The sequence below is a fragment of the Gillisella vitis genome (assembly GCF_021559775.1).
Classification (GTDB): domain Bacteria; phylum Pseudomonadota; class Alphaproteobacteria; order Rhizobiales; family Rhizobiaceae; genus Allorhizobium; species Allorhizobium ampelinum.
This window is the reverse complement of record NZ_CP056047.1, coordinates 2997501-3054739: the sequence shown is the minus strand read 5'-3', so window position 1 is coordinate 3054739 and position 57239 is coordinate 2997501. Positions and strand designations below refer to the sequence as shown.

50 protein-coding genes and 1 tRNA gene (2 of these 51 cut by a window edge) are annotated in these 57239 nt (G+C 57.7%); 28 read left to right on the top strand and 23 right to left on the bottom strand.

What is annotated here, in order from left to right; translation table 11 throughout:
- The 4 genes from AVCG78_RS14155 to AVCG78_RS14140 form a co-directional block, all read right to left on the bottom strand.
- On the bottom strand, positions 1 to 708 hold the 5' portion of the coding sequence (locus tag AVCG78_RS14155; protein ID WP_071202881.1) for an electron transfer flavoprotein subunit beta/FixA family protein. It extends 42 nt beyond the left edge of the window; only the first 708 of its 750 coding nucleotides appear in the window; its start codon is at positions 706 to 708; the stop codon falls past the left edge of the window.
- Positions 709 to 1108: 400 nt separating this feature from the next.
- Positions 1109 to 1687, bottom strand: a complete 579-nt coding sequence (locus AVCG78_RS14150) for a cob(I)yrinic acid a,c-diamide adenosyltransferase (RefSeq protein ID WP_071202879.1) — start codon at positions 1685 to 1687, stop codon at positions 1109 to 1111.
- Between the two features lie 130 nt (positions 1688 to 1817).
- On the bottom strand, positions 1818 to 2015 hold the full coding sequence (locus tag AVCG78_RS14145) for a twin transmembrane helix small protein (protein WP_015917305.1): 198 nt from the start codon (positions 2013 to 2015) through the stop codon (positions 1818 to 1820).
- A 36-nt stretch (positions 2016 to 2051) separates the two neighbouring features.
- Positions 2052 to 2885: an SDR family oxidoreductase gene (locus AVCG78_RS14140; protein ID WP_071202877.1), complete on the bottom strand. Its 834-nt coding sequence runs from the start codon at positions 2883 to 2885 to the stop codon at positions 2052 to 2054.
- A gap of 110 nt (positions 2886 to 2995) precedes the next feature.
- On the opposite strand from AVCG78_RS14140, the gene AVCG78_RS14135 reads away from it, so the two are divergent.
- A complete protein-coding gene (locus tag AVCG78_RS14135; RefSeq protein ID WP_015917303.1) occupies positions 2996 to 3892 on the top strand; it encodes a YihY/virulence factor BrkB family protein in 897 nt (298 codons plus the stop codon).
- Here the strand turns inward: AVCG78_RS14135 and gluQRS are convergent.
- Positions 3851 to 4753, bottom strand: a complete 903-nt coding sequence (gene gluQRS / locus AVCG78_RS14130; RefSeq protein WP_071202875.1) for a tRNA glutamyl-Q(34) synthetase GluQRS — start codon at positions 4751 to 4753, stop codon at positions 3851 to 3853. The genes AVCG78_RS14135 and gluQRS overlap by 42 nt on opposite strands.
- Positions 4754 to 4800: 47 nt before the next feature.
- Between gluQRS and AVCG78_RS14125 the strand changes: the two genes are divergently transcribed.
- Both AVCG78_RS14125 and AVCG78_RS14120 read left to right on the top strand, forming a co-directional pair.
- Positions 4801 to 5445 (top strand): DNA-3-methyladenine glycosylase family protein, encoded by a 645-nt coding sequence (locus AVCG78_RS14125; protein ID WP_071203270.1) that lies wholly within the window; start codon positions 4801 to 4803, stop codon positions 5443 to 5445.
- Between the two features lie 98 nt (positions 5446 to 5543).
- A complete protein-coding gene (locus AVCG78_RS14120; protein WP_015917300.1) occupies positions 5544 to 6101 on the top strand; it encodes an HNH endonuclease in 558 nt (185 codons plus the stop codon).
- Here AVCG78_RS14120 and AVCG78_RS14115 read toward each other — a convergent pair.
- Together AVCG78_RS14115 and AVCG78_RS14110 are read right to left on the bottom strand one after the other, a co-directional pair.
- Positions 6098 to 6610, bottom strand: a complete 513-nt coding sequence (locus AVCG78_RS14115; RefSeq protein ID WP_071202873.1) for a disulfide bond formation protein B — start codon at positions 6608 to 6610, stop codon at positions 6098 to 6100. The two genes, AVCG78_RS14120 and AVCG78_RS14115, sit on opposite strands and share 4 nt — an antisense overlap.
- Before the next feature lie 23 nt (positions 6611 to 6633).
- Positions 6634 to 7224, bottom strand: a complete 591-nt coding sequence (locus AVCG78_RS14110; protein ID WP_015917298.1) for a YqaA family protein — start codon at positions 7222 to 7224, stop codon at positions 6634 to 6636.
- 240 nt (positions 7225 to 7464) lie between these two features.
- Between AVCG78_RS14110 and AVCG78_RS14105 the strand changes: the two genes are divergently transcribed.
- Positions 7465 to 7549, top strand: a tRNA-Leu gene (locus AVCG78_RS14105).
- 279 nt (positions 7550 to 7828) lie between these two features.
- Here the strand turns inward: AVCG78_RS14105 and AVCG78_RS14100 are convergent.
- Complete coding sequence (locus AVCG78_RS14100; RefSeq protein WP_071202871.1) at positions 7829 to 8308, bottom strand: MarR family winged helix-turn-helix transcriptional regulator; 480 nt, start codon at positions 8306 to 8308, stop codon at positions 7829 to 7831.
- A 65-nt stretch (positions 8309 to 8373) separates the two neighbouring features.
- Here AVCG78_RS14100 and AVCG78_RS14095 point away from each other — a divergent pair, with 65 nt between their 5' ends.
- A complete protein-coding gene (locus tag AVCG78_RS14095; protein WP_041697131.1) occupies positions 8374 to 8664 on the top strand; it encodes a DUF1330 domain-containing protein in 291 nt (96 codons plus the stop codon).
- A gap of 375 nt (positions 8665 to 9039) precedes the next feature.
- Here AVCG78_RS14095 and AVCG78_RS14090 read toward each other — a convergent pair whose 3' ends face one another.
- Positions 9040 to 9933 carry a LysR family transcriptional regulator gene (locus AVCG78_RS14090; protein WP_071202869.1) on the bottom strand — a complete coding sequence of 298 codons (894 nt, stop codon included), beginning with the start codon at positions 9931 to 9933 and terminating at the stop codon, positions 9040 to 9042.
- Positions 9934 to 10042: 109 nt separating this feature from the next.
- Between AVCG78_RS14090 and AVCG78_RS14085 the strand changes: the two genes are divergently transcribed.
- The 3 genes from AVCG78_RS14085 (at position 10043) to AVCG78_RS14075 (ending at position 14767) form a co-directional block, all read left to right on the top strand.
- On the top strand, positions 10043 to 11140 hold the full coding sequence (locus AVCG78_RS14085) for an aldo/keto reductase (RefSeq protein ID WP_071202866.1): 1098 nt from the start codon (positions 10043 to 10045) through the stop codon (positions 11138 to 11140).
- Positions 11141 to 11654: 514 nt separating this feature from the next.
- Positions 11655 to 13022 (top strand): enoyl ACP reductase FabMG family protein, encoded by a 1368-nt coding sequence (locus AVCG78_RS14080; RefSeq protein WP_071202864.1) that lies wholly within the window; start codon positions 11655 to 11657, stop codon positions 13020 to 13022.
- An 845-nt stretch (positions 13023 to 13867) separates the two neighbouring features.
- Positions 13868 to 14767 carry an aminoglycoside phosphotransferase family protein gene (locus AVCG78_RS14075; RefSeq protein ID WP_071203258.1) on the top strand — a complete coding sequence of 300 codons (900 nt, stop codon included), beginning with the start codon at positions 13868 to 13870 and terminating at the stop codon, positions 14765 to 14767.
- Positions 14768 to 14908: 141 nt separating this feature from the next.
- On the opposite strand, the gene AVCG78_RS14070 is transcribed toward AVCG78_RS14075, so the two are convergent.
- From AVCG78_RS14070 to AVCG78_RS14045, 6 genes are all read right to left on the bottom strand, one after another.
- The gene (locus tag AVCG78_RS14070) at positions 14909 to 15133 is read right to left on the bottom strand and encodes a hypothetical protein (protein ID WP_071202862.1); all 225 of its coding nucleotides are present in this window, start codon (positions 15131 to 15133) and stop codon (positions 14909 to 14911) included.
- A 282-nt stretch (positions 15134 to 15415) separates the two neighbouring features.
- Positions 15416 to 16153 (bottom strand): GAD-like domain-containing protein, encoded by a 738-nt coding sequence (locus AVCG78_RS14065; RefSeq protein ID WP_071202860.1) that lies wholly within the window; start codon positions 16151 to 16153, stop codon positions 15416 to 15418.
- An 11-nt stretch (positions 16154 to 16164) separates the two neighbouring features.
- Entirely contained in the window at positions 16165 to 17619 is a 1455-nt protein-coding gene (locus AVCG78_RS14060; protein WP_071202858.1) for a PAAR-like domain-containing protein, read from the bottom strand.
- The gene (locus AVCG78_RS14055; RefSeq protein WP_071202856.1) at positions 17616 to 18743 is read right to left on the bottom strand and encodes a DUF2169 family type VI secretion system accessory protein; all 1128 of its coding nucleotides are present in this window, start codon (positions 18741 to 18743) and stop codon (positions 17616 to 17618) included. Before AVCG78_RS14055 ends, AVCG78_RS14060 begins: the two co-directional genes overlap by 4 nt.
- A gap of 11 nt (positions 18744 to 18754) precedes the next feature.
- Positions 18755 to 21019 carry a type VI secretion system tip protein TssI/VgrG gene (gene tssI, locus AVCG78_RS14050; protein WP_071203213.1) on the bottom strand — a complete coding sequence of 755 codons (2265 nt, stop codon included), beginning with the start codon at positions 21017 to 21019 and terminating at the stop codon, positions 18755 to 18757.
- Positions 21020 to 21320: 301 nt separating this feature from the next.
- Positions 21321 to 22361 carry a sensor domain-containing diguanylate cyclase gene (locus tag AVCG78_RS14045; protein WP_139191322.1) on the bottom strand — a complete coding sequence of 347 codons (1041 nt, stop codon included), beginning with the start codon at positions 22359 to 22361 and terminating at the stop codon, positions 21321 to 21323.
- A 132-nt stretch (positions 22362 to 22493) separates the two neighbouring features.
- Here AVCG78_RS14045 and AVCG78_RS14040 point away from each other — a divergent pair, with 132 nt between their 5' ends.
- Positions 22494 to 22892, top strand: coding sequence for a hypothetical protein (locus AVCG78_RS14040; protein WP_139191320.1), 399 nt, complete (start codon positions 22494 to 22496; stop codon positions 22890 to 22892).
- 387 nt (positions 22893 to 23279) lie between these two features.
- Positions 23280 to 24935, top strand: a complete 1656-nt coding sequence (locus tag AVCG78_RS14035) for an AMP-binding protein (protein ID WP_071203211.1) — start codon at positions 23280 to 23282, stop codon at positions 24933 to 24935.
- A gap of 13 nt (positions 24936 to 24948) precedes the next feature.
- Here the strand turns inward: AVCG78_RS14035 and AVCG78_RS14030 are convergent, their stop codons facing one another.
- The 3 genes from AVCG78_RS14030 to secA form a co-directional block, all read right to left on the bottom strand.
- The gene (locus AVCG78_RS14030) at positions 24949 to 26232 is read right to left on the bottom strand and encodes a GNAT family N-acetyltransferase (protein ID WP_071203209.1); all 1284 of its coding nucleotides are present in this window, start codon (positions 26230 to 26232) and stop codon (positions 24949 to 24951) included.
- A gap of 20 nt (positions 26233 to 26252) precedes the next feature.
- Positions 26253 to 27656 carry a lipopolysaccharide biosynthesis protein gene (locus tag AVCG78_RS14025; protein WP_139191318.1) on the bottom strand — a complete coding sequence of 468 codons (1404 nt, stop codon included), beginning with the start codon at positions 27654 to 27656 and terminating at the stop codon, positions 26253 to 26255.
- A gap of 164 nt (positions 27657 to 27820) precedes the next feature.
- Positions 27821 to 30520 (bottom strand): preprotein translocase subunit SecA, encoded by a 2700-nt coding sequence (gene secA / locus AVCG78_RS14020; protein WP_071203256.1) that lies wholly within the window; start codon positions 30518 to 30520, stop codon positions 27821 to 27823.
- A gap of 262 nt (positions 30521 to 30782) precedes the next feature.
- Between secA and AVCG78_RS14015 the strand changes: the two genes are divergently transcribed.
- From AVCG78_RS14015 to AVCG78_RS13990, 6 genes are all read left to right on the top strand, one after another.
- Complete coding sequence (locus AVCG78_RS14015) at positions 30783 to 31658, top strand: peptidylprolyl isomerase (protein ID WP_071203205.1); 876 nt, start codon at positions 30783 to 30785, stop codon at positions 31656 to 31658.
- Positions 31659 to 31746: 88 nt separating this feature from the next.
- A complete protein-coding gene (gene argJ, locus AVCG78_RS14010) occupies positions 31747 to 32988 on the top strand; it encodes a bifunctional glutamate N-acetyltransferase/amino-acid acetyltransferase ArgJ (RefSeq protein ID WP_071203254.1) in 1242 nt (413 codons plus the stop codon).
- Positions 32988 to 33791 (top strand): GNAT family N-acetyltransferase, encoded by an 804-nt coding sequence (locus AVCG78_RS14005; RefSeq protein ID WP_015917284.1) that lies wholly within the window; start codon positions 32988 to 32990, stop codon positions 33789 to 33791. Before argJ ends, AVCG78_RS14005 begins: the two co-directional genes overlap by 1 nt.
- Entirely contained in the window at positions 33788 to 34195 is a 408-nt protein-coding gene (mutT, locus tag AVCG78_RS14000) for an 8-oxo-dGTP diphosphatase MutT (protein ID WP_071203203.1), read from the top strand. Before AVCG78_RS14005 ends, mutT begins: the two co-directional genes overlap by 4 nt.
- A gap of 508 nt (positions 34196 to 34703) precedes the next feature.
- On the top strand, positions 34704 to 35024 hold the full coding sequence (locus AVCG78_RS13995; RefSeq protein WP_071203201.1) for a hypothetical protein: 321 nt from the start codon (positions 34704 to 34706) through the stop codon (positions 35022 to 35024).
- A gap of 128 nt (positions 35025 to 35152) precedes the next feature.
- The gene (locus AVCG78_RS13990) at positions 35153 to 35341 is read left to right on the top strand and encodes a Flp family type IVb pilin (RefSeq protein WP_071203199.1); all 189 of its coding nucleotides are present in this window, start codon (positions 35153 to 35155) and stop codon (positions 35339 to 35341) included.
- Between the two features lie 43 nt (positions 35342 to 35384).
- Here AVCG78_RS13990 and AVCG78_RS13985 read toward each other — a convergent pair whose 3' ends face one another.
- Positions 35385 to 36254, bottom strand: coding sequence for a methyltransferase domain-containing protein (locus AVCG78_RS13985; protein WP_071203198.1), 870 nt, complete (start codon positions 36252 to 36254; stop codon positions 35385 to 35387).
- A 311-nt stretch (positions 36255 to 36565) separates the two neighbouring features.
- Between AVCG78_RS13985 and AVCG78_RS13980 the strand changes: the two genes are divergently transcribed.
- Genes AVCG78_RS13980 through AVCG78_RS13960 form a run of 5 tightly spaced genes read left to right on the top strand, consistent with a single transcriptional unit; the run spans position 36566 to position 39505 of the window.
- Positions 36566 to 37327, top strand: a complete 762-nt coding sequence (locus tag AVCG78_RS13980; protein ID WP_071203251.1) for a ComF family protein — start codon at positions 36566 to 36568, stop codon at positions 37325 to 37327.
- A gap of 47 nt (positions 37328 to 37374) precedes the next feature.
- Positions 37375 to 37629, top strand: a complete 255-nt coding sequence (grxC, locus tag AVCG78_RS13975; protein ID WP_071203196.1) for a glutaredoxin 3 — start codon at positions 37375 to 37377, stop codon at positions 37627 to 37629.
- 9 nt (positions 37630 to 37638) lie between these two features.
- Entirely contained in the window at positions 37639 to 38496 is an 858-nt protein-coding gene (locus tag AVCG78_RS13970; RefSeq protein ID WP_071203194.1) for a carbon-nitrogen hydrolase family protein, read from the top strand.
- Positions 38493 to 38921, top strand: coding sequence for a DUF1178 family protein (locus tag AVCG78_RS13965; protein WP_015917276.1), 429 nt, complete (start codon positions 38493 to 38495; stop codon positions 38919 to 38921). Before AVCG78_RS13970 ends, AVCG78_RS13965 begins: the two co-directional genes overlap by 4 nt.
- 2 nt (positions 38922 to 38923) lie before the next feature.
- Positions 38924 to 39505 (top strand): DUF3291 domain-containing protein, encoded by a 582-nt coding sequence (locus tag AVCG78_RS13960; RefSeq protein ID WP_071203192.1) that lies wholly within the window; start codon positions 38924 to 38926, stop codon positions 39503 to 39505.
- A 6-nt stretch (positions 39506 to 39511) separates the two neighbouring features.
- On the opposite strand, the gene ubiG is transcribed toward AVCG78_RS13960, so the two are convergent.
- Complete coding sequence (ubiG, locus tag AVCG78_RS13955; protein ID WP_041697121.1) at positions 39512 to 40270, bottom strand: bifunctional 2-polyprenyl-6-hydroxyphenol methylase/3-demethylubiquinol 3-O-methyltransferase UbiG; 759 nt, start codon at positions 40268 to 40270, stop codon at positions 39512 to 39514.
- 347 nt (positions 40271 to 40617) lie between these two features.
- On the opposite strand from ubiG, the gene AVCG78_RS13950 reads away from it, so the two are divergent.
- Entirely contained in the window at positions 40618 to 41466 is an 849-nt protein-coding gene (locus AVCG78_RS13950; protein WP_081355468.1) for an SH3 domain-containing protein, read from the top strand.
- Between the two features lie 139 nt (positions 41467 to 41605).
- Here the strand turns inward: AVCG78_RS13950 and AVCG78_RS13945 are convergent, their stop codons facing one another.
- A complete protein-coding gene (locus AVCG78_RS13945; protein ID WP_071203188.1) occupies positions 41606 to 43033 on the bottom strand; it encodes a virulence factor family protein in 1428 nt (475 codons plus the stop codon).
- Entirely contained in the window at positions 43030 to 45642 is a 2613-nt protein-coding gene (gene mprF / locus AVCG78_RS13940) for a bifunctional lysylphosphatidylglycerol flippase/synthetase MprF (protein ID WP_071585083.1), read from the bottom strand. The genes AVCG78_RS13945 and mprF overlap by 4 nt, the downstream gene beginning before the upstream one ends.
- A 506-nt stretch (positions 45643 to 46148) precedes the next feature.
- Between mprF and AVCG78_RS13935 the strand changes: the two genes are divergently transcribed.
- The 6 genes from AVCG78_RS13935 to clpB all read left to right on the top strand — a co-directional run bounded on the left by AVCG78_RS13935 (position 46149) and on the right by clpB (position 56005).
- Positions 46149 to 47423, top strand: a complete 1275-nt coding sequence (locus tag AVCG78_RS13935) for an aspartate kinase (protein ID WP_071203184.1) — start codon at positions 46149 to 46151, stop codon at positions 47421 to 47423.
- Between the two features lie 85 nt (positions 47424 to 47508).
- Positions 47509 to 49773 carry a phosphoenolpyruvate--protein phosphotransferase gene (gene ptsP, locus AVCG78_RS13930; protein ID WP_015917269.1) on the top strand — a complete coding sequence of 755 codons (2265 nt, stop codon included), beginning with the start codon at positions 47509 to 47511 and terminating at the stop codon, positions 49771 to 49773.
- 27 nt (positions 49774 to 49800) lie between these two features.
- Complete coding sequence (gene prfA, locus AVCG78_RS13925) at positions 49801 to 50880, top strand: peptide chain release factor 1 (RefSeq protein WP_071585084.1); 1080 nt, start codon at positions 49801 to 49803, stop codon at positions 50878 to 50880.
- Positions 50877 to 51758, top strand: coding sequence for a peptide chain release factor N(5)-glutamine methyltransferase (gene prmC / locus AVCG78_RS13920; protein ID WP_071203180.1), 882 nt, complete (start codon positions 50877 to 50879; stop codon positions 51756 to 51758). The genes prfA and prmC overlap by 4 nt, the downstream gene beginning before the upstream one ends.
- Positions 51759 to 52184: 426 nt before the next feature.
- Positions 52185 to 53069 carry a DUF4167 domain-containing protein gene (locus AVCG78_RS13915; protein WP_071203179.1) on the top strand — a complete coding sequence of 295 codons (885 nt, stop codon included), beginning with the start codon at positions 52185 to 52187 and terminating at the stop codon, positions 53067 to 53069.
- A gap of 329 nt (positions 53070 to 53398) precedes the next feature.
- Positions 53399 to 56005: an ATP-dependent chaperone ClpB gene (clpB, locus tag AVCG78_RS13910; RefSeq protein WP_071203176.1), complete on the top strand. Its 2607-nt coding sequence runs from the start codon at positions 53399 to 53401 to the stop codon at positions 56003 to 56005.
- An 82-nt stretch (positions 56006 to 56087) separates the two neighbouring features.
- On the opposite strand, the gene AVCG78_RS13905 is transcribed toward clpB, so the two are convergent.
- Positions 56088 to 57239 carry the 3' portion of a M23 family metallopeptidase gene (locus tag AVCG78_RS13905; protein ID WP_071203174.1) on the bottom strand. Its footprint extends 795 nt past the window's final position, so only the last 1152 of its 1947 coding nucleotides appear in the window; the start codon falls outside the window, past its right edge — the gene reads right to left on this strand; it ends in the stop codon at positions 56088 to 56090.

Sequence of the window (57239 nt, the reverse complement as noted above, 5' to 3'; positions counted from 1 at the left end):
GGCCACCGACTTGACCTTGATGCCCGCCTTGCGGCCACCCGGCTCCTCGGTTTTCAGCACCTTGAGACGCGGTGTGGTATCGACACCGAAATCAGCAGGCGTCTTCTTGTCGAGCGGCTTCTTCTTGGCCTTCATGATATTCGGCAGCGAGGCATAGCGCGGCTCGTTCAGGCGCAGGTCGGTGGTAACCACGGCTGGCAATTTGACGGCAATGGTCTGCAAGCCGCCATCGACTTCGCGGGTGACATTGGCCGACCCTTCGCCGATCTCCAGCTTGGAAGCAAAGGTGGCCTGCGCCCAGCCCAAGAGGGCCGCGAGCATCTGGCCCGTCTGGTTGCTGTCATCATCAATTGCCTGCTTGCCGACGATGACCAGGCCCGGGGCCTCGGCCTCGACGATGCCCTTGAGGATCTTGGCGACGGCCAGCGGCTCGACGGCATCCTCGGTTTCCACCAGAATGGCGCGATCCGCTCCCATGGCCAGCGCCGTGCGCAGGGTTTCTTCCGCCTTGGCTGGGCCGATAGAGACCACGACCACTTCCTCTGCCTTGCCCGCTTCTTTCAGGCGCAGCGCTTCCTCAACGGAAATTTCGTCGAACGGGTTCATCGACATCTTCACATTGGCAAGCTCGACGCCGGAGCCATCCGGCTTGACGCGGATCTTGACGTTATAATCGACGACGCGCTTGACGGGCACGAGAATCTTCATGGGGTCCTTCCTTGCTTCACGTTCTTGTGGGCCTTGCGCATGATGACATGCGGTGCCGCAATTGCTTTATTCCTGCATCATTCCGTAGATCAGCGATGATTTAGGGAATGATGCAGCCGCGTTTCCACTCTCTTTTAGATGCGACAGCCCAGTTTATCTGCCAGTCGAAACATCAATGTTCCGTTTTCAGGCAAACGCCAGACTGCGGCATTTTGCACGTCGGAGATTGTCAATTGGCGACATGGATACGCATTTTTTCCTCCATGACAACGGTGCCATTCATTCTTGCGATGCTCCTCCCGCAGACTGATGCTCCGAGGCCAGAATTACCTAACTTTTACGTTCACGTCAAATATTGCCTTTCATCCAACCAAAATCGGTTTGCTGCGCGATGCTGTCGCTACCGGTTTTTCCCCGGCACCCACAAAACATCGGCCTTGCCGATCTCATTGGCATAGCGGGCGGCGACGAACAGGAAATCCGACAGCCGATTGACATATTTCAGCGCCGGTGCAGAAACGGCCTCGCCGGGGATTTGCATCAGGTCGACCATGATACGCTCGGCGCGTCTTGCGATGGTGCGGGCCAGATGCAGATTGGCGGAGGCTGGTGAGCCTGCGGGCAAGACAAAGGATTTCAGCGGTTCGAGATGGGCGTTCAGCGCATCGATTTCCTGTTCGATCCTGTCCACCTGGCTCTGGACGACGCGCAGGGGCTCCCATTCCAGTTTTTCGCCGGTATCGGGCGTGGCCAGATCAGCACCAAGATCGAAAAGGTCGTTCTGGATGCGAAACAGCATGGCGTCCAGCACCTCATCGCCTGCCGTGTACAGTCGGGCAACACCGATGGCGCTGTTGGCCTCATCGATCGTGCCATAGGCATCGACACGCAGATCGTGCTTGAAGCGGCGCGGGCCGCAGACCAGCGCCGTGGTGCCGTCATCGCCGGTGCGGGTATAGATTTTATTGAGTTTTACCATGGAACCATTCGTCTTGAGAAAGCGGGTGGTACCCGCATTATGAAAGTTTGCCTGACAGCCTGCTCAAGAATTGCTGCTGGCCAGCGGCGATTTTTGGATAGACGGCTAGGAACAGTGGAGCCTGACAGACCTAACGGCCGCCGCCGGTGATCCACAATGTCAACATGATCAACACCACGGCAATGGCCTGAAGCAGCACACGCATCTGCATCAGCTTGTTGGAACGGTTGGCATCACCGCCCTTCATCATGTTGAACAGCCCGCGCACCAGGACCAGCGCGACAAGCCCCATGACGATAATGGCCAGAATGGTGGTGAATGAGGACATGATGCGCCGCTGACCTTATTATGAATACCTATCCGATCAATCCAGCGCCCGCATCAGCCGATAGAAGAGATCGGACGGCATCAGCCGTTTGAGTGCGACGCCCTGTTTTGCCGGCTTCGTGACCAGATAATGTGGCCGTGGACGCTTCGCGGTCAAGGCGTGTTGCAGCACTTTATACACGGCATCCGGTCCAAGCTTGTGGCGGTTTTTCGGTCCGGTGCCGTCAAGGCGGGCCAATTGACGCCGGTAATCTGCGGCATGGACCGAATTTTCCACGTCGATATTGCGTTTGATGGCCTCAAGGCAATTGGCGGTAAAACGGCTTTCTATCGGACCCGGCTCGATTAGGCTGACCATGACGCCGCTGCCGTCCAGCTCCATGCGCAGGGTGAGCGACAGGCCCTCCAGCGCAAATTTGGACGCCGTATAGGCGCCGCGCCAGCGATAGGGAATGAGGCCGAGAATAGACGAGCATTGCACGATACGGCCCGACCCTTGCGCGCGCATCACCGGCACGATCCGCCGTGTCAGGTCGTGCCAGCCGAAGACATTGGTCTCGAACTGTTCACGAAGCGCCTCCGTTGGCAGATCTTCGACCGCACCTGCCTGTCCATAGGCGCCATTGTTGAACAGGGCGTCCAACCGCCCGCCGGTGCGCGATAACACGGTCTCCGTGAGGACCGCGATGCTTGCCGTGTCGCGGTAATCCATCAGCAGCGCTTCAAGACCGTCATCCTCAAGGGCTTTTAAGTCTTCGGCCTTGCGCACGGTGGCAAACACCCGCCAGCCATCCTGCTTCAGGGCGCGGGCGCAGTAGGCTCCAATGCCGGAGGAGCAGCCGGTGACGATAATGCTTTTCTGTGCGGCCATATGAGATTTTCCTCTTACAAATACGATAGGGTCTCCCATATTCGAACCATATAGGCAATTGTGGCAGGCCGCTTGGCACGCAGTCATGAAATAAATGAACGGGAGACGGAATGCGGTCCTATCTGGGCAGGCTTTACAAGGTGGCCTTTGATGCGGTCTGGCATTTCACCGAGGATGATGGTTGGGCGATGGCGAGCCATGTGGCGCTGTCGATCTTGCTGGCGGTGTTTCCGTTCCTGATCTTCGGCACGGCGCTTGCCGGTCTTCTCGGTGCCAATACCTTTGCACCAACAGCCATCCATTTTATTTTCGATACGTGGCCAGAGGAAATTGCCAAGCCGATTTCCGAGCAGGTGGTGCAGGTGCTGACCATTCCGCGCGGCGGGCTACTGACCATTTCGGTGCTGGCAGCGGCCTATTTTGCCTCAAACGGAGTGGAGGCGCTGCGCACGGCGCTGAACCGTGCCTATCGGGTCACGGAAACCCGGCCCTGGTATATTACCCGGCTTATCAGTCTCGGTTTCGTCATCATGGGGGTTGCCGCCTTCGCTGTCATTAGCGTGCTGCTGATCGCTGTGCCAATTGCGCTGCGCTTTGCCGAGCGGCAATTTCCGCTTTTGAAGGATTTCCTGGCGCTGGTATCGAATTGGAGCGTGCTTGGCACTCTAATCCTGCTGGCAGTCGGCCTGACGATTTCACATCTGTGGCTCCCGGCGGACCGGCGGCGTCTGATTGATGTTCTGCCCGGCATCTGCCTGACATTGCTGCTCTGGCTGCTGGGTGCGCTGGCCTTTGCCGCCTATCTCGCCACCTTTGCCAATTATGCCGCCACCTATGCCGGTCTGGCCTCGGTTATGGTGGTGATCATATTTCTCTACATGCTGGGCGTGCTGTTCCTGATCGGCGCGGAATTCAACGCGGCATTGATGAAGTTTTCCAGGCCGCGTACGCGATCACGGCGAATGTCAGATCGCAATCCCCACCAGCCTACGGATGTCGAGGGGTGATAGGCCCTCTGCGCGCAAATGCCGGAGCCCTGCCGATTGCAGGCTTTTCGATAGTTTGCGCCCGTCCTCGCCCATCATCAGCCGATGGTGCGTATAGGCCGGTGCGGGCAGGCCAAGCAGGCTTTGCAACAGGCGGTGGACGGCGGTGGCGTGATAGAGATCCTCGCCGCGTACCACATGGGTCACGCCCTGGATGGCATCATCGACCACCACCGACAGGTGGTAGCTGGACGGCGCATCCCATCGCCAGAGAATGACATCGCCCCAGGTGGCCAGATCGGCGGTGATCTGCTGCACCGTGTCGCCGGTTCTTTCCTCCCAATGCAGGTCGGCGCCAATCATGGACAGTGCTTTGCCGGTATCCAGGCGCAGGCTGTGGCGCTCACCCCGGTCGATCCGTTGCTGCGCCAAATGCCGGTCCATCTGCCGTTCGCCTGCCGGATAATGCCAGGCACCATCCGGGTCGCGGGGCCAGACCTTGCCTTGCGCCTCTGCGGCCTGCGCCTGCTGCTTGATCTCGGCGCGGCTGAGAAAGGCCGGATAGACCAGATCCATGGCCTGAAGCTTTGCCAAGGCAGAACGATAGGCGTTGATATGTTCTGACTGGCGGCGCACCTGATGTTCCCATGTCACGCCAAGCCAGGCGAGATCCTCATAGATCGCCGCCTCGAATTCGGGCGTGCAGCGGTCGACATCGATATCCTCGATCCGCAACAGCAGCCGGCCACCGGTCGCCTCAGCCATATCGGCATTGATCAGTGCCGAAAGGGCATGGCCGAGATGAAGATAGCCATTTGGACTGGGCGCAAAACGCAAGACTGGTTTTTGCGAAGCGGGTAAAGGATGGTGGTGATCGGACATGGTTTGTTTTGGCATGATTTATAGCGGGAGGAAAAGACATGGCCGAGATGATGCGAATTCGCAACCAAGCGGATCTTGCCACCGGCCTTGAGGCCTTGCTGGATATCGATCCCCGGCTGCATGCCATTGCCCGCGAGGCCGGACCCTTGCCGCTTCGGTTGACGGAACCGGGTTTCGAAGGGCTGGCCTTCATCATTGTCTCGCAAATGGTGTCACGCGCCAGTGCTGATGCGATTTGGCGGCGGCTGTGTGAGGCGATGGGAACAGCCGAACCCGCCGCCTATCTGGCGCTGGGTGACGCAGCGCTTTCGCTCGGTCTTTCGCGCGCCAAGCATGCCTGCCTGAGCGGTTTGGCCTCTGCCACTCAGGCCGGAGACATCGATCTGCACGCCATCCTTGATCAGCCGGTGGAGACAGGCATCGCCGAGTTGACCCGGCTGCGTGGCATTGGGCTGTGGACATCGGAAGTTTATCTGATGTTTTGTGGCGGTCACGCAGATGTGTTTCCGGCAGGTGACGTGGCGCTGCGGGCGGCTGTGGGGGACGGCCTTTGCCTTGCCGCGCGCCCGGACATCCGCGAAACCACCCGAATTGCACTGACCTGGCGGCCATACCGCGCCATTGCGGCACGGTTGTTCTGGGCCTTTTATGCGGCGCGTTTACGACGCGAAGCAGCGCCGGTGCCGGTCTGATGGAGAATCAGTTCACTGCTTATTTATTGGGCTTCACAATCCTGTAACAGCAAGCCTAATATAGAGGGAGCAGATGCCGAATCGATCAGGAGAACGCCTTGACGATTGCAGTTTCGCCCCAGTCCTTACCAGCGCTTGTGCTCAACGCTGATTATAGGCCACTGAGTTATTACCCCTTGTCGTTGTGGTCCTGGCAGGACGCGATCAAGGCGGTTTTCCTTGACCGTGTGAATATCATCGCCGAATACGATCATTCGGTCTGTTCACCCAGCTTTTCCATGCGCTTGCCCAGCGTTGTCAGCCTGAAAACCTATGTGCAGCCGACCCGCAATCCTGCCTTCACACGCTTTAACGTGTTTCTGCGCGACAAGTTTCAGTGCCAGTATTGCGGCTCGCCTGACGACCTGACCTTCGATCACGTCATTCCCCGCGCCCATGGTGGGGAAACCACCTGGCAGAATGTCGTGGCGGCGTGTTCGCCCTGCAATCTGCGCAAGGGGTCTAAACTGCCGAAACAGGCTAATATGTTCCCGGCCCAGAAGCCCTATCAGCCAAGCGTGCAGGACCTGCATAATAATGGCCGGTCGTTTCCACCCAACTATCTGCATGAAAGCTGGGTGGATTATCTCTATTGGGATTCCGAATTGCAGCCTTAAGCCGTCATGCGCCGAGCGCCCCAGAAAGCGATGGCGGCGAGAACGAGGCTGGTCAGGACATTCCAGCCGGCCAGCGACAGGCCGAAAATCCGCAAGGCCGCTTCTGTGCAGGACGGTCCTTTGAAGCTGTTGAGCTGCGAGAGGATGTCGCCGCTGCCGTTGAAGCCTGCGCCGCTGGTGGCGGAGCAGGCGCTCGGCCCTTCCCAGAAATGCCATTCGACGCCTGCGTGGTAAACGCCGAGGCCAGCGCTGACGATCATGATCAGGCCGAGAAGCAGGATCAGGCTTTTCGTGACTTTGGCGGGTAGGTTGATGGTGGCGGCGATGACCGTCACAACTCCGATTGCAGCGCCGATATAATAGGGCTTGCGCTGCAACAGGCAAAGCTCGCAGGGAATATAGCCGCCGAGATATTCAAAGGCCAAAGCCGAGCCGACGACACCGGCCATGCCAAGGGTGAGGATAAGGGCAGGGGCAAGACCGGGCCGGTTGGAAGAAAGCGTGGTCATGATGGTTCTCCAATCCTCATCTTTCAATGGACAAGGAGGCGATAGGCGACGAACAGGGCGATCAGCACGATAGCGCCGATAGCAGCGATCAGGCCGAGGCGTTTTTCAATGAAATGGCGGATCGGCTCACCGTAGCGACGCAGCAGCCAGGCCAGCAAGAAAAAGCGGCCTCCACGCGCGACGATGGCGGTCATGATAAACAACCAGATATTCACATGGGCGACGCCCGACAGGATGGTCACGACCTTGATGGGGGGCAGATGGGCCAGGCCGGAGGTGATCAACAGCAGCACCACCGTTTCATAGTCCACCGACAGGCGCAGCTGGTCGAAGGCATCGGCCTTGCCGTAAAACTCAAGGATTGGCCGGGCAATGCTTTCATAGGCGTAATAACCGAGAAACCAACCAGCTATGCCGCCCAAAACCGAGGTGATGGTGGCAATGGTCGCATAGCGCCAGACCTTTTCCGGCTTGGCCAGCGCCATGGGCAGGAACAGCACATCGGCAGGGACAAGAAAGATCGAGCTTTCCACAAAGGAGATTGCCCCAAGCCAGGCTTCCGCAGATTTGCGGGCGGCAAGCGACATGGTCCAGTCGTAAAGGCGTCGCAGCATGATCGCTCCTTGGCTCGATGCAGAGGGTCTTTGCCATTGCGGCGCAGCATTCAAGATGACGAAAGACTGAATATCTGCCGTTCCGTCAAGTCTTTATGCGCAAAGCCCATGGGCTGTAAATGCGGCGAAAACAGTGATATTGCCCGGATGCCTAACTTTTGCGTGAAACCGGAAATTTGTAAAAAACCCGGTTGACCGACCCCCCTTCCTCCGTGTAGTTCGTCCTTCTACTCTCTAAGTGCCCCTTTGGCGGAATTGGTAGACGCGCCTGACTCAAAATCAGGTTCCGAGAGGAGTGCTGGTTCGATTCCGGCAAGGGGCACCATCAATATCTTTGATGTATTGAAATCATCGAGAGTTTAAGGTGTTTTTGTCACATCTTTTGTCGGCCCCGGAATGCCTGGGACAATCTCGGTGTTTTTTTGTTCTGGGATGAGCTTGTCAACGGCGTTCTCGGCAGTCCTCTTCCGGTTGGCATTTTTAGTGTCGGTGACCGTTTGGGTCTTTGTCACCTAAGCATAGATCGCCATTCACCTGATCGAGCGGCAGCTTTCAAGGGCCACGAGTGCGGGCCAGACGACAGAATTGAGGGCGCCTAACCATGTTATTCCGCCACTCCGAAACCGGCCGCAGAGGTCGCGGTCTGCGCGGCGACAGCAAGCTGAGACATCACGCTTCCCGCAACATGTGATGTTTCCTCACCGAGAGCCTCAGCCAGACGGACGCGGGCATCCTCCCAGGTGGCCATAGATTGAGCCATCAACTGGAGGCCTTTGTCGGTAAGCGCCAGGCGTTTGCCGGCCCGGCCCCGTCCTCCTTGACTATGCACGAGATTGTTCCGTTCCAGGCTCTTTACGCTCCGGCTGAGAGTGGTGGCGTCGACCCCGGCGCGTGCCGCCAGTTCAGCGAGCGTTGGCTCGTGGCTACCGCCAATCCCCACCAGAAGACTGAACTGCTCTGCGGTGATCCCTAAGGGTCGAAAGCAGGCATTGTAATAGCGTGTCAAGGCCCTCGCGGCGACCCTGGCCTGGAAGGCCGGGCACTCGGTTTCGACGCGGCGATAGAAATCTGAAGTGTCTGTCATTTGCAGGTCTCGACAATCTCCGACTCACTGAATACTGTATATACAGTATTTTCGGGAGCTGCACTATGACTGCCTATGTTCACGTCAATCTACGTATCAAAGATCCAGCCAAGCAAGCCGCATTAGCGCCGCGCTTTCAAGCCGCGTTAAAGGCAGCCGGGGGCCGTATCCTGCACTTTGGGCCGGTAGCCGAGATTCTGGAAGGGGACGTGACCCCATTGCCTATGGCTGGCATCTTCGAATTCGCCACCCTTGCCGATGCGCAGGCGTTTTATAAGTCGTCAGAATATGTGCCAATCAAGGTCGAGCGTGATGAGGCCCAGGAAGCACGTATGTTTATTGTCGACGCGAATTAGCGAGATTCGCACCTATGATCGTCCGGCCACTTGTCTGTGAATTAAGCAACGGCCCTTTTCCGTCGCAATTTTTGGAGAACGCCGGACAGGTCAAAAGCAGATTTTGCAGGGCAGCCCCTAGAAGCGGGCTTTCTAGGTTCGGCCCCGTCTCAAACATTTAAGATAGCCTAAGCAGGGTGGCGGATATCGGGAGCCGCCAACGCTGATGGAACGACTGAACTGGAAACTTTTAAACGCTGATTGACAACATATTGTCGAGAAAATCCCACGCACGCCACTTACTCGCGTTTTGATCGGCCACGGAGCATCTTTGAAAATCATTGGTGCGCGGCTGTGATCAATGTGCTGGTGGGCGATGTTCGGCGCCGAGAACTATCAGCTCTCCGTTTTCAGCGCACTGATGAGGGCGCGCAGTGCCGGTGGCGTCTGACGGCGGCTCGGGTGATAGAGGTAGCAGCCCTGAAATTGCGGACACCACTCGTCGAGAACCTGGATCAATCGGCCGGAGGCAATGTCCTCGGCAACATCATGCTCCAACAGGTAGCCGAGACCAGCCCCGGCTCTTACGGCGGCGGCGGCGAGATCGCCGTCATTGCCGACAAAGGAACCGGAGGTTCTGATCTTCATCTCACGTCCATCGCGTTCAAACTCCCAGGGAAGAAGTCCGCCAGCGCTTGCGAGCCGATATCCAATGCAGTTGTGTACTTCAAGATCACCAGGCGTTTGCGGCTTCGGATGGTGCTCGAAATAACAGGGTGTCGCGACCACGATGGTTCGAAGGTCTGGACCGACCCGCACGGCGATCATATCCTTCGCGACGTTCTCGCCGAACCTTATTCCGGCGTCGTAGCCTTCGGCGACGATATCTGTCAGCCGGTCATCGATATTCACTTCGACCTGGATTTCGGGATGTGACAGGAGGAACGCTGGAAGCTTCGCCATGAGAACGGTTTTTGCAGGGTAAGAGAAGGTCGTGATCCGCACTGAGCCTGAAGGACTGTCCCGCCATTCCGCCAGCGCCGAAAGCCCATCCTCGATCGATGCGAATGCTGGTCGGATGGATTGCAGCAGCCTGTCGCCGGCTTCCGTCGGAGCGACGCTGCGTGTCGTCCTTGCCAGCAGCCTGACACCAAGTCTTTCCTCCAACCCGCGCATGGCATGGCTCAGCGCCGAGGGCGATATTCCCAGGGATGCTGCGGCCCTTGTGAAGCTCCGCTCGCGTGCGACGGCGGCAAAAGCCAAGAGATCGTTCAGTTCGCCTCGTTCCATTGCTGCAACGTGCTCACAAGTTCATGCCGCGCGCAACGGCTAATCGAGAGGCATGCGACCGGCTAGGGTGTCAGCAGAAACTTTTCGAAACACACTCAAGGAATTCAACATGGACCTGTCAAGCTACCGCACACTGGGCCGATCCGGCCTCATCGTCAGCCCGTTGGCGCTTGGAACAATGACGTTTGGTGCCGAGCGCTGGGGCGCAGGGATGAAAGGATCGCGCCAACTCTTCGACACCTATGTCGCGGCGGGTGGCAATTTCTTTGATACTGCTGACGTCTATTCAGGCGGGCGCAGCGAGGAGATGCTGGGATCTTTTGTTGCGGACACCGGTCTTCGCGACAGACTCGTTATCGCCACCAAGTCAGGCTTTGCGCGCAGCCAGGGAACACCTCTGCATGGTGGCAACGGAGCCAAGAACATCCGGCTCGGGATCGAAGGCTCGCTGAAGCGGATGAAGACGGACTACATCGACATGTACTGGATGCACGTCTGGGATCGGACCACGCCTGCCGAAGAGGTGCTCCAGACCCTGACCGATGCAGTCCGTAGTGGGAAAATCCTCCACTATGGATTCTCCAATACGCCATCATGGTATGTTGCAAAGATCGCGACGCTGGCGGCGGTCCACGGACTTCCAATGCCAATCGGGCTGCAATATGCCTATTCCCTCGTAGATCGGGGCGTCGAACTCGACATCCTTCCGGCAGCCGCAGAGTTTGGAATGGGGCTTGTTCCATGGAGCCCTTTGGCAGCTGGATTGCTCACGGGCAAATACGGTCGCGACATGCTCGCACAAGCCGGAGTAAGGGGTGGCCTTCCGGACAAGGCCTCAGTTGATGACGAAAGCGATAGCAACGGCCGACTGAACGGCGACAACCCTTTCGGAGGCATGTTGTTCACCGAGCATAATTTTGACGTCGTCGATGTGGTGCGGCAGGTTGCCACGGAACTTGAACAGCCAATGGCGGCAGTGGCGCTGGCATGGACGATACAGCGTCCCGGCGTCGATACCATTCTCGTCGGTGCCAGCCGAGCCGAGCAGCTCGCGCAGAATGTGGCATCGCTGCAGGTGGCGCTGACAGCCGATCAACTCAATCGACTGGATCAAATCAGCGCACCGCCATCGTTCAACCCCTACTTTATCTTCACATTGCCAACGCAGGTGATGTTTGGAGGGCAGACGGTCCAGCCTTGGGGGTAAATCAGATTGATCCGCTTTCCCCTGTTTGATCGCAAACAAGGGTAACGGGATCAACGACGGCAAGAGACGTAAACCCTGTAGATAATCATGATGGCCAGTGTTGTCGCAACGCGACCATGATTGCGACCGAACTCTAGCAGAAATCACTTCTGCTTTGCGCCCCCATGCCGGTCGTTCACACCACCCGCATTGGATCCTGAAAGCTGTCGGTCTGCTGTTCAGCAGTCACGTCCGGAACGCGGCCGAAAGGTGACTTCGACAATGATAGAGCGCGCCAATAGCCTCGCAAGCATTCGCGGGACGAGCGTTTCCAGCGAACTCGTTTCGGTATCGCCGCGCCGATCTCCAAGAGCCTCGGCATTTCGCCGCATTGCAGGACCAACAGAGACCGACTTCACGTTTTGAAATGAACGGTCACCGAAAATGAGTTCCCATTCGGCGCCAGTGCGGGCATGTGTTTGTGAAAGCCCGTATGAGCCACTGCTCGACGACACACGAATCAAAGAGCTGACAGATGGAAAATCCGGTTGCACTGAATCGTCTTTCCGAAAACACGGTCTTCCGTAAAGGCGATGTTTTCGTCCTTTTCGGCGAATTGTTCGGCCGTGGATACGCCACCGGATTACTCGATGAAGCCAGGCGGGCAGGAATGGAGATTGTCGGGATCACCGTCGGGCGGCGCGACGAGAACAACGCGCTGCGGCCGCTTGACGCCGAGGAGCTGTCTTCGGCGGAGGCCCAGCTGGGCGGCAGGATCATCAACATACCTCTTATGGCGGGTTTCGATCTCGATGCGCCTGAAGACGGGCCAACTCCCACCGATCTCCTGGCAAAAATGACGCTTGAGAGCTGGGAACACGACACGCTCGACTGGGACTATATCGGGCAATGCCGCGACATCGCCACTGCGCGTTTTACGGAGTCGCTTTCGAAAGTCATGACCGTTCTCGACGGGATGATCGCCGCTGGCCGCAATGTCTTCTTTACCCACACAATGGCCGGGGGCATCCCGAAGGCGAAGGTATTGTTGGTCGTCGCCAATCGAATCTACAAAGGGACCGGAAGTCGCCACATGTCGTCGCAGACCTTGCTCGACAGTGACATGGGAAAACTCATCCTGCAGAATTTTGACGACGTCTCCGCAAACACCTTTCGCCACCTCATTGATTTCAGCGCGGCGATCCGCGAGCGCGTGGAAGCTTCGGGTGGTCAAGTACGATATACGGCCTATGGTTACCACGGATCGTCGGTCCTCATTGACGGAAGCTATCGTTGGCAGACCTACACCAACTACACCCAGGGTTATGCGAAGATGCGGCTTGAAGGCATTGCAGAGCAAGCCTGGGCGGCAGGGATAAAGGCAACTGTCTATAACTGCCCCGAAATCCGGACCAATTCCTCCGATGTGTTCACGGGTATCGAACTGCCCCTGATACCGCTGCTGCTTGCCTTGAAGAAAGAAAACGGCGGCAAATGGGCAGACGAACAGTGGCAAGCCTGCCAGCAACTTCTGGCAGACGGCATAACCATGAAGGATGTCTTCCAAAAGATCACCGATATGCAGGCCAGCGAGGTCATGCGCCCGTTCTATGACTTTTCGGCGTGGCCCATGGCAAACAGCCAGGCACAGGCCGATTTGACTATCAGCACGTCCAACGGGATCACCCAGATGCATCGCAATAACAAGGTGATGATTAGCGACCTCCTGAGCGGTCTCGTTGTGAAGGCAACCGGGCAGCTCATTTTTGGCGAATCGTCAGACCCCTCCGGTCCTGTCCTGTGGCTCAACCACGATATCGTGGCTCGGCGACTGAACGCTTCCCACCCGCATTCGAAGTCTCCAGCGCCGGGAATGGAATCTTCGTCCCTTGAGATGGCGTGACGGCTTTCCAGCTTAGCTTGGAAGCTGAGTGTTTGGCCATGAAGCGACGAATCTTGCGACAGGAATGCCCCCATTCTGGTCATTCACTATGCGGTAAGCGGATTCTGAAATCCGACGTTCGCAAACACCCGACGTTATGGGCCCGGTCATATGACACGGTAAAGATGGCTATGATCTACGCATAGGTGACAAAACACGCCATCGTCGACGCGCTGAAGTACCACATGTCGAGCGCATCGCATGTTAACCTGCGAATTCAAGTTTGACGCCATTGGCATGTCGTACACGTTGTAGAAGATTGAGACGCCCGCTCCACTGCGATCGGGTAGCGCGTGGACCACTCCAGGGCGGCGCTCATGTAAAGGATCCGCTCGCCAAGACGATGATAGCGCCCTGCACTGTTCGGTTTCGGCGGGTGCAACACTTGGTGAACTCTATCCGTCAGACCAGAGCGGTGGAATATACAGGAAATATTCTTGAATACGTTACGGGCTTCAGCCCGCGTAGCAGGTCTTTCTCGCGGGATCATTTCCACGTTTGTGAAAGCCGCGTGACGTCTGCTTCAGGCCAATGACGGAAGTCGGCGAACCGAGATGCTCTGGCCGCTTTCGTCTTTTACGCTCGAAAAACAGTCAGAGTGGAGACGATCTCATTTCGGTCATTACAGGGCCGTGCGCCATATATGGCGCACAAAGGTTCGCTGTAGCTCCTTATATTTGTTGCATAATTTTCTCTTTAAACCGATTCCGGTTTAAAGAATTATGCAATAGCGTCACAAGTCGTCGATTCAAAAAGTCGTCATATATAAAGGTTATGGCAGCGTAGATGTTTGAGGAATGGCGGCGATGCATAGCGATCAAATAAACATCAACGCGGCGCACGTGAGAGATTTGATCGCTGACCAGTTTCCGCAGTTTCGAGGCGAAGAAATCATTGAACTGGAAACAGCAGGCACAGCCAATGCGATCTTTCGAATTGGTGCCAAGCACACTGCTCGCTTTCCTCTGCGGATGATGGACCCCGCCGAATGCACCCGTTTACTGGAAGCGGAAGCCAGAGCCAGCGCGGAATTCAACGAATGTTGCCTTTTTCCCAGTCCTAAGCCAGTCGGAATCGGGCGGCAAAGTTCTGACTATCCGCTGCCGTGGTATGTACAAACTTGGATCGAGGGACAAATTGCTACGCCGACTGGACTATGCAACTCGCCTGTTTTTGCGCTCGATCTTGTAAGACTGATCATTACACTTCGCACAGCGAATTTGAACGGACGGACATTTGAGGGGCGGGGTAGAGGCGGAAATTTGACCGATCATGATGGGTGGATGGAGGTGTGCTTCTCTAAGAGTGAACACCTTCTTGATGTTGATCCCCTACGCAGCATGTGGAGAAGCCTTCGCGAATTGCCATCTCCAAATCGCGAAGTGATGAGCCACAAGGACATCATTCCTACAAATCTTTTAGTCAATGGCGAACACTTGGTTGGAGTGCTTGACACTGGCGGTTTTGCTCCTGCGGATCCATCGCTTGATCTCGTCGCCGGTTGGCATCTGCTAGATCGGGATACTCGAGCGGTCTTCCGCGAAGGTCTGCAAGTTGATGACCTTGAATGGCACCGAGGCGCGGCATGGGCATTCCAGCAAGCGATGGGCTTAGTTTGGTATTATAAAGACACGAACCCTATCATGGCCGACTTGGGCCGAAGCACAATTTCTCGGCTCATTGAGGATTATCCATTGCAAGTCTAGTGCATCGTTTTCAGCGACTGCTCATGATCATTCAATCTTCAAACACACCGGTTCGCTTGTTCCTTTCATTCCATTTAAATTCGACACCTCGTGCACTAAACACGCAAGTGCGAAAAGGCGACGGGGAATTAGCGGTTACTATTATTCAGTGGTGGTGCGCCGCCAGAGCAGGTAGATGCCGCCGGCTACGAATGCATAAGCAATACTCAGCAGTGGCCCGGTCACAAAGGTCACAACAAACGGGCAAGCAACATCATTGCATTCGTAGATCCCACTTATCCCGGACCATACAGCCGTCTGATAGCCCAGGAAAACGCACAGTACCTCCATTACGACGAATATAGTCGCAATCTTGAAAATCTTCATGATTGGTCTTTCATGCGTATTATCTCGACAACCCCGATCAAGGGGGTAGTATGCTCGCTTAGGCCGCGATCTTAGAGACGGCGCCTTCATTGTTGGAGGTGAAATAGATGTCCCATATCATAGCTGCGATAACCGCCTGCTGCTGCGGAACTTTCAGCCCTGGGCGGTAGGAAAGACGGACTTCTCCGGATTCTCCGATACGTCGCCATAACAGATGTTGCCTGCGCCATGAGCGTCAGGGGACCTACGCATTGATAATCGTGTCCAACCCAATTTTTCAGCTTATGGATAGTTCTCCTCACGGATTTCCTGTTTGCCATCGACTTCAACTGCATACGAATACATCAACGGTTTAGGTATACGAGCTGCGGCCTCTACGATTGATACCTTTGAGTAGTTTTCAGCTAAGTTCGGTATCGCTCTACTGTTCCGAAAATATATCTCATTATCAGATGGTTCCCCGTGCAATCCACGAAGTTGAGATAATAGCGGTTGCCCTGAATCGTCTTCTAGGATGCTGTAGTCATCTTGAGAGGTCGTGCTGAGTAATATTGAGCCAATGTCCTCAGGGTCGTCTCGACCAGCAAGGAATATTTCACGAGCATTTTCTGGCATTTGCATACCTGCGACTCGATATAAATCTTCAAGATCATAGGGTGGCGGATCTGTTCTCTTCCGGCTTGTGAGATCCATCACCAAACCTACATCGAGCGACAATGTGAAGTGCCGTCCCTCCCTGTGCCAGAGATCGATTGTTCCGAGGCTTGAATAGCCAAAGGCCGAAAAATCTTCAGCAAAGTGCGCTGAAAAATCCTTCAAAACGTCCTTAAGAAGGCTGTCAAAAAAGATCGGCGTGCATATCCAATAATTTTTATTGGCATAGTATCCAACTCCGTTCTTTTTCCAAAAATCAATAAGCGGTTCTGGCACCCGCCCTTCACATGCCTGCCATTCATCTTGGGGAACCAGTCGTGCCTGCCTAGGTACGCCACGAACCGCCACAAAATCTTCAATAGACATTTTGCATCCCCTTAAATTGCCTGCAGAATCGTTTGCATCTTAGGGCATCCTTTTTGGCACTGGTCTATTGCGTATCTGCTCAATGCAGAGGCTTTTCCGCCGTGTCTCCATTGAGATCCAATGGATCGGTTTTCACTCCTCCCACCTAAACCAGAAAACACGGTAGGTTTTCCACCCGCTATCATATCCAAGGTGTGTATTGCATCCTTATTAGATGCTTGTTTTTCGGCCAAAGCCATTGCCTGAGGAAGGCCAATATTTGGGTTAATTCTATTAATGAATTCGGCATTTTTTTTTATGAGGCGTTTACGTTCGATAGTTCTCGCCGCTTCACCTATTGATTTTACATTCGGATAATTGGCAATGTCATTTGCTGCAACGCACGGGTTCTTGCTGTTCAGGGTAGATTGTTGAAGATCTAGCTGCCGTTGCATCTCAGCCCGAGTTCCATTTAGCGGAGTTGAGAAATTTAGGGGTAGTACATAGCATTTCGGAGTATCCACGCGCACAGTCTCGGACTGGGGGAGTGGGACAGCCTGAGGTTGAGGTACTGTCTGCCTTCTGCGACGCAATTCGGCTATAGTGTCTTCGCGAACCGAAGAGCCAGTATCCCAGAATGGCAAGTCGTTAATGCGCTTTTGAGCGTCAGAAATTTTCTGACGTTCAAATTCATCCTGAGGAACGAAGTCCGAAAAATTAGATTTATTCGTGGGAAGTAGTACTCCGACAGCAAAGATGCCTATCCCGGCAAGAACGGTCCCTATGCTGGCACCCGCAGCAGTTTCGGCGGCAGTCGCGGCCGTTGCTGCTGCCGCAGTGCTGCTGGTTGCGGTAGCCGCTCCGCTTCCGCCGACCGCAGTAATAGCACGCGCCGCTGCTGGCGACAAAAGGCCAAGTGTTGTCCCCCCCGATCCATCAGCATCCGTGGCTTTCTTCTTTGCATCAGAGGCATCGGCCACTTCTACAGCACGCAACGACCCTGGTACCGGATCATCATCCTTCGGCGGATCATAGGTGGAGGTGTCCCGCACAAAGATCGCTTCGCCCTCTGTGTTCCCGTTGTTCATCTTGAACCGGTCGAGATGGCGAATGACGTAAGACCCTTCAGCTCGAACCTGATCAGCATGACCAACGGGTTCGCAGATGCTTTCGACCGTGCCGGAATTGACGCCTTTTTTGACACCCGGCTTATCGCCATGCACATGGGTCGTGCATGACCGCATGACCATGGCCTTCTTGCCCGTGAAGCGAACAGAGGGCGTGTAGTTCTGGTCGTGGCCGCAGAAATCTACGATAGGGTATGGAATAGCGACAACGGATGAGCCGATGGGTGTCCAGCAGACATCTGGAGAAAGCGAGACGATCCGCGCTTCGTCGAGATCGCGCAGGCCCTCACGCGGCTGTTTCGTCGTCCAGGGGCCGGGATAGCCCGGTTCGCCAAGATAGGGGTCGTGGGGAATGCTCATGCGTTCTCTCTCGCTTGACCTGCCGATACCTCGGTCGATGGGTCGGGTGAGGGCTTCACCCGAACACGAGTCAAGGTCAGCGTCGTTTCACCTGCTTCGGGCAATGGGAAACGTACACGCCAGGTCAGCATCACGATATTCTCCGACCGCCAGTCGAAATGGACGCCATCCAGCTTGAGAACATGCCATTCATCCCGGTCTTCGCGCTGGCAGTGAACACCGCATGTCAGGCCTGGCAGGCGGCCTCTTGCCTGGCCAAAGCGCGGGTGAAGATGATCGAGCTGGTAACCTTCGTCTCCTCCCAGATGTGGTGTGGCAATCAGATCTGGATGAGCACACTGCCAGAAGCGGGGATCGAAATCTCGCGGGAGGAGGGGATGGCGTTTGCTCAGCCAGGCTTCGTCATAGGTTCCAGCATATTGCTGCCGTGATCTCCACCAGGGGGATACAAGGCCGAAACCCTGCGGTTCGTACTGCTCTCGCCAGTCCAGGCTTTGATCCGCACTGGTGATCTGTGGCGCTGGAACCGGTTCCGTATCGTGGGGCATATCAAAGTTGACGATTCCGCAGCCGAGTGGATTGCGTCGCTCGACGTCAACAGGACTCTCTCTGGTGGGATCGCCAGTTCCTGGAATGATGCCACCGAAGGCTTTCGACCAACATAATGGCACTATGTTTGCTGGCTGCGCTTGCGTCAGCGCCCAGCCCTTGATGACTCGTTTGGGTTCCTTGGCCGAAAATCCCGCCCATTTTTCCTGAATTTTGGGCTTCCAATGCCGCTCGCCATGTACCTTGACGGCCTTGGAAACGGGACCGACACGAAGGATCGATTGCCATGACGTAGCGGGTTTGCCATCAGGCGCATAGGCGTTTCCAAGGAAGGTTACGTCCGTACCCGACTTGTCCGGCGTCAAGTCCGATTGCCGTAACAAGACGCTTGCATGTGGATCGCCTTCATAGGCATCCTCCCACTGAAAGCTCTCCTGCTGCGGGGCGATATCAAGGCTTCCGTCCTGGACATGCATAAACGTTCCCCGCATGGAAACGATGCAATCCAGATTGCCTTCGGGATCGAATTGCCTGAAGGCCATCGCAGGAAAGGGGAGGCGGTTAATCAGTTCCACCTGCCCACTCCTCAGTTCATGTCAATCGGCTTGCCGCGCAGCTGAAAGTGATCCGTGGCCACGAAATTAAACGTCTTGCCCAGAATGATCACTTCGCCGTTCGACTTCATGATGAACTTGGAGTCCCCGCATTCGATGACGAACTCTTCACCCACCGCAATTTTTTTGAACTTTCCGACGCTTTCCAATGAGGTCTGCCCAACATTGGTGACCTTACTGACACCGATCTGCTCGGCCCGCGCCACACCGATGGTGTCGGATTTGAATGCACCGACGATGGTATTCATGATGCCGGGCATTGGAAAAAGGCTAGAAGCATCATCACCAACGCCTGTGCCGGAACCGGCAAGAGCCGTACCCGCATCTGCCCGTGGACTGGAGCCAGCCACAACACCTTCGCGAGCCATCAGACCACCCGCCCCTAAGAATCCCAGGGCCGAGGAGGCAAGCGTTGTGGCAAAGCTCGCAAGGCCTGGTCCACTACTGCCAGCGATCTGGCCCGCCTGAGCGAGCAGACCTGCCGTCTGGCCTGAAATACCTTGCACGGCTCCCATCAGAGCCATGGCCATCGGCCCGGTACCGCCGACCACTGTGTTTACCGATCCACCGATCTCATGCTTCTGGTTGCCGCTAACCTCCACAGCACGGTTGCCGCCGATGGATGCCACCTCATGGCGGTCAATACGCTTGGTGCGGTCGTTCAGCACGCGTGTCGTCTGATCCTTTTGGGCATGGAAGAACATGTTCTCCTGGCCCTTCTCATCCTCAAAGGTCATCTCGTTGAAACCGCTGCCCTTGTGGGTGTTGGAGCGCAGCACCATCCGGGTCTTGTTGGCGGGAAGGTCGTAGGGCACGGGATTGGCCGGATTGGGAACCACGCCGATCACCAGTGGCCGATCCGGATCGCCATCCACGAACGACACCATCACTTCCATGCCGATGCGTGGGATGACCTGCGCACCCCAACTGCCACCGCCCCAGGCCTGATTAACCCGCACCCAGCAAGTGTCACTGCCGTCCTTCTTTGCCTTGCGATCCCAGGGATACCAGAGCTTGATGCGCCCATATTTGTCGGTGTGGATTTCCTCGCCCGATGGCCCTGCAACAATCGCCACCTGCGCACCTTCAATACGCGGGCGCTTGGTCTCCCGGTGCGGCGTCAGTGGAACACGCGACGGAATGGCCTCGAACGCGTTGGCATATTCCATCTCATTGCTGGCCGTCTCATAGGAGCGGTCCACCACCCGATGCATGATGCGGGTAATCACATGCTCTTCGTATTTATGTTCGGGATGCGGCTCCTCGTAAGGCGTGAACCGGCGTCCTGCTTCCAGAAAGCGCACATTGGACTGGCCCGTCACGCGCTCATGATCGGCTTCCGTCGCCTGCGTTCGAAACGTCTCGGCCACTTCGGCTTCTTTGATATCGGAGATGCGGGCCGGATATTCGTAAAGCTCGCGCTGCTTGGCGCCCGGCATCTGGATCAGTGACGGCGTGACATTCAGTGGCACAGTGCTCGGCGTCTCGAAATTCCAGTCCGCACCGGCGCGCTGGCCGGGAACATAGGAGAATTGCCGCATCCATTCGTTGATATGGTTGCGGTCCGACGAGCCTTGGGCTAATCTGACTTTGTCGACACCTTCTGCCGCAGCCGATGGCTTGCTCCAGGCAACCTTGCTGTCGCTGACCTTCAGGCGATGAACGCCGGTCTCATGTTCAAACCAGTAGAACAACCCGTCCTGCTCGAAGCGGCGCAGCAGGTAATCGAGATCCGTTTCATTCCATTGGACAGAAAACTCGCGCGACGGCGGCGTCTTGTGCAGAGGGGCGGATGCGGCGGCTGGAATGCCATGCTCGGAAAACAGCGTTTCCATCACCTGGATCGCCGTCATATTCTGCCAGATCCGGCAATCGGACCGGCGCGACAGCAGCCACAGTTGCGGACGGATTGTCAGGGTGTAGGACCGCAATCCGCGCGTCACCGGCGGTCCCTCTGACAGATTGGTCACCAGTCCATTGAACGGTCGGCGCACGCCATCCCCGTCCAGTTCACCCTGCCGGATTTCCAGGGAGACATCGACCAGTTTGCCGATCAGCTCTTCCGGCTTCACAGCCTCACGCTTGGCACGCACTGACACAGTGATCTCGAACAGACGATTGACGCCCTCATCCACCGTCATCCGCTCCGGCAGAAGCTGGTCTTCGCCCAAGGGCGATGACAGTTTAAGCACACGGCTTGCCTGAATGAAATCGGTGGATGACAGAACGTCGTCCATGGAAAGCCCCTCCACTTATCGCGTCATCAAATTTCAACAACTGTCGCGTTGAACGCCCACTCGGTCAACGCGTGAAAATATCTTGTTTACGTCATTAACGTGTCGACAATAGACTTCCCTCCTAAAAGGTCAAGGTGCTGGTTGCCTTAGCGGAGGCCTGATTGCCAGGCGAACTTATGGCCTTTCGATGTTCGGATTATATCCAGTCGTTCACGACGGAGCTCAACATGGCAGTCATGGACTCCCTAAGCCAATGCTGGCCCGGTGACAAAAATGCTGCGGTCTGGTGGCTGCCTTTTTGTCACAAATAGCTGAGGGCGTTTTGAGGTTCGCAGTGGATGCGGTTGCGGCCATGTTGTTTGGCGCGGTAGAGCGCCATATCGGTGGCGGCCATGAATTTCTGGAAAGTTGAAAAATGATCGGCGGATTGGGCAAGGCCAAAGCTGGCGGTGATCCTGCCAGGTGCCAGTGGTTCAAGACAAATATTTTCCAGGCAAGTGCGTAGACGTTCGGCAATCGCTTGGGCCTGGACCAGATTTGTGCCTGGCAGAAGAACGCAGAACTCTTCGCCGCCGATCCGGCCTGCCAAATCGTTTGGTCGCAAATTACTGCGGATTGTCTGTGCTGCTGCGATCAATGCTTTATCGCCGGTTTCATGACCGAATGCATCATTGATGCCTTTAAAATGGTCCAGATCGAAGAGAAGAAGGCACATCGGATCGCCGCTGCGGCGGGTCTCGTCAAGAGCCTCCGTGCCTCTTGCCAGAATGAACCGGCGGTTTGCCAATCCGGTCAGGGGATCAGTATTGGCTTGAAGCGTCAGGGTTTTGAGAGAACAGTCCAATTCTGTTACCAGGGCTGAAACCGCCTGGGCGACAGTGCCGATTTCATCTTTCGTCTTGACTGCGATGGTAACAGGTGCCCCTTCCTGCCGGTATCGGGCTATGGAGTGGTTGAGTTGGCGTAGCGGTTGAATGATCCGCCAGAGCGACAGCAGGCAGCCAGCCGTTCCAGCCAAGGTCGATATCAGCAGGACAAGCAAAATGCTTGCTTCGCTCAGTGCGCCGCCACCAAGGACATGTGCAACCACCGCCAGAAGTGGCACGTGAATGGAGATAAAGCAGATTACAAAAATCTTTGTTATCAGCGACGAACGTATTGCCCGGGCCGTCATATGCGGCCATTCAGCCATCCAATTTCTCTTAAGCATCCCTAAAGCTTCAATCCCGTGTGCAACCGGCAGGATAGATAGGGATGATCGTGGCTTAAAAAAGCAGAATCTAGATATTTTTAGGGTTTTTTGGAATTTCGGCCATGCAAGTCGCGAGTGAATGACAGTCAAATTTGTTTGTTTTTAAAACTATTTTACAGTTCAACAAGATGGCCATTCACCAACACAGGGATATTGCCCGCTCATTGAACGGGCAATATCTACCTTGTATCAAGAGAAAATCGGTAGGCTTATGGGGTACCCGTGCTGGTGCCTGTCCCTGAACTGTTGCCTGTGGTGCTTCCAGGCGTAGCAGGTGCCGTTGTCGTGCTGCCGGTGCCGCCTGTCGAGGAACTGGTGCCGGGAGTTGATGTCGAACTGCCACTCTTGGAGCTGCTGTCATCTCCGCAGGAAGCTAGAAGCCCGAGAAGAGCAACGACCGGTACGATTTTCTTCAGCATGTGTATCCTCCTTTTATGCTCCGCACGTTTTGAAGTGCGTGAGCTTTTAAACCAGGAAAATGCCGCAGATCTTGGTCGCAAAGACGGCATGTCCGCGACGTTTTCGTGGTCTGGCATGGCGCTTTCACGCGCGCGTTACCGCCTTTCAACCCTTTTGGCTCAGGATTGTTCCAGCAAAAGGGAACCGGTTTTGCGACCTTGAAAATCGAAGGTTGAACGATACTGGATGTCGTCCACCCGGCAATTTTCAAGACATCAAGCCCTGACGCCCTCTCTCCACTGCGCATGGGGCCACAGTATTTCCCCCGGGCTACTGCATAATTTTAGCGTTATACCGGTTGGAGTTTAAGAGGAAAATTATGCAGCATATATAAAGCGCTACAGCAAACCTGAAGGCGCTATAGTCGGTGCATAGCGCTGTCGTGTGCGCTTGCGAGATGGATTGTGCGACTGCGAAAGGAATGATAGGTTTGCCAAGTGACGTTTTTCTCTATTTGACAAAAACGCTGATCCTGGATCTGCGGCAAACTCTCTGAATGTTTGGCCAGTGCAGGGGAATGCGACAGGGAACTCATTCAGGACAAGATCGATGTTTCTACCTGCCGGCGCTTCCTATGAGGCTCTCTGTCATGCGTTTTCCTGGTCCATACCAGCTCAGTTCAACATGGGACGGGCCGTTTGCGATGAATGGGCCGCCCGCGAGCCGGACCGGATCTGCCTTGAGCATTTTTCCCCTGACGGCGCGCATCGAACCTTAACCTATGGGGCGCTTGCTGCGCGATCCAACGCCTTCGCGGATGCTCTAAGCCAGCTCGGCATTGGCCCTGGGGAGCGGGTTGCTCTGCTGCTACCGCAGGGGTTTGAGACTGTCATCGCCCATGTGGCGATTTACAAGCTTGGCGCGATCGCTCTGCCGCTGGCCTTGCTATTTGGCGCCGATGCATTGGAATATCGGCTGAAGACGGCGAGTGCCTGCGCGGTCATCACCAATGATTTCGGTCTGTCGCGGCTGGAGCCTATTCGGGCCAGCCTGCCGGACCTTCGGGAGGCTATTTCCATTGGCACGCCTTCTCCCAGCGTCCTTTCCTTTGAAACTCTATGGCAGAGCGGTTCCGCGTCTTTTGAGGGGCCACAGACCGGGCCAGACGATCCGGCACTGATGATCTTCACCTCTGGCACGACCGGTGCGCCGAAGGGCGCTCTGCATGGGCATCGGGTGCTTGCCGGTCACATTCCAGGCTTCCAGCTTGCCCATGACGGTCTACCGCAACCGGGCGACAGAATCTGGACGCCTTCGGACTGGGCTTGGGCTGGCGGGCTTTTGAATGTGCTGATGCCAGCCCTGATGCTGGGGGTTCCGGTCGTGTCGTCGCCTGCCCAGAAATTTGATCCGGCCATGGCCTTTCGCATCATGGCGGAGATGAAGGTGCGCAATGCCTTCATTCCGCCCACCGCCTTGCGGCTGCTCAAAACGGTGAACAATCCGCGCCAGCATTATGATCTTGTGCTGCGTTCCATCGGTTCGGCAGGGGAATCGCTGGGGCGGGAAACCTATCAATGGGTCAAGACGGCGCTTGGTATCACGCCCAATGAGTTCTATGGGCAGACCGAATGCAATTTCGTGCTGTCATCGGCAGCCCGGCTGGGCGTCAGCAAGGCAGGCGCCATAGGCAAGCCGGTGCCGGGCCACCGCGTGGCAATTATCGATGACAAAGGCAGGGAGCTGCCAGTCGGCAAGGTCGGACAGGTGGCGATTGCCCGGCCTGACCCGGTGATGTTCCTGGAATATTGGAATGATCCGCAGGCGACCCGCCAGAAATTCATTGGTGACTGGATGCTGACCGGTGATCTCGGACGCCAGGATAGCGAGGGCTATGTGGAGTTTTTCGGTCGCGACGATGATGTCATTACGTCATCCGGCTACCGTATCGGCCCGGCGGAAATCGAGGATTGTCTGGTTGGTCATCCGGCTGTTCGCCTGGCGGCGGCGGTGGGCAAGCCCGATCCGGTGCGAACTGAAATCGTCAAGGCCTATGTGGTGCTCGCGCCGGGTTTTCAGGCTGGACCGGCCTTGGCCCGTGACATTGCTGATTGGGTCAAGCAGCGGCTGTCCATGCACGAATATCCGCGTGAAGTGGAGTTTATCACCGATATGCCGCTGACCACCAGTGGCAAGGTGATCCGCCGCCTGCTGCGTGAGCGCGATGAACCGCAACAGGCACAGCCGGGCGTGATGACTGGATGATATCGCGCAATGATCAGCTGTCTTTTTGGCGCCTGCCCAGCACTTTGTCCCGCAGGATGCGGGCGATATTGCGGGTGTTGCGATAGAGATGCAGTTGCGCCGCCACCTGGCGGACATCGCGGTCGGCATTGCGCTTCAGGCCGATAACCATGGTTCCCATGTCTTCCCGCTCCCGCCAGAGCCTGCTCATGACCGGGTGATCGGGTACGGCGCAGGAATCGGTGCGCAGAATATTGGCATCGTCCAGATGCCATTCTGTCAATCGAGCCACCAGAAGCTTGCCGGGCGAATATCGCGCATAGCGCTCATCATAGGCAGTCTTCCACGTATAGGCTTCGGCACCCATAATGAAGACAACCATGGAGGCGATGGCCTTTCCATCGAGATCGAGCGTATGGATGCGGACCGAATCGCGCTCGGCCAGATTGGTCATCGCCTCGCGGGCAAAGGCGGCTCGCAGCCGGTCCATGACAAGGGCGCTGCGCTTGCGGCCTTTCCAGCCGCTGGCTTCGAGCGCCAGGAATTCCTCCATGCGGACATGCAGATCCTGCGGCTGACGGGCGACGGAATAGGTCAATTCGCCCTGCTGACCCAGCAGGCGCATCTGCCGGCGCATGTCGCGCCAATGGGACTTGCCAATGGCCTGGCTTAGATAGGTTTCTCCATCCTCCAGGCTCTCGAGCATTGGGCGCTGGTAGGGATTTGTCACGGTCAGTGGCAGGTCACGGCTGATCGCCACGGCCCGCAGTAGTTTTGTGACCGGCCCATCGATTCGCAGATCCGGCAGGACGAGAACGGAGGGCAATTTGGCTTTGGGATCGCTCAGTCCCTCGAAAAGGTTGTCGAGCGTTTCCACCGCATCCTCAGCATCGACGAGAGGCGTGCCAAGCGGGCCGAAGGGGTTGGACCAGACGCGAACAATGGACGGACCGACTGCAAAGCCCGGTTTTTCCACCGAAAAAGGCATCAGCAACCGGATCCGGCTGCGGCCCTGCCGCTCGTCGCGGATCAGTGCCATGCGTACTTCACGCTCGTCCAGGCGGGGGATGGCGGGGGCCAGAAAGCGGGCCGAGAAGAAGACATTCTGCTCCAGCGCCCGGTTGGTCAGGTAGTCCATTTCCTGTTCAAGGTCGTAGCTGGTCTGGCGTGGATAGAGCCAAAGATCGCGGCCGGGGCGTCCCACGGCAATCTGGCCATCGGCGGGCGGACGATTGACCGGTGCAGACACGGTATGCAGAACCGGGCGCTCGGTGCTCGTTTCCCGGCTGGTATCGTCGGTCACCGGTAGTGTGTTCATATCCTACAACCTGGTTCGCTTCATGCGGGCCTGTCTTGCTTCATGCGAGACAATGGGTCGGCAAATGCAAATAAGACAATGCCAAGCGCATAGCGCACGGCAATGTGTAACAAGATCGCTTCCACCAACATTGCCGAGGCGGCAGCCGTTGCCGCGCCGGTGAGGCCATAAAGCGGAATGAGAGTCACATTCAGCCCGATATTAGATGCTAAAGCAATCACATATAGTAGCACACACAATTTTTGTCGCCCTGCCATGGTCAAGAGCATCTCACCGGGACCAATCAGCGCCTTGGTCAGGGCACCGGCAAACAGAATGGCCATCAATGGATAGCCTACCGTGAAATTCGGGCCGAACAGACCGAGCAAGACTTCGCCAGCCGCCAGCACCAGAAGACCGATGATCAGCGACGGCCAGAAGCACCAGCGGGCCATTCTGCCGGCAAATAGGGCCAGCGGCCGGATATCATCTTCATTCATCAGTGCTGAAAAGCGCGGTCCGGCTGCGGCCTTGACCGCGAAATAGACGAATTGCACCAGGGCCATGGTTTTTGCCGCAGCAAAATAGATCCCGACCTGGTCGGGTGGCAGATAAAGCCCGACCACCATGACGTCGGAATTGGTCAGCAGAAATAGAAAGCCCTCGATCAGGAAAATCGGGATGGCAACGCGAAACCAGACCATGAACTCGATCCGCCGCGGCCCCCGTAGATATTTGTGCCGCAGACGCCAGTGAATGGTGGCGAATTGGCTGAGTGTCGTGACATAGGTGGCGGCAAGGGCCGCCTGCATGGCGGTGGTGGCTGTGCGTGGCGCCCCCAGCATGACGGCCAGCAGCATGAAGGCAAGGATCAGCACGGGCCTGACAATATAGGTGGGGCTGAGGGCTGCAACGGGCCAGCTATTGGCGCGCGCCGTCCCGTCAAGCACATCGCCCAGCGCAATCATCGGCAGTGCGAACAGGCCGAGAAACAGCGGTGTCAGGTAGTAACCGGCAATCCGATCTCCGAAAAAATTCAACAGGATAAGACCGGTTGCAGTCAGACAGCTGGCGAGGCCAAGAGCGAAGATCCGGATGGTAACGGTGATGCCACGGATTTCAGGAATTTCATCTCTTGCGTGATATTGCGGCAGAAAGCGGATGACGGTCGAATGAAAACCAAGGCAGGATAGATTGCCGAACAGCACGACCAGCACCCAGACGAAAACGAAAATACCATATTCGAAATCGCCCATCAGCCGGGCCTGGACGATCTGCGAGAAAAAGGCAATCGCTGCGCTGACGATGCGGATGGCAAAGGCAATCAGCGCCATGCGCTGGGCGCGGGCCACATCGTCGTGAGCGGACAAAGCGGCGACGATCCTGCGCAGCGGGCCATGCAGCCGGGCTGGCAGGAGATGTTCCACCCACTGGATAACCGCCATGATAAACACGCAAAACTCTCAGGCACAGAAGCGACAGGGCATTCAGGTTTGGCAGCTTACGGTTAACAAAAGCCTGCCCGTCAGTGTTTGAATAGCCTATGCCTGGGAGAAATCGGCCAACACATCCGGCTGGCCGATTTTGATTTTCTTACGTCAGCACTGTCTTACGCCAAGAGGGCGCCGTGGCAGTGCTTGAAGCGCTTGCCGGAGCCGCAAGGACACATTTCATTGCGTCCGACCTTGCCCCATGTCGAGGGATCGGCGGGATTGCGGTTCTCGGGGGCGACCACGCCATCCGCAGCGGCAAATTCATCCTGGCCGGTCTGCGGGTCCTCGTGGTGACCATGCATGATCGGCAGGGTCGGCTCCGGGGGAGCTTCACGGACGATTTCCACCCGCATCATCTGGGCGGTGACGCCTTCACGCATATTGGCCAGCAGCGCCTGGAACAGTTCGAACGCTTCCGCCTTGTATTCCTGCAAGGGATCGCGCTGGGCATAGCCACGGAAACCCACCACCGAACGCAGGTGGTCGAGGTTGACGATATGCTCACGCCACAGATTGTCGATGGTCTGTAACAGCACGGACCGCTCGATATAAGCCATGATCTCCGCGCCGAAGCGCTCGGTCTTCTCAGCCATCACGTCGTCGGCAGCTTTCTTGACCCGTTCAACGATATCATCTTCGGCAATGCCCTCTTCCTGCGCCCAGTCGTCGATGGGAAGGTCGAGGTTGAGAATGGTCGTGGTGGCAGTCTTCAGGCCCGCCACATCCCATTGTTCGGCATAGGCCTTTTCCGGGATATGGGTGCGCACGATCGTGTCGATCAGCTCGTGGCGCATGTCGTCGATGGTTTCGGTCAGGTCTTCGGCATCCATCAACTCGACGCGCTGCTCGAAAATCACCTTGCGCTGGTCATTCAGCACGTCGTCATATTTCAACAGGTTCTTGCGGATGTCGAAATTGCGCGCCTCGACCTTCTTTTGTGCCCGTTCCAGCGCCTTGTTGATCCAGGGATGGACGATGGCCTCGCCATCCTTCAGGCCCAGCTTCTGGAGCATGCTGTCCATGCGGTCGGAGCCGAAGATCCGCATCAGGTCGTCCTGAAGCGACAGGTAGAATTTTGAACGGCCCGGGTCGCCCTGACGACCGGAACGGCCACGCAGCTGATTGTCGATGCGCCGGCTTTCATGACGCTCGGTGGCGATCACATACAGGCCACCAGCGGCCAACGCCTTTTCCTTCAGGGCTTTGACTTCCTCGCGGATCGCCTGTTCCTTGGCGTCGCGTTCGGGGCCGGGCTCCATGCCTTCCAGATCGCGTTCAAGCCGCATGTCGATATTGCCGCCAAGCTGGATGTCGGTACCGCGACCGGCCATGTTGGTGGCGATGGTAACGGCACCCGGCACACCTGCCTGGGAGACGATATAGGCTTCCTGCTCGTGATAGCGGGCATTCAGCACGCTGAAATCAGTATATCCGGTCTGGCGCAGCATGGTCGCCAGCAGTTCGGACTTTTCAATCGAGGTGGTTCCGACCAGAACCGGCTGGTTGCGGGCATGGGCTGCCTTGATTTCCTCGATGATCGCCTTGAACTTCTCCTCGAAGGTCCGGTAGACCTCGTCATCCTCGTCGATACGCTGGATGGGCAGGTTGGTCGGCACCTCGATGACGCTCAGGCCATAAATATCGTTGAATTCCTCGGCTTCCGTCGAGGCCGTGCCGGTCATGCCGGCAAGCTTGGCATACATCCGGAAATAATTCTGGAAGGTGATTGACGCCAGCGTCTGGTTTTCCGGCTGGATCGTTACCTTTTCCTTGGCTTCCAGCGCCTGGTGTTGGCCTTCCGAATAGCGACGGCCCGGCATCATGCGACCGGTGAACTCGTCGATGATGACGATTTCGTCATTGCGGACGATATAATCCTTGTCGCGCTGGAACAGCTTGTGGGCCTTCAGCGCATTGTTGATATGATGGACGATGGCGACGTTTTCGACGTCATACAGCGAAACGCCTTTCAGCAGGCCAGCGTCTTTCAGCAGGTTTTCCAGCTTTTCGGTGCCGACTTCGGAGAAATTGGCCGATTTCTGCTTTTCATCGATCTCGTAATCCTCAGCACCCAGCATCGGAATGAAAGCATCGATGGTGGTGTAGAGGTCGGAGCGGTCGTCAAGCGGACCGGAAATGATCAGCGGCGTGCGCGCTTCATCGACCAGGATCGAATCCACTTCATCGACGATTGCGAAATTATGGCCGCGCTGCACCATCTGGCCGCGCTCATATTTCATATTGTCGCGCAGATAGTCGAAGCCAAGCTCGTTATTGGTGGCATAGGTGATGTCGCAGGCATAGGCCTCGCGGCGCTCGTCATCGTTCATGCCATGCACGATGACACCGGTGGTCAGGCCGAGGAAGCTGTAGAGCTTGGCCATGATGGCGGCGTCGCGGCTGGCGAGATAATCATTGACCGTCACCACATGCACGCCCTTGCCGGACAGTGCGTTGAGATAGACGGCGAGCGTTGCCACCAGCGTCTTGCCTTCGCCGGTTTTCATTTCGGCAATGGCGTTTTCGTGCAGGATCATACCGCCGATCAGCTGCACATCGAAGGGCCGCATGCCGAGCGCCCGGCGCGATGCTTCGCGCGCCACGGCAAAGGCCGGGATCAGGATGTCGTCGAGCGTCTTGCCCTTGGCAAGCTCACCCTTGAATTCCTCGGTCTTTGCGGCCAGCTCGGCATCACTCAATGCCTTTATGCTGTCCTCCAGCGCGTTGATGGCGGCCACGCGAGGCTTATTCCCCCGGATGCGGCGTTCATTCGAGGAGCCGAAAATTTTGCGGGCGATCCCACCAAGACTGACCATGTCCATGGTCCTTTCTGAATTCCGTCACGAGGTTGAAACCGAAGCCCCGGGTCTACTCCCGGTCGCTCACGGCCACATGACAGTGGAGATTGGCGTACCGCCTCCGGAAACTGCTCTGGACGCGGAGTTGCGTGACAGATAAGAGGGGGGTCGAATTATGTCAACGGGACAGCATGCACCACAAGTGCCACAATCGCGTGGTTTAGGGTGTTTTCGACCCGATTGACAGTCGCAATCGGCCTCTTTACCGAAGGGTTATTATATGCTGCGTTCTCACAAACTCGTCCTGGCGGCCTGTGCCGCCCTTGTGGCGCTGTCTTCTTACGCCCATGCCGACGATGCTGTCGTCGCCAAGGTCGGCACTCTGGAAATCCACCAGTCCGAGCTGGATCTGGCGATTGCCAACCTCGATCCTCAGTTTGCCCAGATGCCGGATGACCAGAAAAAGGTTGCGGCTCTGTCCGGCGCCATCGATGTCAAGCTGCTGGCTGGCAGCGCCATCGGCGAAAAAATGCAGGACGATCCGGCCTACAAGCAGCGCATGGCTTTCATTGCCGACCGCGAACTCCACAATGCCTATTTCAAGAAGCATGTCGTGGACGTGACGACCGATGAGGAAGTCAAGGCGCGCTATGAGAAGGAAATTGCTGCTCTGCCGAAGGAGCAGGAAATTCACGCCCGTCACATTCTGGTGAAGACCGAGGATGAAGCCAAGGATGTGATCAAGCAGCTGGATGGCGGCAAGGATTTTGCCGAACTGGCCAAGGAAAAATCGACCGATTCCAGCGGATCTGACGGCGGTGATCTCGGTTTCTTCTCCAAGGGCCGTATGGTGCCTGAATTCGAAGAAGCGGCCTTTGCGCTCAAGCCCGGCACCTATACCAAGACCCCTGTCAAGAGCCAGTTCGGCTTCCACGTCATCAAGGTCGAAGAGATCCGCGACGCGGCTCCGCCGAAATTCGAAGATGTGCAGCAGCAGGTTCGCCAGTTGGTGATGCGTGACAAGTATCTAGCCCTGCTGGAAAAGGCCAAGACCTCTGAAAAGGTTGAGATCGTCGATCCGGCTCTGAAGAAGGGCTATGAGGATATCAGCAAGCAGCAGGCCGATCCGGACGCTGCCGCCGCGCCGAAGCCATAAGCAAGCGCTCATTCCGCCGCATCGCGCATAGGACGCGATGCGGCGGTTTCCTTTTGTCGTTTCGTCTTTTCCGGGGCCGTTTCCAGCTATGTCAGCCAGTGTTTCTCCTCTCGCGCCAAAGAGTTTTGCCGAAATGCCCGCGATCCGGGGCGTCTCCATGGCAACAGCTGCGGCGGGCATCAAATACAAGAACCGTACCGATGTGCTGTTGATGGTGTTCGATCGCCCAGCCAGCGTTGCGGGCGTGTTTACCCGGTCCAAATGCCCATCCGCACCGGTGGATTTCTGCCGGAAAAACCTCGCCCATGGCGTGGCGCGTGGCGTGGTGGTCAATTCCGGCAATGCCAATGCGTTTACCGGCACCAAGGGCCGGGCCGCGACCGAGTTGACGGCCAAATCGGCGGCATCGGCGCTCAACTGCGGTGAAGATGAAATTTATCTGGCCTCGACCGGCGTGATCGGCGAACCACTGGATGCAACGAAATTTGCCGGCGTGCTTGATGACATGGCCCGCGATGCCAAGGGCGATCTCTGGCTGGAAGCCGCCAAGGCGATCATGACCACGGATACCTATCCGAAGGTTGCGACCCGCAGCACTGAGATCGGCGGCGTCACTGTGACCATCAATGGCATTGCCAAGGGTGCGGGCATGATCGCGCCTGATATGGCGACCATGCTGTCCTTCGTCGTCACCGATGCCGATATCGCACCGGCTGCCTTGCAGGCGCTGTTGTCGGCGGGTGTCGGTCCAAGCTTTAATTCCGTCACGGTCGATAGCGACACCTCGACCTCCGATACGTTGATGCTGTTTGCGACCGGTGCCGCCGCTAATGACGGCCAGCAGCGTGTCGAGACTGCCGACGACGCGCGTCTCGACGGGTTCCGGTCAGCGCTCAACGATCTCCTCAAGGATCTGGCCTTGCAGGTGGTGCGTGATGGCGAAGGTGCGCGCAAGATGGTGGAAGTCACCGTCAAGGGCGCTGAAAGCGACGCGGCTGCCAAGGTCATTGCCCTTTCGATTGCCAATTCGCCATTGGTGAAGACGGCAGTTGCTGGCGAAGACGCCAATTGGGGCCGGGTGGTCATGGCTGTCGGCAAGGCTGGCGAGCTGGCTGACCGGGATCGTCTGGCGATCTGGTTCGGTGACGTCCGCGTGGCTGTTAACGGTGAGCGTGATCCGGATTATTCGGAAGCCGCGGCCACAGCCGTGATGCAGGGCCAAGACATTCCGGTCATAGTCGAGCTTGGGCTTGGGACGGGGACAGCCACGGTCTGGACCTGCGATCTCACCAAGGAATATGTGGCCATCAACGGGGATTATCGGAGCTGATGGCGGTGGATCAGTCACCACGCGCGCCAAACCTGCCGCAGGTCCGCAGGCTGGAAGCCGTCAGCTTTCGCGCCTGGCCCGCGGCCTCGGTTCAGTATGACGGCAGCTGGCAGGTCAGGCTGACGGGCGGGCATCCGTCGAAACGGGTCAATTGCGTGGTGGCGCTGGACCGCTCCGATATCCGCGACATTCGTCTGCGGTTGGAAAAGGCAGAGCGCAAATTCGAATCCTACGGTCGGCCCATGGTGTTTCGCGAAACGCCGTTGGCGCCGCCGCAAGTGATCGATGTGCTGCGTGAGGATGGTTGGACCCGCTTCGACGAAAGCCTTGTCATGGCGCTCGATCTGGCGGAGCTTTGCGATCTCGATGTGATGGATCACCTGCCAACTCAGGATATCGGTCGTTTCGTCGATGCCAGTCTGGCGCTGCGCAATGAGGATGCCGCGTCGAAGCCGGCGCTTGCCGAATTGATCAGCAATATCAAACCGCCGCTTGGCCTGTTTCTGATCGAGGTGCCTGACAATGGTCCGGTGGCGGCCGCCATTTGCGTGCAAGACAATGATCTGGCCGGACTGTTGCAGCTTGCCGTGGGGGAAGCTCATCGTGGCAAGGGAACCGGCCTCGAACTGACCTATGCGGCCCTGCGCTGGGCGCGGATACGCGGAGCGAAAAGCGCCTGGCTCCAGGTCCAGGCCGATAACGGTCCGGCTCTCTCGCTTTACGAAAAGCTCGGTTTCAAGGAAGCCTATCGCTATTGCTACTGGCGTCACGAAACCGCTGCCAAGGCAGAGGGCGAAGAATGACGGTGCGGCCTATTCTGCTGGTTGCCGCCTGCGCTCTGCTGGATAGCGATGGACGCATTCTGCTGGCGCAAAGGCCGGAAGGAAAATCGCTGGCCGGGCTCTGGGAATTTCCCGGCGGCAAGGTGGAACCCGACGAAACACCGGAAGAAACCCTGGTTCGCGAGCTGGAGGAAGAGCTTGGCATTGCCACGAAAATCCCCTGTCTCGCGCCGCTGACCTTCGCCAGCCACACCTATGAAACATTCCACCTGCTGATGCCGCTCTATGTCTGCCGTCGCTATGAGGGCATGCCGCAGGGGCGGGAAGGCCAGGCAATCAAATGGGTCAAGCCCCGCGATCTGCGGTCCTATCCGATGCCGCCAGCCGATGAACCTTTGATCCCATTCCTGCTGGATTTGCTCTAGAATTTGCCTTTAGAGCTTGTCAGGATAACTGGAATCCGAGTCCGATTTCAGGAATTATGCAGCAGATTTGTCCTGTGAAGCGGTGTGAAATGCCGGGATAAGCCCACCAGATGGGCCATTGCTCACCGGTTTTTATCGGCGATTAATAGAAAGTTAATCCTCAAACCGGCATTATTCCCTCATCATGCACAGGCGCTTCGTGCATCGTCTTATGTGCGTTGGGCGTCGGATGGCATGATCGCATGGGGCGCGGTATCGTTCGATAAAAAATAACGCAGTGATCTCAGGGCTTTACGGTTCTACCGCGCAGGATGTCGCCTGCTGCGGTGTGTTGATGTCGAGACCCTCTTGGGCGCGATATCAAGAATCGAATCGGGTCTTGGGGGCTGCAGCAGGAGTTTTGCATGTTCATTGATGCAAAACTCCTGATCTATGTGGTCGATTCTGGGGCAATCGTCCGGCGGGCCATGGTCCGGGAAGAAGCCCTTTGGATTTTGTGAGGTTTGCGATGACGCAGAAGGATTTCGGAAAGGGCGGACGGCAGTCGCGACGTGCGACTTCCAGGTCCGGCAGAGTTGGTGTTGTCAATCTTGCCTTGCTGTTTGCTGTCACGGCCGTGGCGGTATCGCTGGTTCTGACGCCGATGCTTGCAGACAAGACCACCTCCGGTCAATTTGCGGCGCGACCGGCCGATGTCGATCGGATGAGCACGGGCTCAATTCCTGGCGAACACGATGCCGGAAAGCGCTATACGATCCGGCGCAGCGTCTTGCAGGAGACGCCCGGTTCCGTCTGTATCGTCAATCCCGGCAATGGGGATGCCTGCTGATAACCCGTGATGGTATGGGCCAGGCGGTATCCTAGAAATATGTGAAAACAAACATACAGAGCGTTTGGGCATCACAAAACGTTCGCTTCGATCACCCATGCGGGGGCGCATGGTTTTAGGCTAGGGGTATGATGGGGCTTTTACGCCGGTTTTCCGGCTTGTCGGCGATTTTTCGCCAAACGTCTGGTGCAACTGCAATCGAGTATAGCCTGATCGCGGGGATAATCGCGGTGACGCTTTATCTGGCGCTTGGCGTTTATTACGAAGCGCTGGACAGGCTATTTGATTCCATCATTGCTGCCATACCGCAAGCCTGACCGGCAGTGCGTTCAGGCTTGCGGCAAAGACTTGAATGATCCCCTACGGCTTTCCGCCCAGTGCGTCGGCGAGGCGGATTTTCGCAGACCCCGGCTTGAGCGGTTTGGGCTGGCTTTCATGCGGGGCCCAGCCTGACATGTAGATGATCGAGAAACTGGCGCGAATGCGGCCATCGGCATCGCTATAGCGTTCGGCATACAGCTCGGCGGCGCGCAGGAAAAACTGCCGTGTCAGCGGTTTGCGGCTGCGGGCCGCCAGCGGATTGGCCATGCCCATGGCTTTGAGATCGCGCATCAGCGCCAGAATCCCATCATATCGCACCGTATAGGTCTCGACATCGACAACCGGAAGGGCAAAGCCCGCCCGCTGCAACAGCCCGCCCATATCGCGCACATCGGCAAAGGGCATGACGCGGGGGCTTGCTCCGCCGCTGATCTCGATCTCGGTCGTCAACAGCACATCGCGCAATTCGCCAAGCGTTCCAGCACCAGGCAGCGCTGCCAGCAACAGACCGTCAGGCCGGAGTGACCGGCGCATCTGGATCAGCAGGCCCGGCATGTCATTGGCAAGATGCAGGGCAAGCGGCGACAGCAGAAGATTGGCGCTTTGCTCGCCAAGTGGCAGATGCTCGATAGGGCCGGGGATCAGCGTTTCCCCCTGTCGGGCAAAGCGGCTGTTGGTTTCCACCCGCTGCAATTGGTCGATCCGTCCTGTTTCCAGACAGGCCCTCCCAACCCTGCCATCCATGCCGTGCAATTCGACTGCGGTTTCAAACCGGCGTTCCACCACAGCCAGACGCTCGGTCAGTTCCTGTGCGACGATATCCAGCAGGAAACCGGCTCCGGCATCATCAGCGCCGAAGGCACGCTCGCGGTTGCGGACGATGAGATCAGGATCGAATAGCGGCTCCATGGAGACCTCCCGGTGTTGTTCTTCGAGACACCAAGTGCCTACTGCATAATTGCGTCAATCGGAATCGATTTGCGCAGGAAATCGCGTAATTGGGCTCGAACATTCCCGTGTTTACCCCAGGCGGATTCTGGACAGCTCTGTCCCCTTAAAGTTTCCAAGCGGCTTGAATCCTCTTGGGTGTTGAGTGCAGTATATCGCAACTTCGCCTTTATGGTGCATTCATGGGCCTTGGACGAGATCGGGTAGGGTATATCGGTATGATGCGGGCGAATGGAGGCAGGGTGGACCATATCCGGCAGGCCATCGACAGCATGGTGGCCCTGGCGCATCGCGGTTTTCGGGGGACGCAAACGCTTGGTCGGTCGCTGCGCGATCTGGTCTATCCCCCCGGCTGCGCCACCTGCGGTCTGCCGGTTGCCAAGGCTGGCAGCCTGTGTTCCGATTGCTGGTGCTCGGTGCGGTTCATCGAGCGGCCTTATTGTGAAATTCTCGGTCTGCCTTTCGGTTTTGATCCAGGCCAGGGCATGGTTTGCGCCGAGGCCATTGCCAATCCTCCGGTTTTCGACCGGCTGCGGGCGGCGGTTGTGCATGATGGTGCGGCGCGTGATCTGGTCCATCGGCTGAAATATGGCGACAGGACCGATCTGGCACCGATGATGGCGCATTGGATGATCCGGGCTGGCGGCCAGGAAGTGCTCCGCGCCGATGCGATCCTGCCGGTGCCGTTGCATCGCTGGCGGTTGTTTTCACGCCAATATAACCAGTCAGCGGAACTAGGTCGGGCGCTGGCCGGGCTGTCAGATAAGCCATTCCTGCCGGGGGTTCTGACGCGGGTGAAGCGGACACAAAAGCAGGTTGGGCTGACGGAGAAGGCCCGAGCGGACAATGTTCGTGGGGCTTTCAAAGTCGCGGAAAACCGCCGCGATCAGGTGTTTGGCCGTCATCTGGTGCTGGTCGATGATGTCTATACGACAGGGGCCACGGTCAGTGCAGCGACCCGCGCGCTGAAGCGGGCGGGGGCCGTGGAAGTCACGGTCTTGACCTTTGCAATGGCACTTGTAACACCTATATGAGCTTGCAACACTGATATGACATTATCATCAATCAACCGGAGACGAGCATGGCGTCGGTGATCATCTACACGCGGCAATATTGTGAATATTGCGCCCGCGCCAAGGCGCTTCTGACCACCAAGGGCGTGGCCTTTACCGAGGTCGACGCGACGGGCAATGCGGAACTGCGCCAGGAAATGGTCGATAAATCCGGTCGCAATACCTTTCCGCAGATTTTCATCGACGGCACCCATGTCGGCGGCTGCGATGATCTGCATGCGCTGGAACGGGCCGGCAAGCTCGATCCGATGCTGGCGGCCTGAGGACATGTCATGACCATTGCGGTTGCAGCCCTGCAAATGTGCTCCGGTACCGATCTTGAAAAGAATGCGGCCACCATGGCGCGTCTGGTGCGCGAGGCAGCAGCAGCAGGGGCGATCTATGTCCAGACACCGGAAATGACCGGGGCCTTGCAGCGCAACCGCGAGGCCTTGCGGGCCATGCTGCGCGATGACGACAATGACTTGATTGCCGTGACGGCGGCCCAACTGGCTGGCGAACTGAAGATCCATGTCCATGTCGGTTCAACAGCGATTGCCCGTGCCGATGGGATGATTGCCAATCGCGGCCTGTTGTTCGGCCCGAATGGTCGGCGGATCTGCACCTATGACAAGATTCATATGTTCGATGTGGATCTGGACAATGGTGAAAGCTGGCGGGAAAGTGCCGCTTATGCGCCCGGCAAGAGCGCTTGCGTTGCTGATTTGCCCTTCGCCAGGCTCGGCTTTGCGATTTGCTATGATGTGCGGTTTCCCTCGCTGTTTCGCACCGAATCCATGGCGGGTGCCGACATTCTGACGGTGCCAGCGGCTTTCACCCGGCAGACCGGCGAGGCGCATTGGCATATCCTGCTCAGAGCGCGGGCCATTGAGAATGGTGCGTTCGTCATTGCCGCCGCCCAGGGCGGTACCCACGAGGATGGACGCGAAACCTATGGGCATTCGCTGATCATCGATCCCTGGGGTAAAATCCTGGCGGAAGGCCCGGCGGCGGGCGAGGCCGTGGTGATGGCCGAGATTGATCTCGATGCCGTCAAGGCGGCGCGCATGAAGATCCCCAACCTCAAAAATGGCCGTGATTTCAATCTCGACATGGTTCCAACGCTGGCCAAGGGAGGGCAGACGGTTTGATCCGCTATTCCCTCATCTGCGATCAGGCCCATGAATTTGAAGGCTGGTTTGCGCAAAGCGACGATTTCGACCGCCAGAAAGCCAGTGGCTTTTTGACCTGCCCGGTCTGTTCCTCCGCCTCCATTTCCAAAAGCCTGATGGCGCCGATGGTCTCGACGGCGCGCGGCAAGGAAGAACGGCAGAAGGTAGCCTATGATGCTGCCCAGCGTGAAGCCTTCCTGAAGTTGAAGGAGGCGGTTGCGACCGTCAGGGCCAATAGCGAAGATGTCGGCGAGCGATTTCCCGAAGAGGCTCGCAAGATCCATTACGGCGAGGCCGATGCCCGTGGGATTATCGGCAATGCCAGCCCCGACGAGGCGCGCGCCCTGATCGAGGAAGGCATCGAAATTGCCCCCCTGCCGGTTCTGCCTGACGATGTGAATTGAGCATGTCGTCCACCCATCATCTCGCTCTCTATAATTTCGGCCTGCATGTCGCGCCATCTGGAGACCCGATCATTCAGGGCTTTGTTGACCGCGAGCCTCTTAATTTTGAGGCCGCTACGCGCTCCACGGGCTTTATCGACCGTTCCGGTTATGAGGGCGAACCGGGGCCGGAAAGCTGGGGCGTGCAGGTGTTTCCGCGTTTTATGGAAGGCAGCGGATTTACCTCCGGTCCATCGTCTCTTTCGCTCTGGCAAGACCCGGAGGCCCTGATGGCCTTCTCCTATAGTGGCGTCCATGCTGACGCCTTGAAACACGCTCGCCACTGGAATGTGAAGCAGACCTGGCCTTCTTTGGTGCTGTGGTGGGTGCCAGTTGGCAGCAGGCCGCAATGGGCGGATGGTGTGGAAAGGCTCGAGCATCTCGCCGATCACGGCACGACGCCCTTCGGCTTCACGTTCAAGCAGGCTTTCGCTGAGGATGGCGCGCCCTATCACCTTGACCGAGCGCGGATAAAGCAGCTTGCCACCGACAATTGCGCCCGCCAGCAGGATTTGCTGGAACGCCTTGCCTCAATGTCGGTATGAGATGGTTCACTCCGGGGTGGACGTCGGCCTGCGGGTCAGCATCATGTAATTGACATCGGTGTCGGTGGACAGGTTCCACTGGTTCTGGAACGGGTTGAAGAAGACACCGACGGTCTCGGACACATTCATGCCTGCGCCGAGGATTGGCTTTTCCAACTCTTCCGGGCGTACCAGTTTCTCATATTGATGGGTGCCACGCGGCAGCCAGCGCAACACATATTCGCAGGCGCCGATGGCCAGCGCCGCAGCCTTCAGGGTACGGTTGATGGTGGAAATCAGCATGATCCCGCCAGGGCGCACCATGGAGGCGCAGGTGGAGATGAAATACTCGACATCGGCGACATGCTCGACGACTTCCATGTTCAGCACGATATCGAAGCTTTCGCCAGCAGCGGCCAGGGCCTCGGCGGTGACGGCGCGGTAATCCACGCTTACGCCGGTCTGGGCTGCATGGGTCTGGGCGATGCCGATATTCTTGGCGGAGGCATCAGCGCCCAGCACGTCGGCGCCCATGCGGGCAATGGGTTCCGACAGCAAGCCGCCGCCACAGCCGATGTCGAGAACCCGCAGGCCCGATAGCGGCTGATTGGAGCGTGGATCGCGCTGATAATTTTCGCAGGCTTTGTCGCGGATATAGGCAAGGCGCACCGGATTGATCTTATGCAGCGGCTTGAATTTGCCGGTGGGGTCCCACCATTCAGCAGCCATGGCGGAAAAGCGGTCGACCTCGGCCTGATCGATGGTGCTCTTGGCGGTCTCGCTCATCGGGTTCTCCTGACTGTGCTGCATTCCATAGCTTTGTTGATCCGGGCGGATATCTCAAGGCTCACTACCGCGTTTTGCGCTGCCGCGCCATCCTTAGGCGCAGTCGCTTCGCCGTCTCTTGCGTGAGGTCGGACGATCCGGGCTTAAAGTCAAGGGTGAGCGACACCTTGTCGCTTCAAAACACGCCGCCTCAAAAAAGCCGGAGGACATTGCTTGACATAAGCGGGTCAAGTGCGGGTGGGGCGCTGGGGGAACAAATTGCTCCTGATGGCGTTACCATGCCGCATGAACCCAATTCCAATTGGCGGGACAAGCCAAGGTCAGGGACGGCCAAGGAGATCAGATCGATGAAACCACTTTACCTGTCGGCCTTTGCAGGGCTGATGGCAGTTGCGTTGCCGGCGGCCGCTGAGGCGGCCCAAGCATTTGCAACGGCGAATGTTAACTTGCGGGCTGGGCCCAGCACACAATATCCCCCTGTTCTGGTCGTGCCAGCCGGTAATTCCGTGCGGATCTTTGGCTGCCTGTCTTCGGCCAATTGGTGCGATGTCGGTTACGCGGGCTATCGCGGCTGGATTTCCGGCAGCTATTTGCAGACCCAATATTCCAACCGTCGGGTCTATGTCGATCCGGATTATTATCAGCCGCTCGGCATTCCGACTGTGACCTTCCAGGTTGATAATTATTGGGATCGCTATTATCGCGGCCGCGATTTTTACCGCGAACGGGATCGCTGGCGCCGTGCGCCGCCACCGCCGCCGGTTTGGCGCCGCGATGGTCCACCGCCCCGCTTCATGGGTGGTGATGGTCCCCCGCCTCCAGGCGCACCGGACATGGATCGCCGTCGTGGACCGGACCCAAGGATGCAAGATCCGCGAATGGACGGCGACCGTGACCGGATGATGCGCGATGACCGGCAGAGGCCTCGCCCGGATGATCGTCGGCCAGACGATAGGCGCCCGGACGACAGGCGTCCCGATAACAGAGGGCCGGATAACATGCGCCCCGGTGATATGCGTCCAGGCGATCAGCGTCGTGACCAGATGCAGCCGCCACAAGGCCAGCGTCCTGATCGGCCAGACCGCAACGCTCCGGATGGAAACCGTCCGCCGCCACCTGTGCCGGGTCAGGCTGCCCCGCCACCACCACCGGGTGCGGCCTGCGCGCCCAACACGCCAAATTGCCCGCCACGGTAATCAGGCAGGGAACCGAGCTACAGATATTGGAAAGGGCCGCTTTAAGCGGCCCTTTTTTCATGCGGTTAATTTAAAATCTTGTTGCGTACCCTATCCCGCGCAAAGGTCGAGCAGGGCGTGAGCAACGCTCTTTGCTGTATCAATCCAGCTTGCGGGTTTTCAGCCGATCCAGAAGCAGTTTGGCCAGGGCTTCATAGTCGCCATCGAAATGGTGACCGCCCTCAAGCTTGACGACATCGACCTTCTTGGGGTCGAGTTTGTGGCAACCGTCATCTTCTTCGTCATCGGCTCCGTACAGGCATTGCACCAGGCCCGCTGGCATTTTGGCGACTTCCTTGGTGGGATCGCCGCCGGCGCCGCTGCTTTTCGCTCCCAGCCAGCCGGTCACGGAAATCTCGAAATCGGATGCCTGCGACATGGACAGCAGCGATACCTGGTTGATTTTCTGACGGATATTGTCTGGCAGGAGATTATAGACCGGTGGGCTAATGTCCGCGCCGAAGGAGAAGCCGACCAGCATCACATGCTTGACCTTCCAACGTTTGGTAAAGGCGGTGATGATACGGGCGAGATCGTCCGCGGTTTCCTGCGGTTTGCGCTCCGACCAGAAATAGCGCAGCGAATCGACGCCGACGACGGGCAGGCCTTCACTCTGGAAATAGGAGGCCATTTCGCTGTCGATATCGCGCCAGCCACCATCGCCGGAATAGATGATCGCCATCGTATCGAATGCTGGTTTATCGACATCCATCAGTGTCAGCGGCAAGCCAAGGGGCGAGGCCTCCTTGGCGGTGGCTGCGATCATCACGTCGATGCCGTCCGACAGGGTCTGGGCGGCAGGCTTCTGGCTATCGGCCACGTCGATATCGGAATGATCCTTCAGGAGATCGGCCACATGGGCACGCCCGGCGGGATCGGCAGAAGGCGAAAACCGGACGCTGGCCGGATCGGGAAGCGCGCCGTCGGTCAGGCCATAGACGATGCCGCCGTTCTTTTCGGTCTTGACTGCCGGGGTGCAGAACTGTTCGGGCAGGGGAATGACGTCGCCGGGATCGACAGCCAGCGTTTCGCCGATGGTCGCGTTGGGTGTTTGGGCCAGGATCGCCAGGGCCAGCGTACCGCCTTCACCGATGCCCGCCACCAGCGGCGGCAGGTAATCCGCACCGCCGACATGCCGCTGAATCTGATGGGACAGGTCCTCGATGTCGGATACGGTATAGATGCAATCGTCCTCATCGGACGACTTCAGATCAGCTTGCAGGGATTGCAGATAGCGCGGCGTATCGATGCCGACGACGATCGAGCCGTTGCTGCGCAATCTTTCAGCCTCAGTCTTCATCTTGTCGCTCCAGCCGTCCTTGTCGGACAACAGGAAAACGATGGATTTCGGTTTGTCGTCCGGCATGGCGATAACCGGATCGGGTATCGTGCCTGTTTCGTATTGCGGGTCCTCGGCCAGGGCGGGCTGCACGAAAACAGCCGTGGACGACGCCCATGCCAGAACCGCGGCGGCCAGACAATTGCGGGCCAGGCTGCCCTTGGTGAGACGAGAAGTTGACGATTTCATTTCTTTACCACGCCTTTCAGACCGCCACCGATCAGGAGAGTTGCGTCCAGGAGCGCGATGACCGGACTGAGGCCGCCTGAAACGGCGAGATAGCGGGGTTGCCATTCGGGATGAAACTTTGTCTTGAAAGCCCGAAGCCCCTTGAAATTATAGAAGCGCTCACCATGCTCATAGAATGTGTTGGCAATGCGGTCCCAGACCGGGGCCACATCGCGTCTCGACAGGCCCGATAGGGGCGCCATGCCCAGGTTGAAATGTTCGTAACCTTCGCTGCGCAGATGGGTCAGCAGGCTGACGAACAGATAGTCCATCGATCCCTTCGGGGCCTCCGGCGAAAAGCGCATCAGGTCGATGGATGACTCGGCCTTGGTTTCCGTGACCAGGATATTGGCAAAAGCGACGATCCGGCCTTCGAAACGCAGCACGATCACCGGCTGGCTCAGGATATAGTCATCGGTGAACGCGCCGAGGGAAAAGCCCTTTTCCTTGGCGCGGTGCTGGGCAAGCCAGCCATCCGACACGCCCCGGAGATCTTCGAGAATATCAGGCACGTTGGCCAGGGGAATGATGTCATAACTCAGTCCGTCGCGCTCGGCCTTGGCGGCACTTTGGCGAAGATTGGCCCATTTCCCGCCCTTCAGGTCGAAGCGGGAGAGATCGACGACCGCCAGTTCTCCCAGTTTGAAGGCCTGCATGCCGGCATCGGCAATCGCCGGCAGCAGCACGGGCGAGGCCTGGTAGAAGACGGCCCGGCAGCCAGCCAAACGAGCCGATTCGACGAATTGCCAAACCAGTTCGTCGCGGGACTTTTTCGGCCCGACCGGATCGAGAAAGGCGATCCACGAGCGGCCCTGCTTGCCATACATCAGGAAAGCCAGGCCATCCGGTGAAAACATCACGGCCTTGTCGCCGGTGCGCACCAGATTGCTATCGGCCACATCCGACTTGCTAAGAATGGCGACGGCCTTCTCGATATCTTCCGGGCTTGACGGCGTCACGGCGGGCGCTGCGGGGCGCAGCAGGCTGAAGACCGCCAGCGCCGATGAGAAGATGGTCAGGCCCAGCATGGCGCGCAGCGAGCGCGGCGCTTCTTCCGAAAACTCGAATTCCCACCAGAGCGAGCGGGTGTAATCGACATCGCGATAGACGAAGAACAGGATGAAGCAGGCAAAAATGCAGATCAGGGCGATGGCAGTCAGCCAGGACGAGGTCAGCACCTGGCGAAACAGCGAGGCGGGGCGAATGAACAGCCGCTTGCTGGCGAACAGGCCGATCAGCAGGATGGCCAGCGCCGAGGCTTCCAGCACCGCAAACGCTTTCAGCAGCGAGAGGACCAGGGCGGTCGAGGCTCCAACCATGGCCGCCCACCACGCGCCGTCCAACCGCTGGGCAAGGCCGCGCGCCGCGATGACCAGAAATAGGCCGAGCAGGCTGGTGAAGAAATGCGCGCCTTCCACCACGGGCAGCGGCACGATGTTTTGCAGGAATTCCAGATTGCTTTCCGGCGTCGGCGTGACGCTGGAGAAAATCAGCATGACGCCGAGAATGAAGGTCAGGGCGCCCAGAAGTGCCGGTGATATTCGGGCCGCGGTGCGTCCGACCCCGGCCAGCGCCGGGGTTTTGGAATAATGACGCAGCTCGGTGATTGTCACCAGCACGATGGCCAGAATAAGCGGTAAAACATAATAGATCAGGCGGTAAACCACCAGCGAGGCGAGCACAGCGTCGATATTGGTGGTCGGGCCAAGCGCGGCGATGATGACGGTTTCAAACACGCCAATGCCAGCAGGCACATGACTGAGTACGCCAATGCCAATCGCAATGGAATAGATTGCAAAAAAGGCTGGCCAGGAAATGGCGGCCTGTTCCGGCAAGAGCGCATAGACGACCGAGGCGGAAAAGGCCAGATCGGCCACGGTGACCAGAAACTGCCGCGACAGGGTCGGGGTATCGGCCATCCGCAGCGTCACGCCGGCAAAGGTCAGGCTGCGGCGCTGGCCGATGACGATCAGCACGGCAAAACCAAGGACGATGGCAATCGCCAATCCGCGCAGCCAGAGCGGGTTGATATTCAGCAGCGGCGCGATTTCCGACGACATTGGAATAAGCGACAGTGCGGTGACGGCAGCAAGCCCCAAGCTGAAGGACAGGGTGACGAAGGCGATGACACGGCCGATTTCATCAGGGGCAAGGCCTGCCCGCGAATAGGCCCGGTAGCGGATCGCGCCACCCGACAGCATGCCGAAGCCTGCCGCATTACCGACGGCATAGGCACTGAAGGCGGTCAGCGCCACTTCCGCCATCGGGCGTTTGCGGCCGATGAATTCCATGGCGTTCCAGTCGTAGAGACACAGCGACAGGAAACTGAGCGCGGTAAACACCACTGCCAGCAGGATCTGGTCATAGCCGGTGGTGGCCATGGCCGAGACGACGTCGTCATAGCTGACTTCTTCCGTCAGCCGGTAGATCGCCAGCGCTACGGCGGCAAAAATGACCAGCGTGAACACGGCGGCAATCGCCCTGCCATAATCGGCAAGGGCTGCCCGCCATCCGGACCTGGTCGGCGGCTCGGCGCTTTCCTGGCTCTCGGATTGTATTTCGGCTGCCATGCGATCGTCCCTTTCATTGACTGCTTTTGTCTGCCGCGACCGGTTCGCGGCAGCACTTTATATGTCGCGCCTATGCCCAGTTGGCATCCGCCGCATGATTTTCTTCTCAAACCCTGACAGGTTTAAGGAAATATGCGGTAAATCTTATACCAACTGCCATTAAAAATGGCAGTTGGTATTCCTTTTTCGAATATCTCAAGCCTTTGACGCATTTGAAATATTCGAAACTCTTGTCAGGCGAAGATGCGTTAGCATCTTCGAGCCTTGGTATTAACGGTATCGGACATGTTGCCGTTCTCTACTGAATTATCGCTGAATGGGGTATCCCAAATTCATGACAAAAACGTTTGCATAGAAAGCGGCACCGATGCCGCCTTAATGCAGTGAACTTGCCGTTGCACCTTGGCCCCGAATTGTCTAAAAGCCCGCCAGCCGCATTGTGAAATGCAGAGATTGGTTTCAGCCGGACATGTCCGGCACAGGTTTGAGGTCGAGACGGTCGGGCCATGGCGCGCATTGTGATGAAATTCGGCGGTACATCCGTCGCCAATCTTGAACGCATTCACAACGTGGCGCGGCATGTGAAACGTGAAGTGGATGCCGGCCACGAAGTTGCCGTGGTGGTTTCGGCCATGTCCGGCAAGACCAACGAATTGGTGGACTGGGTCCAGACCATGCCCAAGGTCGCCGGTGCTGCTTCGCCTTTCTATGATGCGCGTGAATATGACGCTATCGTGGCCTCCGGTGAACAGGTGACATCCGGTCTGCTGGCCATTGCGCTGCAATCGCTCGGTATTAATGCCCGCTCCTGGCAGGGCTGGCAGATTGCCATTAAGACCGACAATGCCCATGGCGCGGCCCGCATCCAGGACATCGACGGTTCCGATATCATCCGCCGCATGGGTGAGGGCCAGGTCGCCGTGGTAGCCGGTTTCCAGGGCATTGGCCCGGACAATCGCATTGCCACGCTGGGTCGCGGCGGGTCCGATACCTCGGCGGTGGCAATCGCGGCAGCCGTCAAGGCCGACCGTTGCGACATCTATACCGATGTCGATGGTGTCTATACCACCGACCCGCGCATCGAACCCAAGGCGCGCCGCCTGAAAAAGGTGGCCTTCGAGGAAATGCTGGAAATGGCTTCGCTTGGCGCCAAGGTATTGCAGGTGCGCTCCGTCGAACTGGCCATGGTACACAAGGTGCGCACCTTCGTGCGCTCGAGCTTTGAAGATCCCGATGCTCCGGGCATGGGTGACGTGCTGAATCCGCCCGGAACGTTGATTTGCGATGAGGAAGAGATCGTGGAACAGGAAGTTGTGACCGGCATTGCCTATGCCAAGGACGAAGCCCAGATATCCCTGCGCCGGTTGGCTGACCGTCCCGGTGTTTCGGCGGCGATTTTCGGACCGCTGTCCGAATCGCATATCAATGTCGATATGATCGTCCAGAATATTTCCGAGGACGGTTCCAAGACCGATATGACCTTTACCGTCCCATCCGGGGATGTGGATAAAGCCCTGAAAGTGCTCTCCGACAACCAGGAAAAAATCGGTTTCGACGTGGTGCAAAGCGAAAAGGGCCTGGTCAAGGTCTCGGTGATCGGCATTGGCATGCGCAGCCATGCAGGGGTTGCGGCGACCGCTTTCCGTGCACTTGCCGAGAAAGGCATCAATATCAAGGCGATCACCACCTCCGAGATCAAGATTTCCATCCTGATCGACGGTCCTTACGCTGAATTGGCTGTTCGCACTTTGCATTCCTGCTACGGTCTCGATAAGGCTTGATCAACGGGTGGGAATTTGCCACCCTTGATCACTACCTCCGGGCGCATTTTGCGCCTGGATTGTCATTATCGGGAGCATGCACGCGATGAGAGACCTTTCCGCAGGTCCGCGCGTCCTCCTCAAGCGGCTTCGCGAATTGATGGCGGAGCCCCTTGAGCCTCAGGAGCGTCTTGACCGTATCACTCGCCAGATCGCGAGCAATATGGTTGCCGAAGTTTGCTCCGTTTATGTTTTGCGCTCCGATGGTGTGCTGGAGCTCTACGCGACCGAAGGTCTCAATCCCGACGCGGTGCATCTGGCCCAGCTGAAAATGGGGCAAGGTCTGGTCGGTACCATCGCGGCATCCGCCCAACCACTCAATCTTTCCGATGCGCAGGCGCATCCCGCTTTCCGCTATCTCCCTGAAACTGGTGAGGAAATTTATCATTCCTTCCTCGGTGTGCCGATTTTGCGGGCTGGCCGCAGTCTTGGCGTTCTTGTCGTCCAGAACAAGGCGCAACGGAATTATCGGGAAGACGAGCTTGAAGCGCTTGAAACCACGGCCATGGTGCTGGCCGAAATGATTGCCACTGGCGATTTGAAGAAGATTACCCGGCCGGGCCTTGAACTGGACCTGACGCGGGCCGTGACCATCGATGGCGACAGCTATAGCGAGGGCATCGGCCTTGGCCATGTCGTGCTGCACGAGCCGCGCATCGTCGTTACCAATCTGTTGAACGAGGATACTGAGACCGAGTTGAAGCGGATGGCCGAATCGCTCGGCTCTCTGCGCATCTCCATCGATGACATGCTGTCGCGCCGCGAAGTGGCGATGGAAGGCGAGCATCGAGAGGTGCTGGAAACCTACCGGATGTTTGCCCATGACCAGGGCTGGGTGCGGCGCATGGAAGAGGCGATCCGCAACGGCCTGACGGCGGAAGCGGCGGTCGAAAAGGTCCAGAGCGATACCAAGGCGCGGATGATGCGCCTGACCGATCCCTATATGCGCGAGCGCATGCATGATTTTGACGATCTGGCCAACCGGTTGCTGCGGCAGCTGACCGGATTTTCCGGCAGTAGCGCCGAAGGATTTCCCTCGGATGCGGTGATTTTCGCCCGTGCCATGGGCGCTGCCGAATTGCTCGATTATCCGCGCCAGAACATTCGCGGTCTGGTGCTCGAAGATGGTGCGGTCACCAGCCATGTGGTGATTGTTGCCCGCGCCATGGGCATTGCCGTGGTCGGGCAGGCAGCCGGTGCTGTGGCGCTGGCTGAAAACGGTGATGCCGTTATTATCGATGGCGATGACGGTAAGGTGCATGTGCGCCCGATGGTCGATCTGCAGACTGCCTATGAGGAAAAGGTCAAGCTGCGCGCCCGCCGTCAGGAGCAGTTCAAGGCGCTGCGCGATGTTGAGCCGCTCAGCAAGGACGGACAGCGAATCAAATTGCAGATGAATGCCGGTTTGATGGTCGATCTGCCGCAATTGGCCGAATCGGGGGCCGAGGGCATTGGCTTGTTCCGCACCGAGTTGCAATTCATGATCGCTTCGACCATGCCCAAGGCCGATGAGCAGGAAGCGCTCTATCGCAATGTGCTGAAACAGGCGAAGGGTCGGCCCGTCACCTTCCGCACGCTGGATATCGGCGGCGACAAGGTCCTGCCCTATTTCCGCAGCCATGAGGAAGAAAATCCGGCTCTCGGCTGGCGCGCCATCCGGCTGTCGCTGGACCGGCCCGGCCTGTTGCGCACCCAGATGCGGGCGCTGCTGAAGGCCGCGACCGGGGGTGAGCTGAAGATGATGCTGCCGATGGTCACGGAAGTGTCGGAAATCCGCGCTGCCCGCGAATTGCTGCAGAAGGAAGTGCAGCATATTTCCAAATTCGGCCATGGCCTGCCAAAGCGGCTGCAATTCGGCGTGATGCTGGAGGTTCCTGCCCTGATGTGGCAACTTGACGAGTTGATGCAGGAAGTGGATTTCGTCTCGGTCGGCTCCAATGACCTGTTCCAGTTTTCCATGGCGGTCGACCGGGGCAATGCCCGGGTGTCCGACCGGTTTGACACTCTGGGCCGGCCTTTCCTGCGCATTCTGCGTGATATTGTCCGTGCTGCCGACCGGCATGATACGCCGGTGACGCTGTGCGGTGAGATGGCGGGAAAGCCGTTGTCATCCATGGCGCTGTTTGCTATCGGCTTCCGTTCGGTGTCGATGTCGCCGACGGCCATCGGTCCGATCAAGGCCATGCTGTTGCAATTGGATATCGGCAGGCTTTCCGCCGAGCTGAATGCGTTGCTGGACGACAACAGGCCAAGTGAGCCGATCCGGGCTTTCCTGACACGGTTTGCCGAACAGAACGGCGTTCCGGTCTGATTTCTGAAGAAAAACAAGAGGTAAAGGGTGGCTAAGCTTCCTGTCGATAAAATGCGCGAGCTTGAGCGCCGGTTTGGCGAAATCGAGGCGCGCATGTCCGCCGGGCCTGCCGCCGATGTCTATGTCAAGCTTGCCTCGGAATATTCCGAGTTGCAGCCGGTGGTCAAAGCCATCCGGGAATTGGGGTTGGCGGAAAAGGAAGTTGCTGATCTGAAGGCGCTGCTGGCCGACAAGTCCACGGACCGCGAGATGCGCGATCTGGCGGAAATGGAGCTGCCGGATGTCGAGGCGCGGCTGGAAGGACTGGAAAAGGAAATCCAGATCCAGCTTCTGCCCAAGGATGCCGCGGACGAGAAAAGTGCGATCCTGGAAATTCGTGCCGGTACGGGTGGGTCCGAAGCCGCGTTGTTTGCCGGTGACTTGTTTCGGATGTATGAGCGTTTCGCGGCGGGCAAGGGCTGGAAAGTCGAGGTCCTGTCTTCCAGTGAAGGCGATGCCGGGGGCTTTAAGGAAATTATCGCCACCGTGACCGGACGCGGGGTATTTTCCAAGCTGAAATTCGAATCCGGTGTTCACCGGGTGCAGCGCGTTCCCGATACGGAGACGCAAGGACGTATCCATACGTCGGCTGCTACCGTGGCGGTTTTGCCCGAGGCGGAAGAGATCGATATCGAGGTTCGGGCTGAAGACATTCGCATCGACACGATGCGCTCTTCCGGGGCAGGCGGCCAGCATGTCAACACCACGGACTCTGCGGTGCGCATTACCCATCTGCCGACCGGCCTGGTGGTGACCAGCTCAGAAAAATCCCAGCACCAGAACCGGGCAAAAGCCATGCAGGTGCTGCGTTCGCGTCTGTTCGACATGGAACGCCAGCGGGCCGACAGCGAACGATCGGCTGATCGCAAGAGCCAGGTTGGCTCCGGTGACCGGTCCGAGCGGATCCGCACCTATAATTTCCCGCAGGGCCGGGTGACCGATCACCGGATCAACCTGACCCTCTACAAGCTCGACCGGATGATGATGGGTGAAATCGATGAAGTGGTCGATGCCCTGATCGCCGATTATCAGGCTGGACAATTGGCGCAACTCGGCGAACACGCATGACAGGCGCACCGGTGACGCTGAAGCAGGCGATCACTGCCGCCCGTCTCCGGTTTGCGCAAGCGGGTATCGCCGATGCGCCACGCGATGCGCGGACCTTGATAGCCGGTCTTCTTGGACTGACGGCGACCGATCTTATCCTGCAGGACAACCGGGTGTTGAGCGCCGAGGAGACGAGCCTGATCGAGACGGCAGTCGAGCGACGTCTGTTGTTTGAGCCTGTCCACCGGATTTTGGGACGGCGGGCCTTTTACGGTCTGGAACTGGCCCTTTCGCCAGCGACATTGGAACCGCGGCCCGATACGGAAATCCTGATTGAGCGTGTTTTGCCGCATCTTCATGCCATGGTGGCGAAGAATGGCAGCGTGCGCCTGCTGGATATGGGGACGGGCACCGGGGCAATTGCCCTGGCGCTTTTGCAGGAATGTCCGGGTGCTACAGCATTGGCGACCGATATTTCCGCCGAAGCGCTGGCCACGGCGCGGCAGAACGCCGCAGCCAACTCACTTTCCGACCGGTTCGAGACGCTGCAAAGCCATTGGTACGAGGCGTTATCGGGCCGTTTTGACATCATTCTGTCGAATCCGCCCTATATTGTCAGCGATGTGATTAAAGATTTGGCTCCTGACGTTCGGCTTTATGATCCTGCCGTAGCACTTGACGGTGGCGACGATGGACTGGATGCTTACCGTGCAATTGCCGCTGGCGCCGCCGATTTTCTGAAACCGGGCGGTCTGGTTGGGGTGGAAATCGGTTACGATCAGGCGATGGCGGTGACGCAACTTTTCGCAAACAATAGCTTCGTTCTTGTGGAAAGCGCAAAGGATCACGGTGATAATGATCGGATTCTGTTGTTTGCTCAGACCGGACCGCAACTATAGTGGTATTCACCAAGGAACTTTCTGCAATGCAAAGAAAGGGCTTGGTTTTCGAAAGGAAGCGGGATAGGTTGCAGACACGCACCGGGCAGCGGGGAATGAACAAAGATTCGTTTGGCTCTGGGTCGACCGCAAACATGCCTCCTTAAGGAGACGGTAGCGGCGCGAATGATCCTGGTGCGTGGATCAAATAATTTACTGCTTGATTCCTTAAGCCGAAGTCGGATTAAGGGCAAAAATTATGCAGAATGTTAACGTGTTACAGTCGACCCTCACGCATTTTATAGAATGCAAGGAGCTGTGATAGTCACCAGCGGCCGTATGTTGCATTGGCGCAGTATGCCCCGCAGCGCGTGGAGCCCCGGTTCGATTGAGCGAACGGGCCGCGTCGCCCTCATATCAGCAAGACAGAAATCAGGTGAGTAATCGATGAGGCCAGGACAGCAAAACAAGCGCAGTCGGGGGCGTAGCAGTGGCGGCAGCAATAATAACAATGGCAACAATTTCAACCGCAAGGGCTCCAACCCGCTGACCCGCACCTATGACAGTTCGGGTCCTGACGTGAAAATCCGCGGCACGGCGCAGCATATCGCTGAAAAATACATGGCGCTGGCGCGCGATTCGCATAGTTCAGGCGACCGGGTCATGGCCGAGAACTATTTGCAGCATGCCGAACATTATAACCGCATCATTGCCGCCGCCCAGGCGCAGATGCAGGAGCGCGTCCATCGCGACGATCGCGACTATAATGACCGCGACGGTTCCGACATGGATGGCGACGAGGGCGATAACGGTCTGGACCGTGGCTACCAGCCGCAGCCCGAAATGCCGGTTCAGCAGCCCCGCATCCAGCAGGAACGGGTTCAGCCAGAGCGCGCCCAGCAGGAGCGTCCAGAGCGCACCGAACGGCAGGACCGTCCAGAACGGGCCGAGCGTCCGGAGCGCCCAGAACGGGCCGAGCGTCCTGATCGCCGCGAGCGCACGCATCAGGATCGCCGGCCGCAGCCGATTGCCCAGCCGCAGTCTGAGCTGGACATTGCTGGAAGCGGACCGCAGCCGGTGATTGAGAAGACCCCGGTCGAAGCTGAATTTGCCGCTGAGGAAAGCGCACAGCAGGCCAGCGCGAAGTCGGATCGGCCCCAGACCCGCCGCCGCACGCCTGCTGCCCGTCCGCGCCGTCCGCGCCGCACAGCCGAAGAGATTGCGGCCGAAGCGAATGGTGAGGCGAGTGCCGAAGGCAAGCCACCGGCCAAGGGTCGCGACAAGGCCAATAATGGCGATGCTCCGGCTCTTGCCGATATCGTTTCGGAATAATATCCATCGGTGATTGAACCAGACTGACTCTGGCCAGACAGACTCTGGAATGACTGATGACCAAAATTAGCCCCTTCTCCTTTTCTGGAGCAGGGGCTTTTTATTTTTTGATGATTTGTTTTCAGTTGTTTGCCTTTCATCAAGCGTGCCTGATTTTTTGTGCGAACCCACTCTTTAAAGGGCAAAATCGCCTCCCCATATCAGCTTTGACGAATTGAACAGAATCCATTTAAAGGATTGAATTCAATCACCGGGCCTGCCGAATGGGGGCCTGATCCTCAAAACCCATGCCGTGCCTTGACGGGCGGCCTGGAGACTGGAGAGCGAAGATGAACGTAGAAAAATATTCCGAACGGGTGCGCGGCTTTTTGCAGTCTGCCCAGACGCATGCGCTGTCGGAAGGCCACCAGCAATTTACCCCCGAACATGTGTTGAAAGTGCTTCTGGATGATGAGCAGGGCATGGCCTCCTCGCTGATCAGCCGCGCGGGCGGCGACCCAAAGGGAGTCAGGATCGCCAATGATGCAGCGCTTGCCAAGCTGCCGAAAGTGTCGGGTGGCAATGGTCAGGTCTATCTTGCCCAGCCCCTGGCCCGGGTGTTTTCCACCGCGGAAGACGCGGCCAAGAAGGCGGGCGACAGTTTCGTTACCGTTGAGCGGCTGCTGCTTGCGCTCGCGGTCGAAACCTCGGCATCCACATCTGCCAGCCTGAAAAAGGGCGGGGTTACGGCTGCGGCGTTGAACCAGGTGATCAATGATGTCCGCAAGGGACGCACCGCCGACACCGCCAATGCCGAACAGGGCTTCGATGCCTTGAAGAAATATGCCCGTGACTTGACGGCAGAGGCGCGAGAAGGCCGGCTCGATCCGGTGATCGGTCGCGATGATGAAATTCGCCGCACGATGCAGGTCCTGTCACGCCGCACCAAGAACAATCCGGTCCTGATCGGTGAGCCCGGCGTTGGCAAGACGGCGATTGCCGAAGGCCTTGCTATTCGTATCGTCAATGGCGATGTGCCGGAGAGTCTGAAAGACAAGAAATTGATGGCGCTGGATATGGGCTCGCTGATTGCCGGGGCCAAATATCGCGGCGAATTCGAGGAACGCTTGAAGGCCGTGTTGAACGAAGTTCAGGCCGATAACGGCGAGATCATCCTGTTTATCGACGAAATGCACACGCTGGTCGGCGCGGGCAAGAGCGATGGCGCCATGGATGCGTCCAACTTGCTGAAACCCGCATTGGCGCGTGGCGAATTGCATTGCGTTGGGGCGACGACGCTGGACGAATATCGCAAGCATGTGGAAAAAGACCCGGCACTTGCACGGCGTTTCCAGCCTGTGATGGTGGATGAGCCGACGGTGGAGGATACGATTTCCATCCTGCGCGGCCTCAAGGAAAAATATGAACAGCATCACAAGGTTCGGATTGCCGATTCGGCTATCGTCGCAGCTGCGACCTTGTCGAACCGCTACATCACTGACCGCTTCCTGCCGGACAAAGCCATCGACTTGATGGACGAAGCTGCCTCGCGTCTTCGCATGCAGGTGGATTCCAAGCCGGAAGAGCTGGATGAATTGGACCGCCGTATCATTCAGTTGAAGATCGAGCGGGAAGCCCTGAAGAAGGAAACCGACATCGCGTCCGCCGACCGGTTGAAGCGGCTGGAAAGCGAATTGGCCTCGCTGGAAGAAGAAGCCGATGCGCTGACGGCCCGCTGGCAGTCGGAAAAACAGAAGCTGGGTCTTGCGGCCGATCTCAAGCGTCAGCTTGATGAGGCGCGCAACGACTTGGCCATCGCCCAGCGCAAGGGCGAATTCCAGCGTGCCGGCGAACTGGCCTATGGCGTTATTCCAGGCCTCGAAAAACAGCTGACCGATGCCGAGGCAAAGGATGCCTCTGGCGCGGCCAGCATGGTGCAGGAAGTGGTGACACCCGACAATATCGCTCATATCGTCTCGCGTTGGACAGGCATTCCGGTGGACCGGATGTTGCAGGGCGAACGGGAAAAGCTGCTGAGGATGGAAGACGAACTGGCAAAATCGGTGGTCGGACAGGGCGATGCGGTGCAGGCCGTATCGCGGGCCGTGCGCCGCTCGCGGGCCGGACTTCAGGACCCCAACCGGCCGATTGGCTCCTTCATCTTCCTCGGTCCGACTGGTGTCGGCAAAACAGAGTTGACCAAGTCCCTGGCTCGGTTCCTGTTCGATGATGAAACGGCCATGGTTCGCCTCGACATGTCGGAATATATGGAGAAACACTCCGTATCCCGGCTGATTGGCGCGCCTCCGGGCTATGTCGGCTATGAGGAAGGCGGCGCTCTGACGGAATCGGTGCGGCGCAAGCCCTATCAGGTCGTGCTGTTCGATGAGATCGAAAAGGCGCATCCCGATGTCTTCAACGTGCTCTTGCAGGTTCTGGATGACGGTCGCCTGACGGATGGCCAAGGCCGCACGGTGGATTTCAAGAACACGATCATCATCATGACGTCCAATCTCGGGGCCGAATATCTGACAGCCCTTGGTGAGAACGAGGATGTCGATAGTGTTCGCGACCAGGTGATGAGCGTTGTCCGGGCCTCTTTCCGTCCCGAATTCCTCAACCGTGTCGATGAGATCATCCTGTTCCATCGCCTGCGGCGCAGTGAAATGGGTGCGATTGTCGAGATCCAGATGCAGCGGCTTCTGGCTCTGTTGGCAGAACGCAAGATCACCGTTGATCTTGGTGGTGATGCCCGCGATTGGATGGCCAATAAGGGCTATGACCCGGTTTATGGTGCAAGGCCATTGAAACGGGTGATCCAGAAATACCTGCAAGACCCGCTCGCCGAGCAGATCCTGTCAGGCGAAGTGCTTGACGGTAGCGAGGTGAAAATCACCGCCGGTTCGGACCGGTTGCTGATCAAGCCGGTCAAGCCGATGGATCAGGTCGCAGCCTGATTACGATCAGGCAGCCGCTTTCTTCATAACGCTTTGATGGCGGCCTTCTGGCCGCCATTTTCATATCATCGTTATTGGGTTTTCAATTGTTGGCAGCAAGCTGCCGATTTTTCTCTGCACTGCTCAGCAGATCGTCAATGCGCTGCCGCTCCTGCTCGAATTTTGCCAACGTACCGCCGTTCAGCGACTTGCCGTCCGGCAAGCGGACCTTCATCGGATCGACCTTGGTGCCGTTGACGATGATTTCATAGTGCAGATGCGGTCCGGTAGATTCGCCCGTCGTTCCCACCCAGCCGATCACCTGACCCTGGCGGATCTTTGCCCCGGCAACTACGCCCTTGGCGATGGCGCTTTGGTGGTTATAGGAGCTTTCATAGCCGTTCGGATGGCGAATGATTGTCTGGTTGCCATAGCCGCCGGAATCCCACCCGGCTTTTTCAACCGTTCCGCTGCCGGCAGCGATGATAGGCGAACCGGATGGGGCCCCCCAATCGACGCCGGTATGCATGCGCGAATAACCAAGGATCGGATGTCGGCGCATGCCGAAGCCCGAGCGGAACACACCATTCGGAACCGGATTGCGAATCAGGAACTGGCGATTGGTCTTACCGTTTTCGTCAAAATAATCGACGGAATTGTCGGATGGGTCCTGAAAACGGTAGAGCGATGTTGTCGTGTCGCCAAAACGCGCCCGAAGGAAAAGCAGTTCTGAATCCGCCGCGGCCTTGCCGCTTTCATCCGCAGCGGAATAGAAAACCTCCAACCCGTCAGTCGGCCTCAGCGGCGCCTGCAAATCCACGCTGCTGGCCAGCAACCGGACCATTTGCCCCGTCAGTTCCTTGCTGAGCCCATAGGAAAGAGAAGCCCGGTAAATTCCATCATAAATACTGGGTAAGTCACGGCTTGCCATCACCGGAGGGCTATTCTCATCAAAAGCCGTTGCAATGGCATCCAGCATAGGCGGCTCAGACCCTTCAACGAGATGGCTCTGATCATCAACCGCCATTGTGACCAGATGCTTGCCGCCACGATAGGCGCTGAACCGGACCACACGGGCCTGTTCCCCGCGCTGAATAATGCCGAGGCGCAGAACATCCCCGGATTGCAGCGAGGGGCTTCCCAATTTTTCACTAAGGCTGTCGGAAATCGCCCTGGCTTTGGCTTCGGGGTAGCCCGCACCGGTCAAGGCGGCAATGATCGTCTGCTCGCGGCGAACCGGAATAATATCGTCTGC

What these genes read in the sequence shown, in the direction of transcription:
- AVCG78_RS14150 (WP_071202879.1), bottom strand. Translation starts at nt 1,687, where the DNA reads ATGGTAAAACTCAATAAAATCTATACCCGCACCGGCGATGACGGCACC.
- AVCG78_RS14145 (WP_015917305.1), bottom strand. Translation starts at nt 2,015, where the DNA reads ATGTCCTCATTCACCACCATTCTGGCCATTATCGTCATGGGGCTTGTC.
- AVCG78_RS14140 (WP_071202877.1), bottom strand. Translation starts at nt 2,885, where the DNA reads ATGGCCGCACAGAAAAGCATTATCGTCACCGGCTGCTCCTCCGGCATT.
- AVCG78_RS14135 (WP_015917303.1), top strand. Translation starts at nt 2,996, where the DNA reads ATGCGGTCCTATCTGGGCAGGCTTTACAAGGTGGCCTTTGATGCGGTC.
- gluQRS (WP_071202875.1), bottom strand. Translation starts at nt 4,753, where the DNA reads ATGTCCGATCACCACCATCCTTTACCCGCTTCGCAAAAACCAGTCTTG.
- AVCG78_RS14125 (WP_071203270.1), top strand. Translation starts at nt 4,801, where the DNA reads ATGATGCGAATTCGCAACCAAGCGGATCTTGCCACCGGCCTTGAGGCC.
- AVCG78_RS14115 (WP_071202873.1), bottom strand. Translation starts at nt 6,610, where the DNA reads ATGACCACGCTTTCTTCCAACCGGCCCGGTCTTGCCCCTGCCCTTATC.
- AVCG78_RS14110 (WP_015917298.1), bottom strand. Translation starts at nt 7,224, where the DNA reads ATGCTGCGACGCCTTTACGACTGGACCATGTCGCTTGCCGCCCGCAAA.
- AVCG78_RS14100 (WP_071202871.1), bottom strand. Translation starts at nt 8,308, where the DNA reads ATGACAGACACTTCAGATTTCTATCGCCGCGTCGAAACCGAGTGCCCG.
- AVCG78_RS14095 (WP_041697131.1), top strand. Translation starts at nt 8,374, where the DNA reads ATGACTGCCTATGTTCACGTCAATCTACGTATCAAAGATCCAGCCAAG.
- AVCG78_RS14090 (WP_071202869.1), bottom strand. Translation starts at nt 9,933, where the DNA reads ATGGAACGAGGCGAACTGAACGATCTCTTGGCTTTTGCCGCCGTCGCA.
- AVCG78_RS14085 (WP_071202866.1), top strand. Translation starts at nt 10,043, where the DNA reads ATGGACCTGTCAAGCTACCGCACACTGGGCCGATCCGGCCTCATCGTC.
- AVCG78_RS14080 (WP_071202864.1), top strand. Translation starts at nt 11,655, where the DNA reads ATGGAAAATCCGGTTGCACTGAATCGTCTTTCCGAAAACACGGTCTTC.
- AVCG78_RS14075 (WP_071203258.1), top strand. Translation starts at nt 13,868, where the DNA reads ATGCATAGCGATCAAATAAACATCAACGCGGCGCACGTGAGAGATTTG.
- AVCG78_RS14070 (WP_071202862.1), bottom strand. Translation starts at nt 15,133, where the DNA reads ATGAAGATTTTCAAGATTGCGACTATATTCGTCGTAATGGAGGTACTG.
- AVCG78_RS14065 (WP_071202860.1), bottom strand. Translation starts at nt 16,153, where the DNA reads ATGTCTATTGAAGATTTTGTGGCGGTTCGTGGCGTACCTAGGCAGGCA.
- AVCG78_RS14060 (WP_071202858.1), bottom strand. Translation starts at nt 17,619, where the DNA reads ATGAGCATTCCCCACGACCCCTATCTTGGCGAACCGGGCTATCCCGGC.
- tssI (WP_071203213.1), bottom strand. Translation starts at nt 21,019, where the DNA reads ATGGACGACGTTCTGTCATCCACCGATTTCATTCAGGCAAGCCGTGTG.
- AVCG78_RS14035 (WP_071203211.1), top strand. Translation starts at nt 23,280, where the DNA reads ATGTTTCTACCTGCCGGCGCTTCCTATGAGGCTCTCTGTCATGCGTTT.
- AVCG78_RS14030 (WP_071203209.1), bottom strand. Translation starts at nt 26,232, where the DNA reads ATGAACACACTACCGGTGACCGACGATACCAGCCGGGAAACGAGCACC.
- AVCG78_RS14025 (WP_139191318.1), bottom strand. Translation starts at nt 27,656, where the DNA reads ATGGCGGTTATCCAGTGGGTGGAACATCTCCTGCCAGCCCGGCTGCAT.
- secA (WP_071203256.1), bottom strand. Translation starts at nt 30,520, where the DNA reads ATGGTCAGTCTTGGTGGGATCGCCCGCAAAATTTTCGGCTCCTCGAAT.
- AVCG78_RS14015 (WP_071203205.1), top strand. Translation starts at nt 30,783, where the DNA reads ATGCTGCGTTCTCACAAACTCGTCCTGGCGGCCTGTGCCGCCCTTGTG.
- argJ (WP_071203254.1), top strand. Translation starts at nt 31,747, where the DNA reads ATGTCAGCCAGTGTTTCTCCTCTCGCGCCAAAGAGTTTTGCCGAAATG.
- AVCG78_RS14005 (WP_015917284.1), top strand. Translation starts at nt 32,988, where the DNA reads ATGGCGGTGGATCAGTCACCACGCGCGCCAAACCTGCCGCAGGTCCGC.
- mutT (WP_071203203.1), top strand. Translation starts at nt 33,788, where the DNA reads ATGACGGTGCGGCCTATTCTGCTGGTTGCCGCCTGCGCTCTGCTGGAT.
- AVCG78_RS13995 (WP_071203201.1), top strand. Translation starts at nt 34,704, where the DNA reads ATGACGCAGAAGGATTTCGGAAAGGGCGGACGGCAGTCGCGACGTGCG.
- AVCG78_RS13990 (WP_071203199.1), top strand. Translation starts at nt 35,153, where the DNA reads ATGATGGGGCTTTTACGCCGGTTTTCCGGCTTGTCGGCGATTTTTCGC.
- AVCG78_RS13985 (WP_071203198.1), bottom strand. Translation starts at nt 36,254, where the DNA reads ATGGAGCCGCTATTCGATCCTGATCTCATCGTCCGCAACCGCGAGCGT.
- AVCG78_RS13980 (WP_071203251.1), top strand. Translation starts at nt 36,566, where the DNA reads ATGGTGGCCCTGGCGCATCGCGGTTTTCGGGGGACGCAAACGCTTGGT.
- grxC (WP_071203196.1), top strand. Translation starts at nt 37,375, where the DNA reads ATGGCGTCGGTGATCATCTACACGCGGCAATATTGTGAATATTGCGCC.
- AVCG78_RS13970 (WP_071203194.1), top strand. Translation starts at nt 37,639, where the DNA reads ATGACCATTGCGGTTGCAGCCCTGCAAATGTGCTCCGGTACCGATCTT.
- AVCG78_RS13960 (WP_071203192.1), top strand. Translation starts at nt 38,924, where the DNA reads ATGTCGTCCACCCATCATCTCGCTCTCTATAATTTCGGCCTGCATGTC.
- ubiG (WP_041697121.1), bottom strand. Translation starts at nt 40,270, where the DNA reads ATGAGCGAGACCGCCAAGAGCACCATCGATCAGGCCGAGGTCGACCGC.
- AVCG78_RS13950 (WP_081355468.1), top strand. Translation starts at nt 40,618, where the DNA reads ATGAAACCACTTTACCTGTCGGCCTTTGCAGGGCTGATGGCAGTTGCG.
- AVCG78_RS13945 (WP_071203188.1), bottom strand. Translation starts at nt 43,033, where the DNA reads ATGAAATCGTCAACTTCTCGTCTCACCAAGGGCAGCCTGGCCCGCAAT.
- mprF (WP_071585083.1), bottom strand. Translation starts at nt 45,642, where the DNA reads ATGGCAGCCGAAATACAATCCGAGAGCCAGGAAAGCGCCGAGCCGCCG.
- AVCG78_RS13935 (WP_071203184.1), top strand. Translation starts at nt 46,149, where the DNA reads ATGGCGCGCATTGTGATGAAATTCGGCGGTACATCCGTCGCCAATCTT.
- ptsP (WP_015917269.1), top strand. Translation starts at nt 47,509, where the DNA reads ATGAGAGACCTTTCCGCAGGTCCGCGCGTCCTCCTCAAGCGGCTTCGC.
- prmC (WP_071203180.1), top strand. Translation starts at nt 50,877, where the DNA reads ATGACAGGCGCACCGGTGACGCTGAAGCAGGCGATCACTGCCGCCCGT.
- AVCG78_RS13915 (WP_071203179.1), top strand. Translation starts at nt 52,185, where the DNA reads ATGAGGCCAGGACAGCAAAACAAGCGCAGTCGGGGGCGTAGCAGTGGC.
- clpB (WP_071203176.1), top strand. Translation starts at nt 53,399, where the DNA reads ATGAACGTAGAAAAATATTCCGAACGGGTGCGCGGCTTTTTGCAGTCT.